Genomic DNA, 57,424 nt, shown 5'->3' on the forward strand with positions numbered 1-57,424 from the left:
TTTTTTCACACGCCCTTTTTTATTTTCTACGCATTATAGTTTGCAAGAAACTGTGCTATCAATTCCACACAACCTTCCACATCTTTTTCATCTGCTACCTCTGCAGGCATGTGCATATAACGAAGCGGGATTGATACCAATACCATCGGTACACCCTGATTTGAAAAATGAATCTTATCTCCATCCGTATAACTAAGCCTGCTTGCAGCTTCTCTCTGAACTGGAATTCCTACTTTTTTTGCACATTCTTCCATTTTGGCATTTAAAGTTTTTACCACGATCGGACTGTTGCAAAGAACCGGTCCACCCCCCAGAAGAACCGTTCCCATCTCAGCCGGATTCATTCCACTGCAGTCGCTTGTGTAAGTCACATCCACAACAATCGCAAGTGTCGGATTAATCCGTGTACTTGTCCAGAAAGCTCCGGTTTTCGTTGTCTCCTCTCCAGTTGTAGAAGCTCCATAGACACCAACTTTACATCCAAGCTCTTTCGCTCTCTTGATTGCTTCCATAATGATATAAACACCAAGTCTGTCATCCAATGCTCTGGCTGTAAATTTACCATTTTTCATCTTACGAATATGTGTATCCGGAACAATCGGATCTCCCAGACTTACATTCTTTAAAGCATCTTCTCTATCTTTCGCCCCAATATCGATCAGAAAATGCTTTGTTCCCAGATTTTCTTCTTTGAACAAATCACGATATGCTTCGACAACACCGTAAACCTCTCCGTTTTTTGTCTTGATACGCACCTGACGTCCCGGATAAGTTGCCGGAACAATTCCGCCTCGGTCAATCACCTGCAGTCTTCCATCTTCCCGGATGTTCGAAATCATAAGTCCGATTTCATCTGCATGTGCCGAAAGCATGATACGTACATCGTTTTCCGGATTCAGAATACATGTTAGATTTTGCATCTCATCACGGCAAATCTCATCTGTATATTCTTTCATTTCTTCTGTTACAATATCCTGCACCTGCTCCTCATAACCCGATACCGAAATACTGTTAAGAAGGTTATTTAAAAATTTTTCATTCATTCTAGTCATCTTCTTTCTTACTTAGCCGTAACTTTCAGAAGATCTGCAAATGCAGACAGATTATAGGTTCCAAGTCCGCTTGCAACTGCATCCCCGATAGCAGCACAATCCATTCCCCCTGCGATTGCTGCCTGCAGTCCTGCTTTTGCGTCTTCTACAACCAAACACTTATCAACCTGTTCGTCTACATACTCTGCTGCTTTCACAAATACTTCCGGATCCGGCTTTGATTTTGAAATATTATTTCCGTCTGAAATTGCATCGAAATACTCTCCAAGTCCCAACTGCCCGAGAATAAATCTTGCGTTTTTACTGGATGATCCAATCGCCAGTTTATATCCATTCGCACGAAGATCATCCAATGTTTCCTTTACTTCTGCAGACAGATCTGCAGGACTCATATTTTTCAGAAGTTCTTTATAGATATCATTTTTCTTTGTTGTCCAGCATTCTTTCTCTTCTTCGCTCATTTCTCCTTCATAGCGTTCCAGAATAATTTCAAAACTTTCCATACGGCTCACCCCTCTGAGTCGATTATTGATTTCTTCATCAAAATAGATTCCCAGTTCATCTGCAACTGCTTTCCATGCTTGATAATGATATTTATCTGTATGACAGATTACCCCATCCAAATCAAAAATTACTGCATTGTATTTCTTCATCTTTTGCTTCTCCTTCTGTTTCAGACAAGTTAGAAATGATGACAGCGGCTAGGATGATCGCACATCCGATCACCATGCGAAGTGTAATCACTTCATGCAGAATGATGATAGAAAAAATCGTTCCAAATACAGATTCCATTGAAAGTACAATCGCTGCTTTTGTCTCATCTACATACTTCTGGCATGCGGTCTGGAGCAGATAACATACAGTCGTACTGATTACTCCCAGATACAAAACACTTAACCATCCCTGTGTTGTAACCTGAAAATCGTTCTCTCCAAAAATCACAAGACTGACTGCCGATAATACAAATGCTGTGATCATCTGCACCATGTTCAGTACAGATGCCGGATATTTTTTCACAAATTCTCCGGTAAAAAAGATTTGGAACGCAAATCCTACCGCACAGAGAAGTGTAAGACCATCTCCCAGACTCAGTGTAAGATTTCCATTCAAAGAAAGCAGTGCTACTCCAATAACGGACATGATTGCTCCAATGATTCCTTTCATGCCTACTTTCTTCTTCAAAATTATAAATGCAATGAACGGCACTATAACTACATTCAGTGCTGTAAGGAATGCATTTTTGGAAGGTGTTGTATATTGCAGACCGATAATCTGAAGTGCAAATCCTGCAAAAAGTGCAATTCCCATCAGAATACCTGCTTTTATTGCACCTGCACGCTTCTCAAGTTTCCCTTCTTTTTTATGCTGTCCCATGCTGATCATCCCCATCAGCACAGATGCCAACAAAAATCTTACCATCATAATCTGGAAAGGCTTCATGCTTCCCAGTGCCATATCACTTGCGACAAAGCCGCCTCCCCATATGACCGTAACCAGTATAAGTCCTCCGATTGCCAGCCATTTTTTCATCATATATCCTCCCGTCTCTTTTTTAGATTGTTGTTACTTTTCCATTTATTTCAGCTTCTACAGGTTCTCCTGCAAGACGAATGACCTTTGCCTGATTACTTCCATCTGCCGTAATTTCAAGCCATGCCCCTCTATAATGCAGACGGAATGTTAATCCCTGCCATTCCTTTGGCATATTCGGATGAACTTTCAACATACCATCTTCTCTTTGCGCTACACCTGCAAACCCAAATACAATTGTCTGCCATACTCCACCAGTATTTGCCGCATGGATTCCTTCTCTTGTATTTCCCTGCATATTCAACAGGTCAATAAAGGCTGCGCGGCGAAGATACCGATATGCTTTTGAATCATCCCCTACTTTAAGCCCCATAACAGAGAAAATACTCGGACTCAATGAAGAACCATGAAGTGTACGCTTTTCGTAATAAGCGTAGTTTTCTTTAATCGTTTCTTCATCAAATTCATTTCCCATAAGGTGTAACAGCATAACAACATCTGCCTGCTTATTGATCTGTGTCTCTCTTGCTCTTTTTGTCTTAAGTGCATCCGGACGTACTGGCCAGTCATTCTCATCATATTTTTCGATTGTTACATTATCAAGCTCGAAATATCCTTCAAACTGTTCCAGAAGTCTTGTGCCTTCTTTTCTTGGCAGATACATCTTTTCCTGCACTTCTTTCCAGTGTGCAGTTTCCGCCTCTGTAAGTCCTGTCTTTTCGATCAGGATATCATACGCTTCCTGATTCTCTTTCTTGATTGATGCAAGCAGTGAAAGAACATATCCGAGATTCCATCTCGCCAGATAATTGGTATAGAGGTTATTATTAACCGGTTCATGCCATTCATCCGGTCCCGTTACCTGATTGATTTCATAACGATCCTGCTCTTTGTTGTACTCACAACGGCTTGCCCAAAATCTTGCTGTCTCTGTCAGAATCTCCGCTCCTTTGCTGTAAAGGAAATCCATATCCTGCGTGATCTTAACATAATTATAGATTCCATAAGCAACTGCTGCTGTTACATGATGCTCATATACCGCAACATAACATCTATAACAGGTTCCATCCGGCTCAATGGTCCAGTCCGGACACTGCTCTGTACCATCATCTGCTGACTCCCACGGATACTGTGCTCCTTTATATCCATTCTTATGTGCATTTGCACGCGCTGCATCCAGAAGATGGTATCTGTAATTTTCCAGATTCTGTGCAGTCTTCGGAAATACCCATGAGAAAAACGGAAGCATAAAAAGTTCGGTATCCCAGAAAGCATGTCCACCATATTCTTCTCCTGTTAAAAGCTTTGCCCCAACATTCACATGGTCATCATGTTCGTTTCCCGTACTCATCAGATGGAAGATGTTAAAACGGACTGCACGGTTCAATTCATCATCCCCTGTAATCTGAATATCTGCATTTTCCCACATCTTCTTATAAACATCTTCATGCGCTTTCAGTTCCTGATCAAATCCCGTTTCAACAAATCCTTCAATTTCTTTTTCGATTGTTGTATGAAGAGCATAAGCCGGACATTCTCTTTCTGTATACATCGAAACATATTTTACGATTTCTACTTCTTTTCCTTCTTCTACATGGATATCACCAAATTCCACACTCTGCTCACCAAATCTGCTTATCATTCTGTTTCCAAGAATCTGTTTTCCATCTGCATAAGCTTCGATACGGCATCCACAACCTACATGCAGATGATTTTCTCTGGTTGCAACTTCCACATAACATCCATCTGCTGCCAGCTTTTCATTCGCTGTCATATAAGTATGTTTTACCTTAAAGCGTGGTGCATCATAAAAATTAATGATCGTACCATCAATAATACTTTCTACTTCAATAATTCCACTGTAGTTGAGCGGTGTCACATAAAGCCGGATTCCCATCCTGTGTACATTGTTTCTGCTCACAAACCGGATTCCTTCGATCAAAGTCTCTCTTCCTTTTGAGTCCTTCAGACGAACTCTCTTTCCAAGAAAAGCTCCTTTCATATCAAGCACTCTTGAAAATTCCAAAATTTCACAGTCTTCAATTCCAATCAATTCTTTTTCTACATAAAGTCTGATTCCAAGCCAGTTCGGAAGTGTGGAAAGTTCACGCATAAATGTCTCTGACTTGTCAAACACTCCATTGATATAAAGATATGGAAGTGTAATCTTTGTTCCTTCCTCATGACTTCCCCGGATTCCGAGGTAGCCATTGGAAAGTGCAAACAAACTCTCATATTTGAGATTCTCTTTTGCCTCATACTGATCCTGCCAGATGAGCCATTCATCGCTATGTAATCTGTTTCTCAGATTTCCTGAAAACATTTCTCTGCTCATATATGATTGTCTCCTTTATTCTTAATCGATATACTGTTTTCTTGCCTTCCGGATTTCGGTTCCGCATTCTGCTGCCTGCACAGTAAATGCCATTGCAAAATCCTGAAGTTTTACTTTATTTTCTTCCAACTGTTCTTCTCCACAGCTGTTGCTTCCAAGTCCTGACTGGCGATAATCCAGATGGATAATCACATCATCCGCTTTTTCAATTTCAAATGGATGCTGTGCTTTTTCCAGACTTTCATCGGTATAATTAGCAAGGTTCAGACCAAGCTTCTCCTCCATCTTGCATAACAGACCATCTTTTCCATCTCCAATACGGAACCATTTCACCTGTTCATGATGTCCGTTTTCCTGTGGGAATACATAATCTGTCATCATTCCGTCAACTGTATTTTCGTAAATTCCCATAATAGATGCAGCCTTACTGTCTACATAACTCTCACCAGGTCCCATACCATACCACATCGTCTTCTGAAAGTTTTTATTTCCTTTCATAATGACTCCGATACGTGGTAAGAACGCTGGTTCCAGTTTTCCTCTCTGAACAGCTTTTCCCTGAATTTCCACCTTCATCTGTCCACAAGAATAAACCGTATAAGTGTAATCACATTCAAATCCCCAGGACTGGTTATAGCAACTGAAGAATGTTCCGATCCGGACGATCACCTTATCGTCTTCTTTCAGACAGCTGACATATTCTGTCTCTTCTACCGGTTTCTGAATAAAATATTTATTCATCCAGTCCTCTTTCTTGTACATGTCGTTATCGATTGTTGCACGGTATACATTCATTCTCGGTCCTTCAGTCAGATACTCTTTTCCATCTTTTCCAAAAGAAATCAATTTTCCAAATACAGTACTGAATTTTGCTGTCACACGGCTGTTTTCTACAGTAAGCCCCCCCTGTTCTTCTGTTACCTGAAGCTTATCAGCTGTTTCTCTTACCGAAAATCCATCTTTTCGGATCTGCATCGGAATCTGGACTTTCTTGATTTCATACCCTGCTGGTGCATAGTTTCTTTCTTCTTTCTGACATACAGTCAGATTCAGATAATAGTCTGTATTTTCCTGTAATTCAAATGCTGTAATTGGTAGGGCAATGATCTTGCCTTCATGCGGAGCAACCGAAAGTCCTTCAACGGTTCCGTCCTGTATCATCTGATCTTCCGCTTTTACTTCCCAATAAAGTGTTGTCGTATCCAGATTCAGGAAATCATAATAATTCCGGATCTGAATCTTGTTCATGCTTCCTTCAACAGCTGTAATTTCTACTGGTGCAATGATCTGTTTGTATTCTTCCATTCCCGGAGACGGTGTTCTGTCCGGCATCAGAATCCCATCGATGCAGAAGTTCCCGTTTGTTGGAAAATCTCCATAATTTCCACCATATTTATAATATTTCTTATCCTTTTCTTCAGTGTAAATTCCATGATCATACCACTCCCAGAGAAATCCACCCTGAAGACGTTTGTACTTGCGATACATATCCTGGTATGCTTTTAATCCTCCAGGACCATTTCCCATCGCATGTCCATATTCACACATTACGTGTGGCTTATCCCCTTTGATCTGATATTCTGCAATCTCTTTGAGACCTTTCAGTCTGGTATACATCGTAGAATATACGTCTGTCACTTCTGCCTCAAAATCTCCCTCGTAATGAACCAGTCTGGTATCATCCAACTCACGGATTGCTTCTGCTGCACTACGGAAATTGCATCCGAATGCGGATTCATTTCCCATAGACCACATAATAATCGATGGATGATTTCTATCTCTCTTTACCATACGGACACTACGATCTACGTAAGCATCTTTCCAGGTCTCATCATCTGTGATCCATGTGTAATTTTCTACCCATTCAAATCCATGGCATTCCAGGTCTGCTTCATCGATCACATAAAGTCCATATTCGTCACACAGATCATAAAAATATTCATTTGCCGGATAATGCGAGCAACGAACAGCATTGATATTGTACTGTTTCATCAGACGAATATCTGATTCCATCTGCTCTCTTGTCACTCTTCTTCCTTCTCTTGGATTATAATCATGATGATTGACTCCGTTCAGAAGGATTACCTGATTATTGACACGGAAGTTCTTATCTTTGATCTCGATTTTGCGGAATCCACATCTGACTGTTACCTCCTGGTTTTCTGTCATTACTGTAAATTCATATAACTCAGGTGTCTCGGCTGTCCATGTATGAACTTCCGGGATCTCAGCCTCAATACATATATCTTTTCCTTCCGAAACAAGCTCACCTTCAAGAACAGTCTTTTCTTTATAAGAAAGCTTCCAGCCAAGATTTGTACCAGCCTGTTTCATTGTAATTCCAGCTGTAAAAAAACCATTTTTGTAGCTGTCATCCAATGTCCCATTTACACGAAGATCCAGAACTGCATTCTTTTCCTCATTGATCAGTTCTACATCCCTGTAGATTCCTGATAACCACCACATATCCTGATCTTCCAGATAAGTACCGTCTGACCACTTGTATACACGAACGGTAATGTCATTTTCACCTGTTTTTACAAACCCGGTAATGTCAAATTCTGAAGGCAGTCTGCTGACTTTTCCAAATCCAACATGGTTTCCATTTACCCATACATCAAATGCACTGTCAACACCATGGAATTTCAGAACCGTGTCTTTTTCCATCCACTGTTCATCTAATACAACTGTCTTTTTATAAATTCCAGTTGGATTTTCATCTGGTACATGCGGTGGGTTTACCGGAAATGGATATAACACATCTGTGTAATGCATCTTGTCATACCCTCTAAGCTGCCATACGGACGGAACATCAATCTTATCCCATCCTTCACATGCCCCCGACTGTTCAAATCCTTCCGGCGATAATTCCGGTGCATCAACATATTTAAAAGCCCATTCTCCATTTAAACTGATTTTCTTTTGCGAATCTTTATAAAAAGCCGTTCGTGCTTCTCTTCTCCCAATTCCGGTAATCCGATGGTCTTCCCATCTTTTTACTTTTTTTCTTGCCATAATTTTCTCCTCTCAAGTGGTATCCCATATAAGACAGCAACAGCGGTCAGACAGATACAGTCTGCCTGACCGCTCCATACGCCTGTCTATTTGATAGAACCACTGGTTCCTTCAACAATATATTTCTGCGCGATAATGAAAATAATGATCGGCGGAATAATCATAATAATCGTAATACAAAGCATCGGAATAATCTGTGTACTGTGAACTCCTTTAAATGAAGCAAGTCCAAGTGCCAATGTATATTTGCTTCTGTCCTGTAAGAAAATGAGTGGTCCAAGATAGTCATTCCATACAGTCAGCATATTAAGTACACCGACAAGAATCAATGAAGGTTTCATGATCGGCATGAAAATCTTCCAGTAAATCTGGAACTGATTTGCGCCGTCAATTCGTGCTGCTTCCTCAAAATCCTTCGGGATTCCCATAAGGAACTGTCTCATCAGGAATACATAATAGGCAGATCCGAACCATGCCGGCACGATCAGCGGCTTCAGTGTATTGATCCATCCGAATAAGTTGAATTCCATGTACTGCGGAATCATGGTAACATCCCATGGAATCATCATTGTTGAAAGCAGGATCATAAAGAGGATATTTTTTCCTTTAAAGTTAAATCTTGCAAATCCATAAGCAACCAGTGAACATGAAAGAACCTGTCCGACTGTTGTCAGAACTGTTACAAGAATTGAATTCCAAAGATATGTTCCAAACGGCTGTGATTTCCATGCATTAATAAAGTTCTCAAAATGCCATTCTGCCGGCAGAAGTTTCGGCGGATATGCAATTGCTTCTCCTTCTGTCTTAAATGCAGAAAACAGCATGTAAATAAACGGTGCAAGAAAGTAAATGGCTACCAGTCCGAGTAATATGTAAATTACAATTTTTGATTTTTTAGACATCTTCATTACTTTCTACCCCCTTTTTTCTTTTTTGTTTTCTTTGCTCCGCTGTTTTTAGCTTCTGTCTCATAGAATACCCATGCGGATGATGACTTGAATACCACGGCAGTCAGCAGCAGAATGATGATAAACATTACCCATGCGTTTGCACTGGCATATCCAAGTTTGTGATGTTTGAATGCGTTATTGTATGTATACAGTCCATAGAAGTAGGTAGATTTAAGCGGTCCGCCTCCGGTAAGAAGCATAACCAATGTTACCTGTTGGAAAGAACTGATAATTGACGTAATCAGGTTAAATAAAATTGTAGGTGTAATAATCGGAAGCGTAATACTGAAAAATTTTCTTGCAGGACCTGCTCCATCAATAGATGCAGCTTCGTATACATCAACCGGAATATTTTTGATATCTGTGTAGAAGATAAGCATCATCGTTCCAACACCAAACGCACTTGCAATTATAACTGCAAGGAGTGCCCATGCCGGATCAACCAGCCACTTCGGTCCTTTGATTCCCAGAAGAGATAACAGATAATTCAGTACGCCATAATCTCCGTTGAGGATCCATCCCCAGATGATAGAAACCGCTACACCTGAGATAACTGCCGGAATATAGAAAATTGTACGGAATACTTTTACTCCTTTAACCGGCTGTGTGATCAGCATTGCAAGGAACAATGCAATAATCATGTTAAGCGGTACGAAAATTGCCGCATATTTCAAACTGATTATAAGGGATTTCCAGAACTGTTTGTCCTTTGTAAACATATCAATATAGTTTCCAAGTCCCCTGAATGTTGGCGCTGTAGTAAGCGGCCACTCAAAAAAGCTCATGATCAAAGACAGAATAAGGGGACCGATTGTAAATACAAGGAACCCGATAATCCACGGCATAATAAACAAATACGGTGTGGCCGTCTTCAGGAATTTTCTCTGCTTCATTTTTCTTCTCTCCTATTTATCGGCGCCGGAATCATAAATTGTTCCGGCGCCGGTTTGTTTGTATGCTATTACTGTGCGTCTGCTGCTTCTTTTAAAACATCTTTTACATCCATGTATGAGCTTGGATTGAAAATCTGTTCAAATGATAAGCTGAGGTTTTCTGAAATTTCTGACCAGTCTTCAATCAGGAAGCTTGCCGGAGTATGTCCATCACTCTGCTCAAGCATCTCATAGAATGGTGCATATTCTGGTTCATCCATGATACCTTCAGATTCTACAACACTGTTAAGTACCGGAAGTTCCATACCGATTCTTGCTTTGTTGCATTCTTCGCCTGTCCAGTATTTTACAAATTCCCATGCAGCATCTTTATTCTTGCTGTCCTTTGAAATAGAAAGTCCTGAAGAGCTCAGAATACTTACAGAGGTCTTTCCGTCAAAAGAAGGAATTTTTGCCACACCATAATTCATTCCATCCTCATTAAGAGAAGCAATTGACCATGATCCATATACATACATTGCTACTGTACCGGCACGGAATTCATCAGTTCCGTTCTTTTCTGTTGCAATTGCATATCCGTCTTTTTCCATATCCTGGAACATTTTAAATACTTCCTGAGATTCTTTTGAATCAATCTGACCTGCCATCTGTCCGTCTTCGTCACAATAAGCAGTTCCATTGCTCCACAGATACATTTCAAAATCATACGGATCTGGTTTCATCTGGAATGCAAAACCTTTCTGACCTGTCTTTTCTTCAATTGTCTTGGCAGCTGCCTGAAGATCCGACCATGTCCAGTCATCTGTAGGTTCTTCTACACCAGCCTGTGCAAAAAGATCTTTGTTATAGAAAAGTGAATGTGTTGTAAATCCCACTGGAATACCATATGTTGTTCCGTCTAATGAGTTGTAATTCCACAGTGTGCTGTAGAAATCATTCTTATAGTCATCGCCTTCTTTGTCGATATACTCATCCAGAGGTTCAAGACCATCTGCATATGCCGGGTAGTTCCACATATACATAACATCCGGTGTATCTCCAGATCCCATACCTGCACTGATCTTTGTATCAAAATCACTTCCGTATGCTTCCAGTGTTACTTCAATGTCATCATGTTCCTCATTAAATTTATCTACAAGTTTCTGCTGAGCATCTACATCATCAGCTACATCCCATGTTGCAAAACGTATTGCTGTCTTTCCGTCACTTGTCTTTCCATTATTACTGTCTTTCTTGTTTCCACAAGCAGTCAGCATCATTGTTCCTGTAAGTGCAAGTACGCACATTACTGCAATTTTCCTCTTCATAAATCATTTCCTCCTTTGATTCACTTATTTTATTTGGTAAAACCACTATACTATTTTACCGGTTAAATGTAAATACTTTTTACTCTATAAATATTTTTTCTCTATTTTACCTATTATTTACACCATATTTTTATATACTTTTCACAATTTTTATCCTGGTAAAACTATATTTTTATTTTAGATAAAATTGTCTGTTTTTACTTGATTGATTTTAACTCTTTATTTTTAGCTAAAAAATCATAACAAAACAATCTGTCATCACTCGATCTGTATACATAAAGAGACTATAGGACATTCTCCGTTCCATAGCCTCTTACTTTTTTACCTTATTAAAATTTTTTAACACTGTCACGTATATAAAGTTTAGTCGGGATTGAAACTTTTACACAAATCTCTCTTCCATGTATAATTCGCTCTTCCAGAAGTTTTACTGCATATTCTCCCATGAACTCCATGTACAATCTCACCGTAGTAAGTGGAGGAACCATGTATTTCGCAGTTGGGATATCATTAAAGCCAATAATACTGATATCATCCGGTATTTTAAGCCCAAGTTCATATGCAGCCCGATAACTTCCTGCTGCCATCGAATCATTCGCAACAAACAAGGCAGTCGGCAGATTCCCTTCCTCGTAAAACTCTTTCAGAAGTTTGTATCCATATTTTGCATAATAAGCACCAAACTTTGTATATTCCGGGTGATACAGTCCCCGTTTTTTCAAAGCGTTCTGAAAATGCTGTATTCTCGTATCCAGTACTTCATCCCCCTCCTTATCAACTTCTCGACAGCCGATCATCCCTATTTTCGTATGTCCACACCCTACCAGATAAGAAACAATCTCTTCTACTGCCCGTCTATAGTCTACCACAATTGAATCGAATCTCTTTGGGTTTGGATCTGCATCAATAAATATAACCGGGCATTCCCATATCTCTATTGCTTCTACCATTTTTTTTGTGAATGTACCGGTACAGATTACACCATCTAATCCGTTGATCATCTCCGGCGAATCATCCAGTTTCACAATCACCTTTGTATATCCTTCTTCTTCCAGTTTTTTTTCTATAGCAAGCCTGATACAAAGATAATAAGGATCCTGAAGTTCTTCTTCAGGAGAATAAGAATAAAATACACCTATCTTCAGTTTTCGCCTGCGTTTTTTCTGTGCGCGTACTTCGTATTCTAATTCCTCTGCAATTTCAAAAATTCTTTTTTTTGTCTCTTCCTGCGCATTCAAAGTTTCATCATGATTCAACACTCTGGATACTGTCGCTATGGAAACCCCCGCTTTTGCCGCAATGTCCTTAATCGTCGCCATGTCCTTCCCCCATTATTTCTCTTTCTTTTTATTTTCTTTCAATATTGCCTTAATGCATTTTCCCTTGATGACTTTCCTTTGCAATTTATTCAATTCATTATAGCACACATTTCGGAGAAATAAATAGCTTTAGTAAAATTTAACTTTTTTACTGCTCTGTTTTTCAACTTTTACTTTTACCTAGAACTTTATACGTTGCAAAAAACCAGGCAGTTCACTTTTAAATGTGATTCTGCCCGGTTGTTTATTTCTTAGAATTCATCTGCTACTATTTATTTTCTATACGCAGCTTCATTCCATCTTAATTCATTTTTGAAATCTCTGATCTTTGTATCTTTATCGATATAAACAGCTTCGATTCCCATTTCTTCTGCCCAGTCACCCATCTGTTCCGGTGTCAGGTCATAAGAGAATGCTGTATGGTGAGCTCCACCTGCCAGGATCCAAGCTTCTGCACCTGTTCTGAGGTCTGGCTGTGGTGTCCAGAATGCAGTTGCAACCGGAAGCTTCGGCATCGGTTTTTCTGTCTTCTTGCAGTCTACACTGTTGATGATCAGGCGGAATCTGTCGCCAAGATCAACAAGTGATGTTGCGACAGCCGGTCCTTCTTTGGCTGTAAATACAAGACGTGTAGGATCTTCTCTGTCACCCATGCTAAGCGGCTGGCACTTGATGCTGATCGGTCCATCTGCGATTGTCGGGCAAACTTCCAGCATATGAGCTTCCAGGATACCTTCTTTTCCAGGTACAAGGTTGTATGTGTAGTCTTCCATGAAGGAAGTTCCCTTTGCATCTTTCTTGCCCTGTGTCATGATCTTCATTACACGAACCATAGCTGCTGTCTTCCAGTCACCTTCCGCACCGAAACCATATCCTTTTTCCATCAGTCTCTGCATTGCAAGTCCCGGAAGCTGCTGAAGTGATCCAAGATCTCCGAAGTGTGTAACAATTGCCTGATAATTGTTCGCTTCAAGGAATCTTTCAAATCCAAGTTCGATCTGAGCCTGAACTGCCACATGTTTTCTGAATTCAGCTTCATCTCTTCCTTCCAGAAGAATCTGATATTTGTCATAGTATTCTTCAACAAGTGCATTTACATCACCCTGTCCAACCTGAGCTACTGCGTCAGCAACTTCATTTACCGGATAAGCATCAACTTCCCATCCGAATTTGATCTGAGCCTCTACTTTGTCACCTTCTGTTACGGCAACGTTTCTCATGTTGTCAGCTACACGCATAACACGTACATGACTGCTTTCGATGACACCAACTGCTGTACGCATCCAGTCACCGATTCTTTCCTGTGTTTCTTTGTCTTCCCAGTAACCCATGATGACTTTACGGTTCTTATGAAGGCGTGTGAAAATATGTCCGAATTCACGGTCACCATGAGCTGCCTGATTCTCATTCATGAAGTCCATATCGATGGTGTCGTATGGGATTTCACGGTTGAACTGTGTATGAAGGTGAAGTAATGGTTTTCTCAGTTCTTTTAATCCGAGAATCCATGATTTTGCCGGTGAGAATGTATGGCACCATGTAATAACACCTGCACAGTTTTCATCTGTATTTGCTTCGTTGAAAGTTCTTCTGATTACTTCATTCGTGATCAGGGTTGGTTTCCAGACTACTTCGTATGGAAGAATTCCTGATTCATTGAGGGCTTTTACGATGATCTGTGAATGCTCTGCTACGTGTGCGAGGCATTCATCTCCGTATAAATCCTGTGATCCTGTGCAAAACCAAAATTTGTAATCTTTCTGTACTAACATGTTTTTATTCTCCTTTTTGTTGGATTTCTTTGTCGAATGATTTACTACGATATGTGGGCTCATCTCACGAGCATAGCTCGTGAGATGAGCATTGGCATTCGCATGAAACCTGTAAAATAGCTAACTGTGTTGTCCGATTGATTTACTCTATCTTCCCAATACAAGTTCGGTCTTACTAAGCTCGCAGTCGCATACGCTCCCGCTCGCTAAGTGCGCCGAACAGGCAACGCACTAAATTCATGTGTCGCCTACGGCTCGCATTCATTAAGTGCTTTAGCCTTGTCCATAGTACGCGTCTTTACCGTGTTTTCTGTAGTAGTGTTTATCCTGTAATTCCTGTGGGGCAGGTTTTACGTCTGGATTGATCATTTCGCAGCGGGCTGCCATTTTAGCTACTTCTTCGAGTACGACTGCATTATGTACTGCATTGTGTGGATCGGTTCCCCAGGTGAATGGTCCGTGGTTCTTGCAGAGTACTGCAGGCATTGCCATGTATTCTGTACCTTTGAAATGTTCCACAATGAGAACTCCTGTATTCTTCTCATATGCTTCGTCGATTTCTTCTTTTGTCAGATTGCGGACACATGGGATCTCACCGTACATATAGTCGGCATGTGTGGTTCCGTAGCAAGGGATTCCTCTTCCTGCCTGTGCCCAACTGGTTGCCCATGGGGAATGTGTATGGACGATACCACCCATATCCGGGAACGCTTTGTAGAGTTCCAGATGTGTTGCCGTATCAGAAGACGGATTTAAGTTGCCTTCCACGCGGTTTCCTTCCAGGTCTACAACAACCATGTCATCTGCTGTCATTTTGTCATAATCAACACCGCTCGGTTTGATCACAACAAGCCCGCTTTCGCGGTCGATTCCGCTGACATTGCCCCAGGTAAATGTGACAAGTCCATACTTAGGCAGAAGCATATTGGCTTCATAAACCTCTTTTTTCAGTTCTTCTAACATTGCTTTAGCCTCCTACTGTGTTTATGTAAAATATTTCGGGTTCTATTTCATAGTCTCTGTTGCAGCTTTCATGATCGGAAGCGTCTTCTTGAAGCGTTCGATAAATGTATTGTATCCTTCTACATCCTTCGGATCCGGATCCATCTTTGTACCCTTCTGTCCTGCAAATACTTTTGCATCCAGATAATCATCCAGGGCTTCGTCTTCTGCCTTGTTGTTCATGTAAGATGCAAGAAGTGCGATTCCCCATGCTCCGCCTTCTCCGGCTGTCTCCATAACAGATACCGGTGTGTCAAGTGCTGCTGCCAGGATGCTCTGTCCAACGCCTTTTGTCTTAAAGAGTCCACCGTGTCCGAGAATCTCATCAACGACTACCTTCTCTTCTTTCAGAAGAATGTCCATTCCGACTTTCAGGACTTCCAGAGATGCATATAAATTTGCTCTCATGAAGTTTGCAAGATTGAATTTGCTGTCTGGCATACGAACAAATAACGGACGTCCTTCATCAAATCCAACAACCGGTTCTCCTGCGAAGAAGTTATAAGACATCAGACCGCCACAGTCTGCATCACCTTCCAGAGCTTTGTTGTAAAGAGTTCCGAACAGATCGTTCATATCGACTTTCATACCGAATGCTTCTGCAAATTCTTTGAAAATATTTACCCATGCATTCAGATCTGAAGTACAGTTGTTGCAGTGAACCATTGCCACGGCATCTCCTGCAGGTGTTGTTACCATATCGATCTCTTCATGTACTTTCTCAAGTGCTTTTTCAAGAACAACCATTGCAAATACACTGGTTCCTGCTGATACATTACCGGTGCGGACTCTGACGCTATTCGTAGCTGCCATACCGGTTCCTGCATCACCTTCCGGAGGGCATACCGGAATGCCTGCCTGAAGCTTTCCTGTTGGGTCCAGAAGCTTTGCACCTTCTTCGGTAAGTGTTCCTGCCTTTTCACCTGCAACCAAAACTTTCGGAAGGATATCTTCTACTTTCCAAGGATATCCTTTCGGTGCAACCAGTTCATCGAACTTGGCAAGCATCTCTTTATTCCAGTTACGTGTTGTGCTGTCGATCGGGAACATTCCGGATGCGTCACCAACGCCAAGGACTTTCTCTCCTGTCAGTTTCCAGTGTACATAACCCGCAAGCGTTGTAATAAAATCAATATCCTTTACATGCTCTTCTTTGTTCAGGATTGCCTGATACAGATGTGCTCCGCTCCATCTCTGTGGCATATTGAAACGGAATAATTCTGTCAGTTCTTTTGCTGCCTGCTCTGTCATTGTATTTCTCCATGTACGGAACGGTACAAGCTGTTCTCCTGCTTTGTCAAATACCATATATCCATGCATCATGGCACTGAATCCAAGTGCTCCGACAGTAGTAAGCTCTACGTCATACTGCTTCTTCACATCTACGGCAAGATCTCTGTAGCAGTCCTGAAGGCCAGTCCAGATATCCTCTAACGTGTAAGTCCAGACACCGTTGTCAAGACGGTTCTCCCATTCATGGCTTCCCGAAGCAATCGGTGCATTATCTTCTCCTACCAGAACTGCTTTGATTCGTGTGGAACCAAACTCGATTCCAAGGGAAGTCTTTCCCGCTTCGATCATACTTTTTACATCACTCATTTTTTCTTTACCTTTCCTTTCATAAAATATATTTGATTTGATAAATATTTCTATTTGATGATTTTTACAGAACTCCGGTTGATAATCTCCGGTTTCAGTTCCACACTGTCCGGCACTTCTTTCTCCTGCATAAGATCAAGGATCTCTTCTGCTGCCTTCTTCGCTAGCTCCCGGATCGGATTCTTCACAGAAGCGAGCGGTACTTCGCAATAATTTGCCAGATCAGAATCATCGATTCCAATAATCGACATCTTGTCCGGCACTTTGATCTTCTGTTCCAGACATGTCGCCGCAAGGTTGCTCGCAACCTCATCGTTGTAGCATACACATGCCGTACATCCCTGAATCCTTCTTAAAATCCAGCTGCTCTCCTCACGCATATTGCGATTGCGCACATCTTCGGTATCAATCCAGACAATCCGTTTATCTTCGATCCTGATATCTGCTTCCATTAAAGCTTCGATATAACCGGCATACCTTCTGTGTCCCTGCCCGTCATCTGCCTTGAAAATCGCTGCGATCTCACGGTGTCCGCACTGGATCAGATATTTCGTCGCCATCTTCCCTGCTATCTTGTCATCAAGACTTACATGCGGCGCTTTCAGTTCCGGATAATAGCTATTGATAAAGATCACCGGGATTCCCTGCTCCATGATCTGCCTGTACAGATCGAGATTTGGATTAGGAAGGCCACTCTTTGTCGGTTCTGCTATAATTCCATCCACTCTTTTCTTATCCAGAATGCTTTTCAATATAAAACGTTCTTTGTCTACAGAATTGTTGGTGATGGAAATCTGGATTCCATATCCGGCGCGTGACATCTTGTTCTCGATTTCCTGAATAATACCAGAAAAAATATATTCCTGAACAAAAGTTGTCATCACTGCGATCTGCATCGTTTTTTTCCGTCTGACCCCGATGATGCCACTTTCCTTTATATAAGTCCCACTTCCACGGCGTTTCTCGATCATACCTTCTTTTTCCAGAACAGCGATCGCATGTCTGACAGTCTGACGGCTTACCCCAAACCGGTCACAAAGCTGGTATTCTGACTCTATCCGCTCTCCCGGCTGCAGTTCTTCCGCTTCAATCTGTTCTCGGATCCATCTTACAATTCCTTCATATTTTGCTGATGTTTCTTTCACTTTTTTCTTCTTTTCCCCCTGATTTACATACAAATCCCCTGCTCTCCTTACCTCTAATATACCTTAAGAAACACCTGATTTTCAACCCGTAATATGTTACAAATTATCGTACAACTTTTGTATATTTTTGCTAAGTTGTATTTATTATATATGTACAACTTGAATACATATTTGTTTTTCATCGAGGCCCTAACTTGTATTCTTCTTTTTGTATCTTTTGTGCACTTCTTATAAAACATCAAATAATATGGTATTGTTTTTTGATGCCACCAAAACAAGTATAACAAGCTTTTTTCGATTCACGTACTTCTGTAACCTCTTCCCTTCACCAAATGCAGAACCTTGTGCAGGCGCCAATCTGCACTTGACTCACCATATACACACCAAGAGCAGATAAAAGCTTTTTTCATTGCCTTTATCTGCTCTTGTTGTTTTTCATCCGCGCTATTGATTTTCTTCGATCGCCATAATCATATCTACACGATCCTGGTGACGTCCCCCAAGGAACTCTGCACCAAGAAATGTATCAAGGATCATCTTTGCCATCTCGATTCCAATTACTCTTGCACCGAACGCAATCACATTTGCATTATTATGTTCTCTTGCCATCTTTGCCGTATATGGTTCAGAACACACCGCTGCGCGGACACCGTGAACCTTATTGGCTGCCATGGAAATTCCAAGACCGGTTCCACAGATTGCAACTCCGAGATCCACTTCTCCGTCTGCAACTGCTTTTCCAATCTTTTCCCCATATTTCGGATAAGGACAGCTCTCATAAGAATCAGTTCCGTAATTGACAACTTCATATCCTTTTTCCACAAGATACTCTACCACCTGCTTTTTCATATCCACTGCAGAATGGTCATTCGCAATCCCTATTTTCATATCTCATCTTCCTCCTTCCCCTTTATACTCAATACTTACAAAAAGAACACCGGATGTACGATATGAACATCCGGTGTTTAAATCCTACTTTTTTATTATAGGCAATTAAAAAGTTTCCGTCAATACCCGTCGTTTTTTCTTTTCGCCTGTAATATTTCAAGTACTGTTCTTTCTTTAGTTTTTCTTCTTCAGGCTTGCAAATACAGACTGCAGAACGATGAAGAAGCAGAGGAGTGCGGAAAGTACGATTCGTACCCACCAGCTTGAAAGTGTTCCCTGTGTAGTGATCAGACTGGAAATCGTTCCTTTGATCAGTACACCGAACAGGGTTCCGAATGGAGTTCCGACACCACCACTAAGTAGTGTACCCCCGATAACGGCTGCTGAAATCGCATCCATCTCAAGACCTTTTGCCTGTTCTACGAATCCGGCACAGCTGTTCATACAGAAAAGGAATCCGCCGAGTCCTGCAAGAAAGCCGTCCAGAAGGTATGCAGCCATTTTTGTTCTCTTAACATTCAGTCCCATCATAAGTGCACTCTGTTCATTTCCACCGATCGCATATACAGAACGTCCGAATTTTGTATACTTCATAACGATTATGATTACGATCAGAACGATGATTGCAATGATAACTGTCGGATAAATATATGCCGGGAGGAATTTTCCCCTCTTACTGTAAGAACCAAACGGCATGTAAATTTTGTATTTAGCCCATGCCATGAAAGTTGCATTTTTGATAGAAATCATATCTGTACTGATGATTGATGTCATACCACGTCCAAAGAACATACCTGCCAGTGTAACAATGAATGGCTGGATCTCCAGATAAGATACCAGGAATCCCTGAACCAGACCAAAGAGAAGTCCGATCACCAGTGCCATAAGAAGTGCGGTATAAGCGCTTGCACCGTGATTTTCCATCTGGTTTGCAGCAACCATACATACAAGTGCTGTAACAGAACCAACTGAGATATCGATTCCAGCTGTGATCATAACGATCGTTTCGCCCATCGCGATAACCAGAAGACCTGCATTGGAAATGAACAGATTCAGGAACATCTGCGGTTTTGCAAAACCTTTGTCGTTAAATACGATCATACCTGCTGCGTACATTACAACAAACAGTAAAATTGTAATCATAAGGAGGAATGTCGTTCCGTTAATTTTCTTTTTTGTTCCGGATACTTTTGCTTTCATTAGTTAGCTCCTCCTTTCACTGCAGCCTTTGATGTTCTTTTTTCTTTCTGCACTGCAATAAATTTCTTGAATACCGGGCTCTGAAGGACAACGATGACTACAACAACGATTGCCTTGTAGACCGGAAGCTGATCAGCTGATACATTCAATCCGTAAAGAACAGTTGTAAGTGCCTGGATTGTATAAGCTCCGATCACAGATCCCATCAGGCTGAACTTACCACCACCAAGGGCATTTCCACCAAGGGCAACTGCAAGGATGGCATCCATTTCAAGGTTCAGACCAATGTTGTTGGCATCTGCTGAGTAGATACGGCTGGAAGCCACAAATCCTGCAACACCTGCAAGTACACCACAGATCAGGTAAGTAAGGAACTTGATCATGGTTGAATTAAGTCCGACCAGTCTGGATGCGGTTCCGTTAATACCAACGCTCTCGATATAAAGTCCAAGAGCTGTCTTTTTCAAAATAACATATGCAATGATAACTACGATAATTGCAATTACAACTGGCATCGGAATCGGGAATTTTCCGACATAGCTTCCGAATACCTGATAAGATTTCACACGGATATATGTAATCTGTCCGTCTGTGATCAGCTGGGCGATACCACGTCCTGCTGTGTAAAGGATCAATGTCGCAACCATCGGCTGAATATTCAGCTTTGCAACCAGAAATCCGTTAAATGCACCGCAGATTCCTGAAGCAACCAGTGCTGCAAGGAATGCAACGATAATCGGTGCTGACAGAGAGTTTACAGATACTTCCCCACCGGAAAGGATCTGGCAGCATACAGCTGCTGCGACTGCCATAACAGCTCCGACACTGATGTCCTGTCCTCCGGAAGCTGCTGTAACAAGTGTCATACCAACTGACAAAATAACCAGCTCGGATGCACGGTTGATCACATCGACCGGATATCCGTATGGAACTCCATTCTTAAGAGACATGCTTAAGAAGCCCGGAATTGTAATTGTAGCTACGATAATGATTGCAAGCAGACACACCAGTGGCATGAAAAGCCTCATAGAGGTAAGCTTTTTCCATGTTGATTTATTTGTGCTCATTACTCTTCACCTCCTGCGATTGCTTTCATGATACCTTCCTGTGATAATTCATCACCGGAAATTTCTCCAACCTTCTTACCGTCTCGCATAACTGCCATACGTGAACAGGTACGGAGCATTTCTTCTACTTCTGAAGAAATAAATGCAACCGACATTCCCTGATCTGCAAGATCAAGTACCAGTTTCTGGATCTCTGTCTTGGTTCCGATATCAATACCTCTTGTAGGTTCATCCAGGATCAGGAAATCCGGATTGGTAAGAAGCCATCTACCAATGATAACCTTCTGCTGGTTACCACCTGACAGACTCTTGATCGGAGTTTCACGGCTTGCTGTCTTAATCTGAAGCATCTTAATATATTTATCTGCTGCTTCATCCATTTCTTTTCTGCTCATTGGATGGAACATACCTTTTTTCGCCTGAAGTGCGATAATAATATTTTCACGGACAGACAGATCTGCGATGATACCATCTTTCTTTCTGTCTTCCGGAAGATATGCCATACCAAGCTTCATTGCATCGATCGGAGCATGAATCTTCACTTCTTTTCCGTTAACTTTCAGTTTACCGGAATCCGCTTTATCAGCTCCATAAATTGCACGGACAAGTTCCGAACGTCCGGATCCAAGAAGTCCTGTAAATCCGACAACCTCACCTTTGTTGATCGTCATATCAAACGGTTTGATCGTTCCTTTATGGCCAAGTCCTTCTGCCTCGATAACCGGGATGAATTCTTTGAGTTCTGCATGATCTCCCTTGATATCTGCAAGATCATCAAAGTCTTTACCCATCATCTTGGCAACAAGCATAACTCTTGGCAGATCTTTGACTTCGTATTCGCCAACCAGTTCCCCATTTCGTAAAACTGTGATTCTGTCACAGACCTCATATACCTGTTCCAGGAAGTGTGTTACGAAAATAATACCTACACCTTCATCTTTCAGTCTGTTCATCAGTTTGAACAGCTTTGCAACCTCATCATCGTCCAGAGATGAAGTTGGCTCATCAAGGATCAGAACCTTACATTTCATATCAACTGCACGTGCGATTGCGATCATCTGCTGTCTTGCCAGAGAAACCTCTTCCAGCTTCTGGGTAGCTGAAGCATCAATTTCAAGACTCTTAAGCAATTCTGTTGCTCGTTTGTTCATTGTACGCCAGTCAATAAATCCTGCTTTTCTTGGTTCGCGTCCAATAAACAGATTTTCTGCCACCGTCAGGTTCGGACAAAGGTTAACTTCCTGATATACAGTACTGATACCATTGTTCTGTGCGTCCTGAGGTGATTTATTAATAATCGGACCGTCTTTTCCATCCAGACGGATCTCGCCATTTTCAAATTCATGTACACCGGTAAGAACCTTGATCAGTGTAGATTTACCTGCACCGTTCTCACCCATCAGAGCGTGAATTTCGCCCTTGCGAAGTGTAAAATCAACATGCTGCAATGCTTTTACACCGGGAAATGTCTTGGAAATATCCCGCATTGTAAGTACAACATTACCCTCCATACTCTTCCACCTGCTTTCCTTTTTTTCAATAAAGAGGGCGTAGTATAAATATCCGGCACATTCCGATTATTATCTACCACGCCTCTCTATTCAACCACCCTTATGTGTCTGTCAAATTATATATCCGACTTTCCTAATGCATTTTAGTATGCACGTTTGTCAAGAATATCCTGTGTAAGTGGTGTTACATCAAAATCTTTTTCTTCGTCTAAGCTGTTTGTAGCTTTTACAGATTTAACTGTGTCATCATGAGCAAAGATTTCTTCATCTACATAGTTCTGTTTATCAACGTCTTCGCCAGCTTCAAGTTTTTTGATAAGTTCTTCAGCACGTGGTCCGTGAAGTGGGTTACACTCTACATCGCATTCGATCTTTCCATCAAGAACATCCTGAAGTCCTGCATGTGTTGTATCGAAAGAAATTACCATGATTTCGCCGTTAGCGATATCAGATCCAACTGTCTTACCTGCTGCTTCGATTGCATCGATTGCTCCGAATGCTTCGTTATCGTTCTCGCAGTATACTACGTTGATGTTGTCATACTGTTTCAGCATAGACTCCATAACTTCCTGACCTTTAGCCTGTGTAAATTCACCTGTCTGCTGAGCCACAAGATCCCATCCGTATTTATCAACGCCTTCTTCAAGACCTTTTGTACGTCCGATCTGAGCTGTAGATCCGATTGTTCCCTGGATATCAGCGATATGGATATCAGATGCTGCGATTCCTTTTGCTTCTGCAAATCCGTTCAGCCATTCAGCTGCTTTACGACCTTCACAAAGAGCATCGGTTCCGATCCATGTTGTGTAAAGGCTGTCATCAGATACATCAACCATACGGTCAACGATGATTACCGGGATGTCTGCATCTTTTGCTTCCTGAAGAACTGTATCCCATCCTGTCTCTGTAACAGGTGCAAGAAGAATGTAATCAACCTCCTGCTGGATGAAGTTACGGATTGCTGTGATCTGGTTTTCCTGTTTCTGCTGAGCATCATCAAAGATCAGGTCATATCCGTTTTCTTTGCTGAATGTGTCTTTCATTGACTGAGAGTTTGCTGTACGCCAGTCAGATTCTGCACCTACCTGCGAGAAGCCTACTGTGATCACATCATCGGATGAGCTTGATGAATCACTGCTCTTGTCGCTGCTGTCAGATCCTTTGCTTCCACCGCATCCAACTGCTAAAGCTGCTGTCATCGCTGCACATAACAATACTGCTAACACTTTTCTTTTTTTCATTTTACATGTTCCTCCTTCATTGGGTTTTCTTAACCTCTTGATGTACTTATAATAATAAAATTTTCATACTTTTAAAACGGAAAATCTTCCTCTTTTGGTAGAATATTTTCTGCTTTTCTGTGAAAAAGTTAGTTTTTTTATGATAGAAGTTGAATATTTTTAGCCGCTATGATGATCGTCGCATTTGTGCCTTCATTTTCCTTGCTTTCAAAGAACACTCCGTATTCTCCCCCGTAATAATACTTGATTCTCTGGTTCACATTCGATACACCAAAGCCCTTCGCTTCATCTCCTGTATCCGTCCCTGCCATCTTTTTCCGGAGACTGTTCAGTTCTTCCTCTGTCATACCTTTTCCATTGTCAATGACCTGGAAAATGATTTTATCCCCCTGCTTTTTACCGGTAATCAGGATTTTACCTTTCCCCCGCTTATTCTTAATTCCATGATAAAGCGCATTTTCGACAAGAGGCTGCAGTGTAAGCTTCGGTATAATGTAGCCGTAGATCTCCTCATCCATCTGGATCCCATAGTCCAGGATATCCTGATAGCGGAACTGCTGGATCTCCAGATAGCTCTCAATATGCGTCCGCTCTTCTTTTACTGTAATATAATCATGTCCTTTGCTTAAGGTTGTGCGGAAAAAATCAGAGAGCGAGGTTACCATTTTCACAACCTCTGCACTTTTATTTTCCTCAGCAAGCCAGACAATGGCATCAAGAGTATTGTAAAGGAAATGTGGATTGATCTGTTCCTGCAGAAGTCGGTTCTCAATAATTCTGAGATTTTCCTGTTTTTTCCGGATATCATCTACCAGAATCCCGATTTCCTCTGTCATATCGTTAAAGCTCCGCGTGAGCACCGCAATCTCGTCCCCTGCTTCGACCTGTGTTTTTACAGAGAAATCACCACCGGCAACCTTCTCTGTCAGATCACACAGATCGCGGATTGGTCTTGTCACACTTCGTGCTGCTCGTCCACTGAGCAGCAGGGAAATACTCATCGCAACAATTGCTACTCCGACCGCCAAAATGGTCGAATTACGGTTATTCCGGTTCAGTTCCGTCTGTACAGTCACAAAATTGGAAGTTTCCAGATAGACATAGTCCTGGATTCCGGTCTGTACCAGTGTCGTCAGATCTTTGACATTACTGTTAAAATATTCCATTCTCTCATCATAAGAAGTCCGTTCTTTAATCTGTTTATCCAGATCCTGTACACAAAAACGGAGTGAAGACAGTGAATTTTTAATACGTCCCGCCTGTGACTGGGTGAGCGGAACCGTCGCATTTTGCGTCATCTTATCACACGCCTCTTCCATCTCCGTAATATAGTCGTATGGATTCACCGTCACTACTCCATTTACCGTTGTAACTCCATCTCCGACCTCCTTAAGCTGCTTATTACTTACCACAGCAAGATACACACTATAGTCCAGCCGACTTTTAAAGTCTTTCACATAACGGTTGGCATAGGCAATACTTTTTGTAATCTCAGAATAAGCTGATGCCGCATTATTTAAAGACACGATCAAATAGGCGGCCAGAATTACCATTGGCAGAAATGCTGACAGCGAAATGGAAAGCAGTTTCTTATTGATCGACCAGTTCTTATATTTCACCTTCATATTTTATCCCCTTCCTCTTGAACGGAATTCCTTCGGCGAACATCCCTGTGTCTTTTTGAATATATAGCTGAAATAATGGGAATCTTTGTATCCCACCTCATATCCGATGTCCGATGTCCTCTTATCCGAACACATCAGAAGCTCTTTTGCTTTTTCCATACGAACACCCGTCAGATATTCTACAAAGGTTGAGCCAACCTCCTGACTAAACAAAGAGCTGAAATAGCTCGGACTGATGTTGACGCTCGAAGCCACCAGGTTCAGTGAAATATTCTCTGACATATAATTTTGTCCGATATAATCTCTCGCTTTTTCAATAATTTCTGAATAGCGTCTGCCCGATGCCTGCTCTCTTAACCGGATCATTCGTCTGACTATATTTTCCAGGTACTTCCTCGTTGCCTCCAGTTCCTGCACATACTGCGATACCTCCTGCACATCGCCAAGCTCTCTTTCAATATCTTCTTTTTCAATGTTCAAACTATCTCCCAGACTTTGAACGCTGATAAAAGTATCCATTACAATATACTGTCTCAACATCATCGACTGCAGGTTCTGCTCACCAATTGCATCAAAATATGCATCCATAAAGCTTTTTACTTCATTTTCCGTTCCTGTCTTCAGGAAACGCTCCAGCATTTTCCGATTCTCCGCCATGGTTCCGAGTCTGTGCATCTCAACGTCATTTTGAACCCCCACTTGATGAACCTCTGAATAACTCACAAACTGTCTCAAACTTCTCGAAAAACGCTCCGCAAAGGCTCTGTTTGCATCATTGTAGGATCTTTTTATCTCACTGAACCTCCCCACCTGACTTCCAATTCCTCCAAAATATTCCAGATTTTTATATTTTTCCAGAACTTTTTCCAGATCTTCCCTAAATGTCTGAGCTCTCGCAGTCAGTTCTTCACCAACAGCTCCCTGTGCAATAAATCCCCATCCTTCTACACCTCTCCGGAACCACAGGAGCTTTTCTGTCTGCTCACTCAGATTTTCTATATCTTCAGTTGCACTTACAATATCCTCGTTATAATCCATCGGATGATCGATCATAATGATCTTAAAGAGGATCACACAATATCCCTCTGCACTGATTTCAATTCCCAGCTGCTTTCCCTGCTCCAGACATTCTCCAAATGGCATACTTCCTGCAAACACCTGATTGAAAAACTGAAACTTTTCACTTTCTTTGTTTTCCTGCATTTCACGGGCATATTGATTCATCTGCTCTTTTTCACTTTGCTCTTTCCGGATTTCTTCTGCTACTTTGTTAACTGCATCCAACAATTTTTCTGAAGAAATTGGCTTCAGAAGGTAATCGGTTACACCGATCTTAATCGCCATCTTTGCATAATCAAACTCATTATATCCACTCAGAATCATGATTTTCGTAGCCGGAAGTACTTTTTTAACCTGCTCACTGAGTTCCAGTCCATCCATAAAAGGCATCTTAATATCCGTGATCAGGATGTCTGGTTTTTTTTCAAGAATCATCGGTAACGCAAGTTCTCCATCACTTGCCTCTCCGACAAAGTCATATCCATGCATTTCCCAATTAATACTGTTCTTGATCCCATTTCTGATAATAATTTCATCTTCAACCAAAAATACTTTTATCATTCTTCTTCCTGCCTTTAATATGTTCTGTTTTCTATAATTTCATCCAAATCCATAGTTCCATCAAAATATGTTTCTTCCACGTATTGTTCCTTATCAATGGAAATATCCGATTCCAGTCTCTGGATCAGTTCTGCCGCTTTCGGTCCCTGGCCAGGATTGCATTCAAAGGTTACATTCAATTTACCTTCTTTTACAGCTTCGATCCCCGCTTTGCTTCCACCAAATGAAATCACAATAATATCTCCGTCCTCTCCACAGGTCTTTCCTGATTTCCCGATCGCATCGATGGCTCCCAGTGCCATCTCGTCACTCTCAGCAAACACTACCCGTAAATCCGGTTCCTGCTCAAGAAATAGTTTCATGACTTTCTCTGCCTCTTCTCTGGAATTGTCACCGGTCTGTTGTGCCACCATCTCCCAGTCCGAATACCTCTCCAGCATAGTCTGATATCCCTGCGCTCTCGTCAGCTGCTCTTCCGAGCCGATGGATTCCTGAATCGCGGCGATCTTGATGGTAATGTCTTCTTCTGTCTGCTCCTCCTCTGTCGAATCCGCCTCATCCTTCGCCGTTGAACTGCTTTTCATAATTTTATTAAAAATGGATGCACTGCTATCTGTCGCTTTTGAACTGTCTGTATTTACTTCCGTATCTTCACTGTCCGTCTGTTCCGATTCTTCCTGAGTCGGTGCCTCAGAAGCCGCCTTTTCTTTCTCTGCCTTTTTCTCCTCCTCTTCTTTCAGATATTCATCCAACCATTTTCCTGCCTTTTTCATCTGTTTTCCGTAATCACTTCCAAGCATGCACGAATACAGACTGCTGTCATCCGTATCAACACCGTTATTCACAAGGATTACAGGAATATGTGCCTTTTTTGCATCTTCCAGCACATCATCCCAGCCAATTTCAGAAATCGGATTCAGAATGATATAGTCCACACCCTGTTTTATAAATCCTTCCACATCTTCAATCTGTTTTTCCTGATCGCTACCTGCATCTGCATACACCGCTTCATAGCCGTTTGATTTGACAAATGTATCCATAAAAGACGCTGTATTTGCATCCTTCCATGAGCTTTCTTCTCCACTCTGTGAAATTCCCACTGTGATCAGATAATCGAACTCGCTTTGCAGATTATCCCCATTTCTTGTCTCTCCTGTAAATAAAGAAAGTGCAAATGTACCCGCCGATACAATCAATATCAATACTGCCGCAACCTTTAAAATAAATCGTCCTACACGTCCCATGTCGTTCCTCCTTCACGTCTGTTAAAGGACATTCTTTTCAGATGTTTTCTATTATACACTGACTTTTATCAGAAAGAAAGGTAGAAATCGAGCAGACCAGCTCACTATATACACAAAAAACCACAGACATAAATGCCTGTGGCTTTCGATCTCATTTGATTATACAAGCTCAAGAATAACTTCCATTGCAGCGTCACCTTTACGCTGTCCAATTTTGATGATTCTTGTATATCCGCCGTTGCGGTCTGCATACTTCGGAGCGATCTCTGTAAACAGTTTGTCTACCAGATCAACTTCTTTTGTATTTTTCTTCTTTCCAGCTGCAGCAGTCGGAACTTCTGTTACAGGGTAAAGTACTTTCAGCATCTGACGTCTTGCATGAAGTCTTGACGGATTATCTTTTTTGATTGTCTTTTCAACTTCTTCGTATACAGTAACTTTCTTACCATCTACTACTTCTTTAACTCTCTTGCCTTCTGCATCTTTCTTAGCAACTTTAGCTTTGATTGTAACTTCTTCGAAGTTATCTTTTTCTTTTACAGCTGAAGCGATAAGACCTTCTGCGATCTTACGGATTTCTTTAGCTTTAGCTTCTGTTGTTCTGATTTTTCCGTGCTGAAGAAGCATTGTTACCTGATTTCTCAGTAATGCTTTTCTCTGACTTGCTGTTCTTCCAAGTTTTCTATACTTTGCCATTTTTTTATCCTCCATTATTCGGGACATACCGGCATGCACTTTCGGTCTTACTGCGGATATGCCATCTGGTTATGCTTTCATCGGGCTTACTAGCCAGATCGTGTGTCAGTGTTTCTGCCTGTATTCACATGCGAAACGGGAACTCCTTATTCGTCTCCCTGGCTGAGTTCAAGACCAAGTTCTTTTAATTTAGCAAGAACTTCTTCAAGAGATTTACGTCCAAGGTTACGAACTTTCATCATATCTTCTGATGTTCTGTTTGTAAGTTCTTCTACAGTATTGATTCCTGCTCTCTTCAGACAGTTATATGAACGAACAGAAAGTTCAAGTTCATCAATACTCATTTCAAGAACTTTTTCTTTTTCATCGTCTTCCTTTTCAATCATAACTTCCGCTGACTGAGCAACTTCAGAAAGATCAATAAAGAGCTTGAGATGTTCATTTAATACTTTTGCAGCAAGGCTGACTGCTTCATCCGGTGCAAGAGTACCATTTGTATAAACATCAAGTGTGAGTTTATCATAATCGGTAATCTGTCCGACACGAGTATTCTGAACTGTAAGATTTACACGCTCAACCGGTGTATAGATAGAGTCGATCGGAATCACACCAATCGGCATATCTTCTGTCTTATTCTTATCAGAACCTACATATCCTCTTCCCTTTGTGATAGTCAGTTCCATATAAAGCTTGCTGTCTGCACCGCCGTTAAGTGTAGCGATTACAGTTTCCGGATTCATGATTTCAATATCAGAATCTGCCTGAATATCAGCAGCTGTAACTACGCCCTCTCCCTCAAATTCGATGTAAGCTGTTTTCGGCTCATCTGTCTCGGAAGAATTCTTAATTGCGAGTGTTTTTAAGTTCATGATAATTTCAGTTACGTCTTCCTTTACGCCCGGAATAGAACTGAACTCATGCAATACTCCGTCGATTTTAATCTGGCTGATTGCAGCTCCCGGCAGAGAAGAAAGCATAATCCTTCTCAGAGAGTTTCCAAGTGTTGTACCATATCCTCTTTCAAGTGGTTCTACAACAAATCTGCCATACTTCTTATCATCTGAAATTTCTGCAATTTCAATATTAGGTTTATTAAAATCAAACACTATTTTGGTCCCTCCTTATGGGTTTTTGTATGTTGAGGGTGTCAGTTTTTGTCCTGTTTTCGATAAAAAACAGGATATTTCCTAACAGAACCTTAACGAACCCAGGAATCAGGTTCGTTAAGTATTGCATTTTATATGAATGCGTTCTATTTAGAATATAACTCGACGATCATCATTTCGTCAACTGGAACATCGATTGCTTCACGAGTAGGAAGTTCTTTAACTGTTCCTTTCAGGTTTTCGATATCTGATTCAAGCCATTCTGGAACAAGACGTCCACCTGTAACTTCTACGATATCTTTGTATCTCTGTGAAGATTTTTTACCTTCTTTAATCTCGATCACATCACCTGCTTTAATGAGGTAAGAAGGGATGTTAACCTGTTTTCCGTTAACAAGAACCTGTTTGTGATCAACGATCTGTCTTGCTTCACGTCTTGTTCTTGCAAATCCAAGACGGAATACTACGTTATCCAGTCTTGATTCAAGAAGAACCATCAGGTTTTCACCTGTCATTCCGCTCATCTGATCTGCTTTCTTGAAGTAGTTCAGGAACGGCTTTTCTAATACACCATAGATGAATTTAGCTTTCTGCTTTTCACGCAACTGAAGACCATACTCGCTCATTTTTCTATTGGATCTCTTTAACTGTCTGTTAGACTTTTTATCAATTCCAAGATATACCGGATCCATTCCAAGGGAACGGCATCTTTTAAGAACCGGGACTCTATTTACTGCCATGTTCGTATCCTCCTATAATAATTCGACTAGACTCTTCTTCTCTTCGGCGGGCGGCATCCATTGTGTGGTACCGGTGTTACGTCTCTGATGCTTGTTACATCAATTCCGCATGCCTGAAGAGCACGGATTGCTGCTTCTCTTCCTGAACCTGGTCCTTTTACGAATACGTCTACTGATTTAAGACCATGCGGCAGAGCTGCTTTAGCTGCTGTTTCAGCTGCCATCTGAGCTGCGTATGGAGTAGATTTTCTTGAACCTCTAAAACCAAGACCACCGGCACTTGCCCATGATAAAGCATTTCCCTGTGCATCTGTCAAAGTAACGATTGTATTATTGAAAGATGACTGGATATGTGCCTGTCCGCGTTCAACGTTTTTCTTGACACGTTTTTTTGTCACTTTTTTTGTAACTTTCTTAGCCATTTAAACTAACCTACACTTTCCTTTTTATTATTTGTCGAAATTATTTCTTCTTGTTTGCTACTGTTCTCTTAGGACCTTTTCTTGTTCTTGCATTGGTCTTTGTCTTCTGACCACGAACCGGAAGTCCTTTTCTGTGACGGATTCCTCTATAGCATCCGATTTCCTGAAGTCTCTTGATGTTAAGAGCGATCTCTCTTCTAAGATCACCTTCAACTGTCTGAGTTTCATCGATCACTGCACTGATCTTTTTAACTTCGTCATCTGTAAGATCTCTGCAGCGAGTATCAGGATTAACTCCTGCTTCTGCGAGAATACGGGTTGCACTTGTTCTTCCGATTCCATAGATATAAGTCAATCCGATTTCTACACGTTTGTCTCTTGGTAAATCTACACCTGCAATACGAGCCATTTGTGATTTCCTCCATTTTCTTTCTTTTTTTGGTTTCACATTGTCCTATAATGAGGCTGCGGGCATCCCGTTATCAAAAAGAGCCCTACCGGACTTTTCAAAATGTATCCAATGCCTCAGACACGTCCGATATCCCAGCCCAGATGCGGTTCGGTATCCGCATCCTTTCCGGCAACCGATCTCTCGGCTAATGACCGCCGGTTTTTAAGCAATATACTAGAAACCACTTGCCCGTGGTGTTCATGTATATTAAATAGTGGATAACGCTCTACACACACCCTGGCGTATCCTCTATCAGCCGCCTAATTAAGTTTACATAAATCTGTCTTTCGCTGCTCCGTGCGCCTAAGTTCCTCTGTCGCCTACGGCTCGTCGTCACTAAGGCTTGGGAGCGGTCTTTTCACTAAATTCAAGCTGCGCCTGTGGCTTGCTTTCATTAAGTGTTCAGAACCTATCCCTGACGCTGTTTATGTTTCGGATTCTCGCAGATAATTCTGACGCTTCCTTTTCTCTTGATAACTTTGCATTTTTCGCAAATCGGTTTTACTGATGATCTAACCTTCACGTCAAATCCTCCTTTCATACCTTGCCTGGTCTGCATTTTCCCCCTGTGCGCAGAAAAAGTCCCTCGCACAGTTCGCATAAAATTATATCACCTGGATTTTAGTTTTGTCAAGTAATATTTTATTTATCTCTCCAGATAATTCTTCCTTTAGATAAATCGTATGGTGACAGTTCCAGAGTAACTTTGTCACCCGGTAAAATTTTGATAAAGTTCATACGCAGCTTTCCGCTGATATGTGCAAGTACCTGATGTCCATTTTCCAGTTCTACCTGAAACATGGCATTCGGAAGTTTTTCTACTACTGTTCCTTCGATTTCAATTACATCTGCTTTAGACATTTATTTGTCCTCCTTCTTTTCTGACATCTTATATTCTTTTAATATCCGTTTCAGCTTTACATCATCCGCTTCGGAAATCTCATGTTGTTCTCTAATGAGCTGTACATGTTTCTTTTTCTTTTTCTTTGGACTCTGAAGCGTTTTCCTCTCCCCGTCTGCAAGATATGTAAACTGTTCATCCAGTCCGACGATCACATATACCTTATCTTTATCATGACCGGCCAGAGATTTCGCAAGCATTCCTGTTTCCCATCTATCCATTTTCTGTTCCTCTGTTCTGTTATACATTTCCATCTGCAATCGACAGGATCTTCGGTTCGTCTTTTGTGATCAGAATTGTATTTTCATAATGTGCTGATTCTTTTCTGTCTGCCGTCACTACCGTCCAGTTATCACTCATCCAGCGAATCCGCTCTGTTCCGAGATTGACCATCGGCTCAATTGCCAGTGTCATTCCGGCTTTCAGCTTCGGTCCTCTTCTTCGCATCTGGAAATTCGGAATCTCCGGTGATTCATGAAGACTGGTCCCGATTCCATGTCCGCACAGTTCCCTGACAACACCGTATCCAAAGCTTTCCGCATAATCACCGATTGCTCGGGATATATCATACAGATGATTGCCTTCTTTTGCGAACTTTATTCCTTCGAAGAAGCTTTCCCTCGTTACATCGATCAGTTTCTGAAGATCCGGTCTGATCTCACCGACAGCATGTGTCCTTGCAGCATCGGAATGATAACCTTTGTAGATCACTCCTGCGTCCAGGCTCACAATATCACCTTCTTTTATGAGGTGCTTTGCTGACGGAATCCCATGAACGATTTCATCATTTACAGAAACACAGATAGACGCCGGATATCCATTGTAATTCAGAAAAGAAGGTTCGCAGCCATAGCTGCGAATAACTTCTTCACCTAATGCATCGATATCCAGTGTACTCATTCCTGGTTTTAATGCCTTCTCCAGTTCCTTATGTACGATCCCCAGAATCCTTCCGGCTTCTGTCATCAGTTCAATTTCTCTTTCTGATTTAATCGTAATCGGCATCTGTTACTCTCCTAATATAGAAACAATGGCTCCGAATACATCTTCCATATCCACTGTTCCATCAACGCTTTTCAGAATTCCCGCTTTTGTATAATAATCGATCAGCGGCTGTGTCTGATCATGATATACATGCAGCCTCTTTTCAACTGTCTCCGGTTTGTCATCATCACGAAGGATCAGCTCTCCTCCGCAGACATCACAGATTCCGTCTTTCTTTGGTGCAGCATATACAAGATGGTAAGTTGCGCCACATCCTACGCATGCGCGTCTTCCACCCATACGCTTTACAATATTCTCGTCCGGAACATCTACATCGATTGCATAGTCCATCTTCTGTCCCTTCGCTTCCAGTGCCTTATCAAGCGCCTCAGCCTGTGGAATTGTACGTGGAAAACCGTCCAGTACATATCCCTTCGTACAGTCATCCTGACTCACACGGTCTACAACAAGATCTACAACCAATTCATCCGGAACAAGAAGTCCCTGATCCATATAAGTCTTCGCTTTCTTTCCAAGTTCAGTTCCGTTCTTAATATTTGCGCGGAAAATATCTCCTGTTGAAATATGAGGAATTCCGTACTTAGCGGCAATTTTTTTTGCCTGTGTACCTTTTCCTGCACCAGGAGCACCTAACATAATGATTTTCATTTTACTATTCCTCCTTCAAATGTCATAATGGCAAAAGAGCCCGTTGTCTTTGATTATACTCTAAAAGACAACGGGCTACAATTGTTTTAATATCCAAGAAAACTATTTTTCATAGATTTTCCTTTGACATTCAAAAATCCTGTGTAATTACGAACGAGCATCTGAGACTCAATCTGTTTGAGTGTCTCAAGAACAACACCGATGATAATGATCAGAGAAGTTCCCCCGAATGATACATTCGCTCCAAACACACCATTGAACACAAACGGAATTACCTGTACAATTACAAGTCCGCATGCACCAATAAAGATAATATAATTTAATATCTTATTTAAGTAGTCCACAGTAGGTTTTCCAGGTCTGATACCTGGGATAAATCCACCGCTTTTTTTCATATTATTTGCAATTTCCAACGGGTTAAAAGTAATGCTCGTATAGAAATATGCAAAGAAAATCGTAAGTACGATATATACTATAAGTCCCCAGGAATAGTAAATCTTATTCGGATTACACCAGTTTCCTGAACTTAAGCCTCTGAGGATTTCACTTCCGATGCCTTTTCCGTTGCCCTTGCCCATAAATGAAGCAATTACAACCGGGAACTGCATAATAGATGAAGCGAAAATAACCGGAATTACTCCGGCGGTATTAACCTTCAGCGGAATGTTCGTTGACTGTCCACCTACTGATTTTCTCCCCTGTACTTTCTGCGAATACTGAACCGGAATTCGTCTCTCCGCATCCTGAAGTATTACCGTAAATACTACAAGTACGAGAATGATTGCAATGATGATGATTGCTGCAAGTCCTCCACTGGCAAGACCTTTGCCGCTGATGAACTTCTCATACAGTGAGGTCATATCACTTGGAATACGTGATAAAATGTTAATGAGCAGGACAATAGAAATACCATTTCCCACTCCTTTTTCTGTAATTCGTTCCCCGATCCACATAAGGAATGCAGATCCTGCAGTTAATGTAAGAACTACAATTGCAGCATTTACAAAATTGAACTTTTCCAAAAGTCCCTGACGTCCAAATCCAACAGCCATAGCTGTAGATTCAATCAGAGCAAGCACAACTGTCACATAACGAGTTAATGCGGTAAGCTTCTTTCTTCCATCTTCCCCTTCTTTCTGCATTTCCTCAAGCTTTGGAATTGCAATTGTAAGAAGCTGGATGATAATGGAAGATGTGATATACGGGGTAATACTCAATGCAAAGATGGACATCGTCTCAAACGAACCGCCGGTGAAAGCGTTAAAAAAGTTAAACGAATCACCGGTCTGGTTCGCAAAGAAATTCTGAATATAGGTCGGATCAACTCCCGGTGTCGGAAGCTGAGATCCGAGTCTTACTACAAACAGCATTGCAAGGGTATACAATATTTTTCTCCGTATGTCTTCAATCTGAAATGCTTTACGGAATGTTTGTAGCATTAGATCACCTCTGCTTTTCCACCAACAGCTTCAATCTTTTCTACAGCACCTGCGCTGAATGCATTTGCCTGAACAGTAAGCTTTTTGGTTAACTCTCCATTTCCAAGAATTTTAACACCATCTCTGGCATGTTTTACGATTCCTGCTTCAATCAGAGTTTCAACAGAAACTACTGCATCGTTGTCAAATACTTCAAGAGCACTGACATTGATTCCAACGATTTCCTTAGAGTTTCTGCAAGTGAAACCTCTCTTAGGAATACGTCTGTATAATGGCATCTGTCCACCTTCGAAACCTGGTCTCGGAGCTCCGGAACGAGCTTTCTGACCTTTGTGTCCCTTACCAGCAGTCTTACCATTTCCTGAGCCGTGTCCACGACCTCTTCTGAAATTATCGCTATGTTTTGATCCGTCAGCCGGTCTTAAATTAGATAAGTCCATTGTGACACCTCCTATCTAAGATTTATGCTTCTTCTTCTACTTTTACCAGATGTCTTACCTGCTGAACCATTCCTCTGGTTGCAGCGTTATCCGGAAGGACAACTGTCTTATTAACCTTCTTAAGGCCTAATGCTTCTACTGTTCTTCTGTGTTTCGGAACAGCACCGATTGTTGATTTTACTAATGTGATTTTTAAATTTGCCATTGTAATCTCCTCCCTAGCCTAAGATCTCTTCTACAGTTTTACCGCGAAGTTTAGCTACGTCTTCTGGAGCTTTCAGCTGACTTAAACCTTCGATAGTAGCAAGTACTACGTTCTGTTTGTTGTTAGATCCGAGAGATTTTGTACGGATGTTCTTGATACCTGCAAGTTCGATTACGGCACGAGCCGGTCCACCTGCGATAACACCAGTACCTTCCGGAGCTTTTTTCAGAAGTACAGAAGCACTTCCGAATTTTCCAATATAATCATGTGTAATACTGTCGTTTTCATCTAAAGTAACTTTGATAAGTTTCTTCATAGCATCTTCTTTTCCTTTGCGGATTGCTTCCGGAATTTCAGCTGCTTTTCCTAAACCTGCACCAACATGGCCGTTTCCGTCGCCAACAACTACTAAAGCTGTGAATCTCATGTTACGACCACCCTTAACAACTTTGGTAACACGTTTGATTGATACTACTTTTTCGGTAAGTTCTAACTGATTAGCATCAATACGTTCCTGTTTCATGTGTCCGTCCTCCTTCTAGAAATTCAAACCAGCTTCTCTTGCTGCGTCTGCTAATGCTTTGATTTTTCCGTGATAGATAAATCCTCCTCTGTCAAATACAACAGAAGTGATACCTTTCTCGATTGCTTTCTTTGCAATTACTGTTCCAAGGTATGCTGCTGCTTCAACGTTGTTGGTTTTTTCCAGTTCTGCTTTCACATCTTTCTGAAGAGTGGAAGCGGAAACCAGAGTGTTTCCAACTGTATCGTCAATAATCTGAGCATACATATGATTATTACTTCTAAACACAGCGAGACGCGGTCTTTCAGCTGTACCACTGAAACGGTTACGCAGTTTTCTATGTTTATTTACACGAACTTCGCTTCTTGATTTCTTACTAACCATTTGTTCACACTCTCCTTACTTATTTTTTACCAGTTTTACCAACTTTACGTCTGATAACTTCATCAGCATATTTGATTCCCTTGCCCTTATAAGGTTCCGGTCTTCTCTTATCTCTGATTTCAGCTGCGTACTGGCCAACTTTTTCTTTACTGATTCCCTTAACGATGATTTTGTTCTGTCCGTCAAGAACAGTTTCGATTCCTTCCGGATCTTCCATCTCAACCGGGTGAGAGTATCCCAAATTCAATGTTAATTTGTTTCCTGATTTGGAAGCTCTGTAACCTACACCGTTTACTTCAAGAACTTTTTCATATCCTTCAGTAACACCGATTACCATGTTGTTGATCAGTGTTCTTGTAAGACCATGAAGAGATTTCATCTTCTTGAGATCGTTCGGTCTTGTTACGATAACTTCTTCGCCTTCTTTTTTGATTTCCATTTCAACTGGAAGTTCTCTTACGAGAGTTCCCTTAGGACCTTTAACAGTCACTACATTCTTCTCTGCGATTTCAACAGTTACGCCTGCCGGGATCGCTACTGGATGTCTTCCGATACGTGACATACCTTTTACCTCCTACACTTACATTTTCGGAACAGCACCTTATGGCTGCTCTGTTTTCAGTTGCAATTTATTGAGTATCGAATGAAATCACAGGAAATATGATTTCATTCGTTTTCTCCATTTTATCTGGTTATTACCATACGAAGCAAAGAACTTCTCCGCCTACGCCGAGCTTTCTGGCTTCTTTGTCTGTAATCACGCCCTGATTTGTAGAGATGATTGCAGTTCCAAGTCCTCCAAGTACTCTCGGAAGTTCGTCTTTACCAGCGTAAACACGAAGACCTGGTTTAGAAATCTTTTTGATTCCAGAAATAACTTTTTCGTTCTTATCTGCACCATATTTTAATGTGATGCGGATTGTGTTGAAGTTTCCTTCTTCTACGATGTCATATTTTGTGATGTATCCTTCGTTAACGAGAATGTCAGCGATAGCGATCTTCATCTTTGAAGCCGGAACATCTACTGTATCATGTTTTGCAGTGTTTGCGTTACGGATTCTTGTAAGCATATCTGCAATTGGATCACTCATAGTCATTGTGGATTATCCTCCTTTTCTACCAACTTGCTTTCTTTACGCCCGGAATTTCACCTTTGTATGCCAGTTCACGGAAGCATACACGGCAGATTCCATATTTTCTTAAATATGCATGTGGACGTCCACAGATTCTGCAACGATTATATTCTCTTGTAGAGAATTTCTGTTTGCGCTGCTGTTTCAGTTTCATTGCTGTCTTTGCCATGAAAATTTCCTCCTTATTTTGTGAATGGCATGTTGAACTGTGTTAACAATTCACGTGCTTCTTCGTCTGTATTAGCAGTTGTTACGAAGATAACATCCATACCTCTAACCTTATCTACTTTATCATATTCGATTTCTGGGAAGATAAGCTGCTCCTTGATACCAAGAGCGTAGTTACCTCTTCCGTCGAATGCGTTCGGATTAACTCCTCTAAAGTCACGTACACGAGGCAGTGCAAGGTTGATGAGACGATCAACGAACTCATACATCTTTTCTCCTCTTAAAGTAACTTTGCATCCGATAGCCATTCCTTCACGGATTTTGAAGTTAGCTACTGAATTTTTAGCTCTGGTCAGAACTGCTTTCTGTCCAGTGATCTTTTCCATATCAGCTACAGCTGAGTCTAATGCTTTTGCATTGTCTTTTGCTTCGCCAACGCCCATGTTGATAACAACCTTGTCGAGCTTCGGCACTTCCATAATATTCTTATAACCAAATTTTTTGATCATTGCGTCAATGATCTCGTTCTGGTACTGTTCTTTAAGTCTACTCAAAGCCTTTGACCTCCTTCCTAGAACTAATCAATTACTTCGCCTGTTGATTTTGCAACACGTACTTTTTTGTCTCCATCAAGTTTGAAACCTACTCTTGTAGCTTTTCCCTTGTGAACATACATTACGTTAGATGCATCGATCGGTCCTTCCTGATGAAGGATTCCGCCTTCCGGATTAGAAGCGCTTGGTTTAGCATGTTTTGTTCTCATGTTAACGCCTTCTACCAGGACTGTACCGTTTTTCTGATCTACTGCGATTACTTTGCCTTCTTTGTCTTTATCTTTTCCAGCGATAACTTTAACGGTATCGCCTTTTTTGATCTTCATTGTTGACATACTCGAACCTCCTTACAGTACTTCCGGAGCCAGTGAAACAATTTTCATAAACTGTTTCTCACGAAGTTCTCTGGCTACAGGTCCAAAAATACGAGTTCCTTTTGGGTTTTTGTCATCTTTAATAATAACAGCAGCATTTTCATCGAATCTGATGTATGATCCATCTTTACGACGAGTGCTGTTTACAGTACGAACAACTACAGCTTTAACGACATCACCTTTTTTAACAACGCCGCCTGGTGTTGCATCTTTAACCGAAGCAACGATTACATCACCGATAGCTGCATATCTTCTTGTAGAACCGCCTAATACACGGATACAGAGTAATTCTTTAGCACCTGTATTATCTGCTACTTTTAATCTGCTTTCTTGCTGTATCATGCAGGTAAACCTCCTTATACTTTTATCAAAGTCAAACTATTTAACTTTTTCTACGATTTCAACAAGTCTCCATCTCTTATCTTTAGATAACGGTCTTGTCTCCATAACTTTTACTCTATCACCAATATTGCATTCATTATTTTCATCATGCGCTTTCAGTTTGTAAGTTCTTTTTACGATCTTATTGTAAAGCGGATGTTTTACATGGTCTTCTACTGCAACGACGATTGTCTTGTCCATCTTGTTGCTTACAACCTTACCAACTCTCGTTTTTCTCAGGTTTCTTTCCACGGTTATACTCCTTTCTGAATATCACCTAATTAAGCATTCTGGCTTTTTTCTGTGATCACTGTCTGGATTCTTGCGATATTCTTTCTTACTTCTTTGATTCTGCTTGTATTATCTAACTGATTTGTTGCGTTCTGGAATCTCAGATTGAAGAGTTCCTTTTTAGCAGCTACTAATTCTTCATTTAATTCTGCAACAGATTTTGCTTTTAAATCTTCTACAAATGTCTTAATTTTCACTGTTATCACCGCCTTCTAAGTCTGCACGAGAAACGATTTTACATTTACATGGTAATTTGTGCATAGCAAGACGTAATGCTTCTTTCGCAACTTCTTCAGGTACTCCTGCAAGTTCGAACATTACACGTCCTGGCTTAACTACAGCTACCCAGTATTCAAGAGTTCCTTTTCCAGAACCCATACGTGTCTCAGCCGGTTTCGTTGTTACTGGTTTATCAGGGAAGATCTTGATCCAAACCTTACCACCACGTTTGATGTAACGTGTCATAGCAATACGGGCAGCTTCAATCTGGTTAGATCTGATCCAACATGGTTCCATTGCTACAAGACCATATTCACCGTTCGTGATCTTGTTTCCTCTTAATGCTTTACCTTTCATGGAGCCACGGAACTGTTTTCTACGTTTTACTCTTTTTGGCATTAACATTATTTATCGCTCCCTTCCTTACCTGCCTTTGTTGGAAGTACTTCGCCTTTGTAAATCCATACCTTAACACCAACTTTTCCGTAAGTTGTGTCTGCTTCAGCGAAGCCATAGTCAATGTCTGCTCTCAGTGTCTGAAGCGGAATAGTTCCTTCGCTGTAGAACTCTGTACGAGCCATATCAGCTCCGCCGAGACGTCCGGATACGGATGTCTTAACACCAAGTGCTCCTGATTTCATAGTTCTTGACATGCAAGATTTCATTGCACGACGGAAGGAAATACGATTTTCCAGCTGCTGTGCGATGTTTTCAGCAACGAGCTGAGCATCTTTGTCAGGTCTTTTTACTTCTTTGATGTCAACGATAACTTTCTTATCTGTCATTTTCTGAAGTTCAGCTTTTACTTTTTCGATCTCAGAACCGCCTTTACCGATTACAACACCCGGTTTAGCAGTATAAACGATGATCTTAACACGATCAGAAGCTCTTTCGATTTCAATCTTAGAAACTCCTGCGCTGTATAATTTATTCTTCAGAAATTTTCTGATTTTATGATCTTCTACTAAATAGTCAGCAAAATCTTTTTCTGCATACCATTTAGAGTCCCAGTCTTTGATAACACCGACTCTTAAGCCATGAGGATTAACTTTCTGTCCCATTATTGCCCTCCTTATCTTTCATTAAGCACAAGTGTAATATGACTCATTCTCTTTTCGATTCTGTAAGCTCTGCCCTGTGCTCTCGGTCTGATTCTCTTCATTGTTGGTCCTTTATTTGCGTAGCATTCCTCAATATAAAGGTTTTCAACACTCATACCGTTGTTATTCTCAGCATTTGCGATAGCTGATTCCAATAATTTCTTTATAATGCTTGAAGCGTATCTTGGATTGTATGTTAAAATACCAAGCGCTGTTGTTACATCCTTACCTCTGATGGCATCTAATACGAAGCATGCTTTCTGAACAGAAACTCTGGCGTAAGATAACTTAGCTGAAGGTCTGGTGTCCTTGTTTGCATTTCTTTCTCTCTTAATTTGACTTCTATGTCCTTTTGCCATGGGATGAAACCTCCTTTCAATACGTTAAATATTATCTAACTTTCGATTTCTTTTCGTCTTTTCCATGTCCTCTGTATGTTCTGGTTGCTACGAACTCTCCGAGTTTATGTCCAACCATATCTTCTGTTACATATACCGGAACATGTTTTCTTCCATCATGAACTGCGATTGTATGTCCAACCATAATCGGGAAGATTGTAGAACGACGAGACCATGTTTTGATAACACCTTTGTCTCCTGATGCGTTCATTGCTTCCACTTTCTTAAGCAGGCTTGCGTCTGCGAATGGTCCTTTTTTAAGTGAACGAGCCATAGGTTCTAACCTCCTTGAAAATTAACTATTTGATTCCTCTACCGTCTTTTCTTCTGATGATCAGCTTGTTAGACTGTTTGTTTTTCTTACGAGTCTTAAGACCAAGTGCCGGTTTACCCCAAGGAGTGCACGGACCCGGACGACCGATTCCAGTCTTACCTTCACCACCACCATGCGGATGATCATTCGGGTTCATAACGGAACCACGAACTGTAGGTCTGATACCCATGTGACGTTTACGTCCTGCTTTACCAATGTTTACAAGGTTGTGATCGCCATTTCCAACAACACCAACTGATGCGCGGCATTCGATCGGAACCATTCTCATTTCTCCTGAAGGAAGACGAAGTGTTGCATACTTTCCTTCTTTAGCCATGAGCTGTGCGCTGTTTCCTGCTGAACGAACCATCTGTCCGCCCTTTCCAGGATGAAGCTCAATGTTATGAACCTGTGTACCAACCGGGATAGCTGAAAGCGGCAGGCAGTTTCCTACTCTTACTTCTGCTTCTGGTCCGTTCATAACTTTCATTCCGTCTGTAAGTCCTTCTGGTGCGATGATGTAAGCTTTTTCTCCATCAGCGTAGCAGATAAGTGCGATGTTAGCACTTCTGTTCGGATCGTATTCGATTCCGATTACAGTTGCCGGAATTCCATCTTTTTTACGTTTGAAGTCGATTACTCTATATTTTCTCTTAACTCCGCCTCCGCGGTGTCTAACAGTGATTTTACCCTGATTGTTACGTCCGGCAGTCTTGCTCAGAGAAACTACTAAAGATTTCTCCGGTGTTGCTTTTGTGATTTCTGAGAAATCAGAGCCGGTCATATGTCTTCTGGAAGGTGTATATGGGCGGTATGTTTTAATTCCCATTACTCTATCTCCTTTCGCATTTTGCTAGTTATTTTTGTCACGGATTTGCACCGTTTAGGTTCCAGTTTCTTACAGTCCCTGGAAGATTTCGATCTCTGCTGATTCTTCTGTCAGCTGAACGATTGCTTTCTTTGTCTTAGCTGTTTTTCCGAATGTCATGGTTCCGCGAACTCGTTTGTTCTTTCCGTCCATGTTGATTGTGTTAACGCCAGCAACTTTTGTTCCTGGGAACATTTTTTCTACAGCTTCTTTGATCTGAGTCTTATTAGCTTCTGTGTGTACAAGGAATGTGTATTTCTTGTCAGCCATAAGAGCCATTGTCTTTTCGGTTACTACCGGTTTAAGGATTACATCATAATACTGAATGTTTGCCATTATGCGTACACCTCCTCGATTGCCTGTACAGCAGCCTTAGTTGCGATTACTGTATTGTATTTCAGGATGTCATACACATTGATTGTGTTTGTCTTAGCAGTTTTAACATCAGCAATGTTTCTAGCTGAAAGTTCTGCGTTTTTGTTTCCGTCTTCCAGAACTACGAGAGCTTTGGATACTGACAGGTTGTTAAGAACATCCTGGAATTTCTTTGTCTTGATTTCATCAAAGTTAATTTCATCAACAACGATGAATTTCTTTTCTTCTACTCTTGATGTCAGAGCGGATTTGAGAGCTGCTCTTCTTTCTTTCTTGTTAAGTTTGAAAGAGTAATCTCTCGGTGTCGGAGCGAATACTACTCCACCGCCTGTCCACTGCGGAGCTCTTGTAGATCCCTGTCTTGCATGACCGGTACCTTTCTGTCTCCATGGTTTTCTTCCGCCGCCGGAAACTTCTGAACGAGTTTTCGCTTTCTGTGTTCCCTGACGTTTATTTGCAAGCTGGCTTACAACTGCCATGTGTACAAGGTGTTCGTTTACTTCTACACCGAATACAGCATCATTTAAGTCGATTGTTCCAACTTCTTTACCTTCGATATTGTAAACAGATACGTTTGCCATCTGTATGTTCCTCCTTTCCTAGTGCCAATCTTAGATAGATTTTACAGATTCTTTAATCGTTACAAGAGATTTCTTTGGTCCCGGAACTGCGCCCTTAACCAGAAGAAGGTTGTTTTCAACGTCTACTCTTACGATTTCAAGGTTCTGAATTGTAATCTTCTTTGCTCCCATGTGTCCTGGCATCTTTTTGCCCTTAAATACTTTACTCGGGTCAGATGCAGCACCGTTGGAACCAGCATGACGATGGAACTTAGAACCGTGAGCCATAGGTCCTCTGTGCTGGTTGTGTCTCTTGATAGCACCCTGGAATCCTTTACCTTTGGAAATTGCTGTTGCGTCTACTTTGTCGCCAGCTTCAAAGATATCTGCTTTAATTTCCTGAGCTAACTGATATTCATCAGCGTTCTCGAATTTGAATTCTTTTACAAATCTCTTTCCTGTTACTCCGGCTTTGTCAAAGTGTCCTTTTTCAGCCTTTGTAACACCGTGTCTGTGCACGATTTCTTTCTTTCCGTTCTTGTCAACGTTAACAATTTTGTCTTTCTTGTCAACGAATCCAACCTGAACTGCGCTGTATCCGTCATTTTCAACGGTTTTGATCTGTGTTACAACACATGGTCCAGCCTGAAGAACAGTTACCGGAGTAAGCACTCCATCTTCGTTGAAGATTTGAGTCATTCCGACTTTGGTAGCTAAGATAGCTTTCTTCATTTTATTTTACCTCCTGTGATTTACAGCGGAACGCCCTTATGGGTGTTCATCCTAAATATTAGGAACTACTGTGTTTTAATTTATTAGAACTTATTTGTTCTTCATTTTGATATCGATGTATACACCAGCTGGCATTTCCAGTCTTGACAGAGCATCTACAGTCTTCTGTGTCGGTGCAATGATATCGATCAGTCTCTTATGGGTTCTCTGTTCGAACTGTTCTCTGGAATCTTTGTATTTGTGAACCGCTCTTAAGATTGTTACAACTTCCTTCTTTGTCGGAAGCGGTACCGGTCCGCTAACCTTTGCTCCATTTTTCTTTACAGTTTCGATAATTTTCTTGGCAGATGCATCTACAAGCTGATGATCATATGCCTTCAATGTGATTCTCATTACTTGACTTGCCATAAAAAAAGTCGCCTCCTTTTCGTACTTAAACCTCAGTACGACAAGCGGTGACTGTACACTTCCCCGTGTGTGTCGTGAGAAACTCACACGTTGTTACTGCATCTCAGCAGCTGTTATGATTTCGTACAGTGACTTGTCGCCAGTTTCCTAACTTGACATTCGCTCCACGGAAAACCTGCCATTCTTCTCGGCAGCAACCTCGCGCTTCTTTGCTATCATGTCACAGCTTTTTTAGTATACCCGATGTTTCTACATTTTGCAAGCATTTTATTTTATTTTTTGTACTTTTTTTCATACAAAATTTTCTTGAAAAATCTTCTCCTTTTGTGCTATTTTTCTTATTCCCTTTTTGCAGTATAATATTCTCATATTCAGCGGGGTACCAGATCCATAGGCTTCTTCGCTAAATGCAGCCTGTCTTTCGATCTTTCCCCACATCATCTTATATAGAATAGAAGGAGGACGCATACTATGCAGACATTAGATGCAATCAAAACAAGAAGAACGATCCGCAAATTTACAGAGGAGCCTGTCTCACATGAAGTGATCGAGAAAATCGTAGAAGCAAGTGCCTACGCTCCATCCTGGAAGAATACGCAGACAGCAAGATATATTATAATAGAAGAAACAGCTCTCAAAAACAAAATTGCCAAAGAAGCTGTCATGGGATTTGAATGGAATACAGGCATCATTCTTGGTGCACCGGTATTGGTTGTTCTCGCTTCCGTTCCGGGGAAAAGCGGTTACGAAAAGGACGGAGCTTATTCCACCTCAAAAAAGGATAAATGGGAAAGGTTTGATGCCGGTATCGCTGCGCAGACCTTCCAGCTCGCTGCTCATGAATGCGGAATCGGTTCAGTTGTCATGGGTATTTTCGATGAGGTAAAGGTAAAAGAACTACTTGGTCTTGACGATACTCTGAATGTATCTGCCCTGATTGCGATCGGTCATCCAGCCATCCAACCGACCGCACCAGCACGTAAACCTGTCCAAGAACTGATCCAGTACCGCTAATCTACAGTAGACGTACGCTTGACCGCTTTGTACAGATTTTAGTGCATAATTTATTCATAAATTTACCATTTTCTTGTTGACACTACCGTGATAAAGTGATATAGTGTAACCAACTTAATCAGAGAGCTAAACCAAGGGCGGTTTCCAACACAAGGATACCGCTTTTTAATAAAGACTTGATTAAGCTACAACATTGGTTGTTATTGCAGTTATATTGTTGCCGGTCGTTTCCCCCAAGAATGATCTTGCAATGATAAAACTCCAATTTATATATACATCCTCTTTGTAGGAGCATTCCCCAGCTTTGTATATAAGGCAAACTGCAATGCAACGAGGAAAAACCTCTCAATGACATACCAAAAAGAAAAGACATGACCTCGAGGGGTCATGTTTTTTCTTTCCAAAAGTAAAGGAGACGTGAAAATATGAGTAGTTCAAGACCGATAGATAACCCGAAAGATCCCCGTACAGACGAAAAACCCGTATTTTCAAAAGAACTGGTGCAGGAAGATCTAAAAGACGAATTCAAAGCAGGCTCCAACTCCGAATGGGCCGCTGATTCCCAGGATGAACTCGAAGACTGGATTGAGGAGCAGGGGATACAGTTGCGGTATTAGATTTTTTGTTAAATAAATACAGATATTTATGCCGGGAAAGCTTCTTTGACTTCCCGGCATTTTTTTCATTCGTATTTTCTTATACATATCTTATATTTTCAAGAAATGATTGCGGAACACGCATAAAAACCAGAAAATAATTCAGCCTTATATTCCAAAGTTGACTTGAAATTGTAAATTCTAAAATAGAGTCACCAAAACAAGGTTTGAAATTTGATTCAATATTATATACTGTTAAAAAGTCAAGCAAGCAGATCACAAATTTTGACCTTGAATTGCATAATCAAAAATCAAATCAATAAAAATGGATGAATTTTTTGACTTTAAATCGCAAACATTAAAAGCAAATCAATAAAATGAAGTTGAAAACTTGATTAAGAATCAGAAAAATTCAAAACCAATCAATACAACCAAGCTTATATGCTTGACTTAGAATCGCAAAACGCAAAAGCGAATCAATATAACAAGCTTAAATGCTTGACTTAGAATTGCAAAATGTAAACGCCAATCAATACAACAAGCTTAAATACTTGATTCAAAATTATAAAACTTAAAAATGAGTCAACAAATCTAATGTCCTGCACTCTTAATACGAAAAGGAGACAGATTCAAAACCTGTCTCCCATGTTCTATCCATTATTTATCACTCACGAAAATGAATTTTACGCTTCCATCCATTCCGTCTGCGATTCCAGAGAAGTTCTTGTATTCTTTGGATGCATCCAGAAGCTCGTTCGCCTTATCAAGAAGTGCATCGATGTCCCCGTCAAATACGCTTACCAGTTTTTCAATTCCTTCTTCGTTGAACTGGATCATACCACTGTTCAGTTCAGCCGCTCCGGAATCAAGCTGTTCTACACCAGATACCAGCGCTCCTGTGCTGCTCTGGAGAGTGTTCAGACCTGTTGAAAGAGTTCCGGCTCCACTATTGAGCTGGGATGCGCCGCTTGTAAGAGTACCCAATCCAGAATCCAAACTGTCAGCACCTTTCTGCAATGTTCCAATTCCACTTAACAGTTCATTCGTTCCAGCTCCGAGTTTTGTTCCCATTTCTCCAACTCCGCTCTGGAGCAATGATATTCCTCTCTGCAAACTACCGTCTGAAGCAAGAGCTCCACTAAGTCCTGCTGTTGCCGCCTTAACGGTTGCTCCTTGTGTGCTGCTTAAAGTTCCATATAATGTAGCAGCCCCTCCACCTATTTCTCCATTAGCAGACAACTGTTTACTGAGTGCATCAGCTCCACTAGCTATACCATTCAATGCGGTCACATACGGATTCTCCACTTCTACTTCCGCCTGAACATCTACTGTCTGTGTTTTTGTTGCACTGATCTGATTAAGTACATTTTCTACTGCTGCCTTATCATTCTCATCCGTCATTTGTTCTGCCAAAGCTGCTATCTGATTATAGATATCTGAATTATCTACTGTGACTTCCTGTTGTTGTTCTACCTGTACAGTCTGCTGATTTCTGCCTAACGCAGCACTAGCTGCAGTCGCTATTTCCCCTGCACTTTTAGATGCCGTTTCCAAACCTGCGCACAAACCTTTTGCTCCGTCTTTTGCCAAGTCCACTCCTTTATCAGCCTGTTCTGCGATTCCATGGATTGTCTCTACACCTGCCTGCACTGAAGAAACTCCATTCGATAAATCTTTCACTCCATCGCTAACCTGAGCCTGCATACCACTCACGCCATCACTTAATGCCTTTACACCACCAGCTAACTGTGAAGATCCCGTTTTAGCACTCTGCATTCCACTCACCAGACTACCAGTTCCACCAGCCAATGTATTTCCACCACTTGCCAGCTGATCAATTCCGCTTACCAGTGTTCCTGATGAAGAAAGCAGTGTATCCAGTCCGTCTTTCAACTGTCCGGAACCATCTACAAGTTTGTTTGATGCATCTTGAAGTTCTGTCATAGAATCCTTCAGTTCATCCAGGCTGTCAAATTTATCGGTACCTACTTCATTGAACACTTCGTTTGTTGCAACTGTAACGGCTTCTACTTTTTCGTAATCTGTCACATCTGCTTCTACTGTAAAGGAATCCGGGATATCCAGATCATCCACCTTGCTACTAACTGATGTAAGCTGTTCTTTCAACTGTGGAAGTCCCATTCCGATCACGATATCTCTGTCACCATCTGAGATTACTTTCCCATTGTCAACAGTTACATTTGAGAATTTCTCGCCATCCATCAGAAGCCCGGTTGCCATCAAAAATGGTGTGTATTTTCCGCTGTCAGCACTTGTATTCTGATATTCATAATGAATCTTTAAGTGTCCACTCTTTCCTTCCAGATCATCTGCGCTGACTTTCTTTCCGTCAAGTTCATAAGTAACCTTCATTCCTACAGGAATCTTCTTTGTGGTTGTTCCCTGATAGCAGATATCTTTCTTATCTCCCTGCCATACCAGTTTACCGTTATTTTCAGAAAAGGTTTCATCACCTTTTACATTCTTGATATCTTTCAGATCTGATACATCATCAATGGTTCCAAGACTCGAAATATTTTTCAGCTGATCCGATACCGTAACATCTTTCTGGTTTCCTGCGTCATCTACTTTTACATATACAGTCTCATCTTTTGTAGGTGTTGCGCTGCTGCTTGTTTTTGTTTCGCTTGTTTTCTTTGTCTCTGTGCTTTTATCTTTATTATCTGCCGCCTGTACATTTACAGATGTTCCTGCAATATTTCCAACTACAAGCGATGCCATAAGTGCAAGTGTAACTAATACTCTGTATTCCCTGTTCTTCATGTTTAAAAACCTCCTGTAAGCCTCTACTGACTTTCCTGTCGGTATGCTTTCTTCTTTTTGACTACTGGTCATTTTCTAGCTCGCACTTACTATAACTCAAAAATGACCACAAGTCAATATTTTTCTACAAAAAAGTTGACTCTGAGTCATTTTGATTTTATAATAAAGATAATTCAAAGGAAAAGAGGAATGAATCATGGGAAAAGTAGATGAAAACAAGCATCAGAAAATGGATGCTCTCTTTCAAAGCGCATACGATTTATTTCTGAATCAGGGAATTGAGAAAACATCAATCAGCGATATAGCAAAAAAGGCCGGAGTTGCGAAGGGAACATTCTATTTATATTTTGCAGACAAATACGAGATACGCGACCGGCTGATCGCACGGACAGCCAGCCGACTTTTCCAGAGAGCACACAAAGCTCTGGAGACAGCCGACATCCCCGAATTCGAAGATAAGATTATTTTTATTGTAGATTACGTTTTAAATACCATGCAGAAAAATAAACTGATTCTGAGATTTATCTCTAAGAATCTCAGCTGGGGCATTTTCAGACAGGCTATCACCAATAATATGCAGGATGATGAGGGTGAAATTCTTGCATATTTTAGTAATATCCTTCTGGATCATCCGACAATCAAACTTCGTGCGCCGGAAACTATGCTGTTTCTGATCATAGAACTTGCAAGTTCTACTTCATACAGCACGATTCTGGACAACGATCCGATGTCGTTTGAAGAATTGAAGCCATATCTTAACGAAAGTATCCGCGCGATCATCCGTAACCATATTATCGAAGATACCGCAGAAAATTAAACAGCAAAAGTCCTGTCAGAATCTGAATATCGAATCCGGATTCTCAACAGGACTTTTCTATATCTTCTTTCCCTGCCAGCTTTACTTTTGACAGTTTTCTTCAATTTTCAAAACCTTAACGCTTCTCATTTTTCCGCATTTTCAGCTTCAGCATTGCAGTAACCTTTTTCGCATCCAGCTCCGTCACATTATTTTCTCCGAGTACATCTGTCTCAATGCCCTCTTCACTTTTATTGATATCCAGAATTTCTCCCAGATGTTCATTTTCTACCACAAACTGGCCAACTGTACCACTGAATTTCAGCCCAGTTACCGGAATTCCTCTGATTTCCATCTGTTCAGCCGTATTTGCGAAATCTACGTCACTGTTTCCCCATCCATCGGACGACAGGATAACTCCGTCTGCCCGCATAGCTTCCGCCCATACTGCCGCACGGGTTCCAACAAGCAATTTATCTGTATTATCATCCGGCGTTCCAACAATTATGATTCCCATCAGATCCAGATCTTCATCCGATGATACCACATCAAGAAGAGGATCCCTGAAATGGTGTAGTGATGTTTCCTTTGTCGATGGTCCAATTCCCATAATCGCACCTCCTACTGCATAGAACGGATAATTCCGTCACGATATTCGTTTGGTGTAACGATCACCGGCATATTTCCCATATCAATGATCGAGCGACCGTTTTCAGTTCCCGAAGGCTCTTTTGCAAATAACGAAGTATCGTACATCGCACCCTGTCCAGCAACCTGTTTTACGATCAAAACACGTTTTTTTCCTGGGCGAACCACATCATGGTACTCATGTCTCTCTGTGCAGAGATCGCCCCTAAACTTCTTCATCTGTTCCCGGAAAATCTGGATAAACTCGTCACAGGCATGGTGAGCTGCAAGTACACCTTCTCTTTCCTGTCCCATTCCAGGTTTCAGAACAACATCAAATGACACAATATAATCATCATCCCCCGGAGTACCCGCACGGTTCAGATACAGCTTCTCTTTCAGATTGCCTTCACTGGACCCAAATTCGTGTGCCTGTTTTCCGTTTTCATCTACACCGGTAAGGATTACATAAACGCCGGTGAGCGTATGCGTAATCCCGTCCCCAATCTTTCCAAGTACTTTGGTCGATATCGGAATGATATCCATCATCGTATTGGTATAGCGGTCATGTTCTCCCGGTCTTATAATCTGTACATCTAATTTGGAAAGTTGTGGATATTTCAGTAAAATTTCATCCAGTATTTTCTTCTCGATCGTCATCTTTCCAGATGCTGTCACTCTATTTTCTCCGCCTTCATCCACCTCAGTAATATGGAAAGCTTTGATCACAAGCCGGCGCAGATCTATTTCTTTCTCCATATAATCATCCTCAATTCTAAATTGAACCCAAATGCGTCCTGGCACATTTGAGGCACGTAGCACCTTTTATCTAACAGGAAATTTCATCAAAATATCCAGTTAAATAAAAAGGACATCTCCGGCAAACCAGAGCTTTCGCCCCAATCCTGCCGGGGATGTCCCCTTTTTACTATTTGATTATACTTTCGCTACATATTCAAACGGCAGCGGAACAACTTTTCCTGGAGTATCCAGCTTCACGAGCTGTTCCAGAGTTGCTTTTACGATGCCTGTCTGCATCTCAACGTTGTGTGGTTCACCAGCGTTAGCTCCCATAGGAACACGCGGAGCAACCGCACGTGGGGTACCGGTCTGACGAACAACCGGCGGAAGCGCAGCAATAATAATTGTAGGAATTCCTGCGGCTTCAATCGCTCTCTGCACCAGAACTGCAGAGCGGTGGCAGGTACCTCAACCAGCGGTGAGGATAACTGCGTCTACGCCTTCCTCTACAAACATCTTTGCAATGGCAGGACCAGTTTCATGTTTGAATTTTTCCTGGTTTCCGCCACCACCCATGAATCCGGCATGTACCGGTGCACATGCTTTGATAAATCCTTCTTTAGCAAGCTCATGGATACGGTCAATCGGGAACATACAGTTGATGTCTTTGTTTACATCACTGTTGTCATATCCACCGTGAGATACCATTAATTCATCTGACGGCATTTTATCTGTTATTTTTCTCCAGGTAAAGTCACCGGCAAGGTTGAATCTCTTCTGATCCTTGTGGTGCACACCTGCTGCTGTGGCGAGGGCAATTGTCATATCCTTCAGTTCTTTTTTCACCGGAGCCCATACTGGCGGCGGAGTTACCGGAACAAAGATTTCTGACTGAAGTCCTTTAACAACGGTCAAACTCATGTCTATTTCCTCCTGATATAATTACACTTCATCATTCTTCTTATGAGACTTCATTTCTTCCTGACGTCTCTGATACGTCTGCAGGTTACTAACATATTTTTCATTGGCGTCCGGTCCAAGCTGTTCGACAAAACTCATATTCCATCCAACTTCCTGTCCTACCACTAATGGATAATCCGTAATCAGCATTCTCATCGGGATTTTCAGATAACCTAATCGTCCCTTCAAATCGATTCCAACACATCCATCATGGATCTCTACGATTACGCCTTCCATATAGATGATCTTATCGCCATATTTCATAGTCATTCACCTTAATCGTATTTTTCTTTTCTCTTCTGGCTCATCGGCAGTGACTGCTCGTTCTTAACCAATTCAATTGTTCTGTCCATAGTCTTTGAAATCAGTTCGATGTTATTTGCTTTTACATTCGGATTCCATTTTCTTTCTGCCTTCTTCACTTCTTCTCCAGCCATTCCAGCTTTCAACATAGCAAGTGCACGGATTGCTTCTTCCTGGCAAAGTGTGTTGCAGGCAAGAACTTCGTTCTCGATTCCTGATTCAGATTTGTTGTTATCTACCATGTACTGCATGTATTTGTTTCCAACTACAAGTGCTCCCTGTACTGCGCAGAATGAAAGTCCAACAACCGGAATTCCTCTCATACCGATCTGTTCGATATGGCTTGCGAAATCGATGTGGTTGTTACCAAATCCTTCTGTTGTAACAAATGCGCCATCAACATCAAGAGCTTCTACCATCATACCAACACGTTTTGATACATAGAATTTCTCTGTATTGATCTGCGGGCTACCTACAAAGATAACACCACAAAGGTCAACTTCTTCATCATGGAGAGTTTCAAGAACCAGTGGTTCTCTCCAGTAATGTCTTGACATTTCTTTTGATGCAGGTCCGATACAGGTAAGTGCATGGATACATCCGTCAAGTACTTCCAGTGGAGATGCCATGATCGGTACGTTTCCAAGGTCAACGTTTGGTCTTGCGCCAAGTACTCCGACTGGTTCCATAGGAAGAATCAGGTTGTCATGCATAGCACCCTGTCCCATGATTTCTTTTACGATAACGACTTTCTTCTTACCAGGTCTTCTTACCTGATTGAATGTCTCTGTATCTACTACAAGGCTTTCGTCTTCTACTTTCTTCAGAGCTTCACGGATTTCCTGTGTGATCACGTCTGTTGCAGAATGTGCAGCAAGCGGGCCAGGTCTTTCCATGTTGGTTCCTTCTTTGATGATAACTTCTGTCTTGATGAAGATCTCACCTTTATCAGGAGCTCCCGGACGTCCCCACATGATATTTTCATCCAGGTATCCTTCGGAAGAACCGAATTCACCAATCTGAACACCATTGTCGTCTGTTCCGGTAACCATCATGATAACGCCATCAAGTACTCTTGTTGTACCTGTACCGATTTCGTCTTCGCCCTCTTTTGTAGCGATCGGCTGTACGTCCATGATTGTATTAGAATAAGTATGGTACTGATCCGGTGTAATGATATCAATCTTTAACTGATGAACCAGTTCCTGTGAAGCAACTGCTTCTTCTTCAATTCCTTCTCGGATGTAAAGAGTTGTTCCTTCGATCTTTGTCTCCGGTCCACGCTTTACTTCTGTAATTTTATAATGCTTTCTGGTAACGCTTCTTACGACTTTCGGTTCCAGCTCTTTTGTCGGTGCTGCGCCTGAAACCACGCCTGCCGGTAATTCTACCTCTGCCGGTACTTCCGCTACTGCAACACCGTTATTAAAACCCATCGGCATTTCGATATCGATATCTTTGCCTTCTCCAATGTGGATTTTTAACACGCCGCCAACTTTCTGTACACTTGCTGTAGGATTTGCAGTAACTGCTGGTGCTTCTTCTTTCACTTCTTCTTTTGCTTTTTCAGCCGGTGCTTCCTCTGCTGCAGGTGCTTTTGCGCCTTCGACAAGATCAGCTGTAAGTGGTGTAAGAGAATCGCAGGTCTTAACAAGCTTTGCTCCAAGTACCTGTTCGATTGTAAGTGTTCCATCAAGTTTCAGAAGTCCTGAATCTACCAGATCATCAAAGATAGCCGGATCTTCAAGGTTTGCAGCCTGGATTGTAATGCCGCCTTCTGCTCTACAGCATAATACTGCAGGATCTTTTGCATGTTCTTTTGCGGTTTCCGCTGTAATTGACATAATAATTTCCTCCTTGTTAATTTAACAATAACTCAATTAACTATTTATACACTCACCGAAGTGAGGTATCAACTTATCTATTTACCTTCCGGTAACTGTTCTACCTGTTTTGAAACACGCAGATATCTGTAAAGTGGATGTCCGATTGTACGCATTACATGGTCTGTCTGGTGGAATACCTTAAGTCCCATCTTCGGTGCTGATCCCATTACTGTATTTGAACAGTCTGAGCAGTTACCAATAATAATGTACTCGCATCCATCCTTCTTGAACTGGATATTATTCTTAGCCTGTCCAGGACAGTTTCCAGGTCTTTCGCATTTAAGCGGAGCTCCCGGTTTGTTTTCAATTGCCTGTTTACATCTGGCTACTGATTTCACTACACCATTCATCTTCTGACAAATATCTCTCATACGTTCTTCGCTACCACCGCAGGCACATACCAAAAGACCTACACTTGCACCATGAAGATCCGGGAAATCAATTGTAACAATGATTCCACCAGTTGTCTTTGTGATCGGTGCATCCTCTGTAGTAGCATGTCCGGTAAATGGACCACCCATGATGATTTCCCCATATACACCATCAATACCACCGGCACGTTCGATCATTTCCCCAACGCTTGTGCCGACCGGTACACCCATAAATACATGTGGCTCATTACCGCCATTGATCTTACCGATAACAGTAAGGTTCTTAGAAAAGCATGGCTTTCTCTCTTCAATTGCTTCCGCAACTCTTGCAAGAGTTTCTACATTACAGACAATTGCATTCGCTGCTGACGGAAGCTGTGTTGTATTCAGTTCGATTCCAAGACATTCTCTTACAACCGCACGTTCTTCTCCCATCGGATAAATATCCGGAAGTAAGTGGATCGTGATCGCCTCTTCATCTTTTAATGCCTCGCGCAGTGCCTTTACTGCTTTTTCATTTTTCTTCTTAATTGCAAAAATAGCTTTTGATGCATTGGAAATCTCCATGCAGTGTTTTACTCCGCGGATAACTTTCGCACAGTCATCTTCCAGCTGCTGAATGTTATGACGAAGTCCAGGCTCACACTCCGCTGCATTTACAAGGATATATCCTCCCTGCAGATCTGTTCCGAGTTTTACACCTGTCGGGAATCCGGCGCCACCCATTCCGACAACACCTGCCGCTTTTACCATATCAAGCTTGCTGCCTTCCGGAATCTTTACATATTCATCCTTCTGTTCTTCATCCGGCTTGATGATGATACGGTCTTCCAGTACGTCTTCTACCACACCATATGCACTTGAAAAAATATTAGCTCCAAGGCCTGTCGGTGTTGCAATCAGAGTCCCTTTTTCTACTCTGTCTCCGGCTTTTACAACCGGTGCACAAGGAGCTCCTACATGCTGACGCAGCAAAATCTGTAAGTTTGCCATGTCTCTTCTCTTCCTTTCTCCTCTACGTCGAAATCTATATCTTATCTTGTCCTACGCGTATTTGACTATAGTTTAACAAATAGATATATTTTTTTCAATAGCATTTATAGATTTTCACTTTTCATGTTGGACTCAATACTAGAATCTAGTCTAGTGATTGATCTGTACTATAGTCTATATGATTTTACTTGAAAATTCAATATCTTTTTTATATATAATCTATTTATTTTTTTCATCGGTTCTGTCTGATTTTTACAGATTGTCTATTTTTTCTCATTTTACTTATCCGTATTATCTATAAGTATTCTGTCCAAGAGGATTTACGTCAAAAGAGAAAAGCCACCGTACTGTTTCCCCAAAAACAATACAGCAGCTTTTCTCTTTATCTTTTTAAGGCTTTTCGCCCAAAAACCTCTCTTTTTGGCGAGGGCATGTGGGAATCGAACCCACCCAGGACGCTCCTAACGCCCCACACTGGTTTTGAAGACCAGGAGACACACCAGTTATCCATCTACCCCCATATATTGATTATTCCAATCAAGCTTATTTATTATAGCAAATTACCATTGACTTTTCAAGTGTTTTCGTACATAATATTTTTAAAGAAAACTGAACTGCATACTAGACTCTAGTCTGGTCTTTCAACTAAGGAGGAATATTAAAAATGGAAATCAATCCAAAACTGAATCTTGACGCATTTGAGGCATCTTTCCATGCGATCGACACACATACAGTTGGGGAATTTACAAGAATCATTACATCAGGTTTCCCGAAGCTTGAAGGGGATACCATGATCGAACGTAAGAACTTTCTTGCAAAGCATTACGACAAATACCGTCAGGCTCTGATGTTTGAGCCACGTGGACATCATGATATGTTTGGTGCTCTTCTGACAGATCCGATCCACCCAGAAGCTGATTTTGGTGTGATCTTCATGGACACTGGAGAATATCTGAATATGTGCGGCCACGGAACAATCGGTTCGGTTACAGCAATCATCGAAACAGGACTTGTTCCTGCCGTAGAACCTTATACAGAAGTTGTTCTGGATGCTCCTGCAGGAATTATCCGTACCAAAGCAGAAGTCAAAAATGGAAAGGTACTTAATGTAACACTTACTAATGTACCGGCTTTCCTTTACAAAGAAAACCTCACCACAGAAGTTGATGGCAGAGAAGTTCACTATGATATTTCTTTCGGCGGA

64 protein-coding genes and 1 tRNA gene (1 of these 65 cut by a window edge) are annotated in these 57,424 nt (G+C 41.4%); 4 read left to right on the forward strand and 61 right to left on the reverse strand.

All coding sequences use genetic code 11. The annotated features are described in order from the left end of the window. Positions 1 to 26: 26 nt before the first annotated feature. The 53 genes from PGR14_RS09755 to rpsJ form a co-directional block, all read right to left on the reverse strand. On the reverse strand, positions 27 to 1,043 hold the full coding sequence (locus PGR14_RS09755; RefSeq protein ID WP_044999023.1) for a M20/M25/M40 family metallo-hydrolase: 1,017 nt from the start codon (positions 1,041 to 1,043) through the stop codon (positions 27 to 29). A gap of 17 nt (positions 1,044 to 1,060) precedes the next feature. Beyond that, positions 1,061 to 1,705 (reverse strand): beta-phosphoglucomutase, encoded by a 645-nt coding sequence (gene pgmB, locus PGR14_RS09760; RefSeq protein ID WP_008372621.1) that lies wholly within the window; start codon positions 1,703 to 1,705, stop codon positions 1,061 to 1,063. Next, entirely contained in the window at positions 1,677 to 2,582 is a 906-nt protein-coding gene (locus PGR14_RS09765) for a DMT family transporter (RefSeq protein ID WP_055157774.1), read from the reverse strand. Before PGR14_RS09765 ends, pgmB begins: the two co-directional genes overlap by 29 nt. A gap of 22 nt (positions 2,583 to 2,604) precedes the next feature. Continuing rightward, positions 2,605 to 4,917 (reverse strand): glycoside hydrolase family 65 protein, encoded by a 2,313-nt coding sequence (locus PGR14_RS09770; RefSeq protein WP_055157776.1) that lies wholly within the window; start codon positions 4,915 to 4,917, stop codon positions 2,605 to 2,607. A 21-nt stretch (positions 4,918 to 4,938) separates the two neighbouring features. After that, positions 4,939 to 7,932, reverse strand: a complete 2,994-nt coding sequence (locus tag PGR14_RS09775) for a glycoside hydrolase family 2 TIM barrel-domain containing protein (RefSeq protein ID WP_055157778.1) — start codon at positions 7,930 to 7,932, stop codon at positions 4,939 to 4,941. 86 nt (positions 7,933 to 8,018) lie between these two features. Beyond that, entirely contained in the window at positions 8,019 to 8,840 is an 822-nt protein-coding gene (locus PGR14_RS09780) for a carbohydrate ABC transporter permease (RefSeq protein ID WP_022220172.1), read from the reverse strand. Continuing rightward, positions 8,840 to 9,775, reverse strand: a complete 936-nt coding sequence (locus PGR14_RS09785; protein WP_022220173.1) for a carbohydrate ABC transporter permease — start codon at positions 9,773 to 9,775, stop codon at positions 8,840 to 8,842. The genes PGR14_RS09780 and PGR14_RS09785 overlap by 1 nt, the downstream gene beginning before the upstream one ends. A gap of 68 nt (positions 9,776 to 9,843) precedes the next feature. Beyond that, complete coding sequence (locus PGR14_RS09790; RefSeq protein WP_055157781.1) at positions 9,844 to 11,082, reverse strand: ABC transporter substrate-binding protein; 1,239 nt, start codon at positions 11,080 to 11,082, stop codon at positions 9,844 to 9,846. A 329-nt stretch (positions 11,083 to 11,411) separates the two neighbouring features. Then, positions 11,412 to 12,401 (reverse strand): LacI family DNA-binding transcriptional regulator, encoded by a 990-nt coding sequence (locus PGR14_RS09795; RefSeq protein ID WP_008372602.1) that lies wholly within the window; start codon positions 12,399 to 12,401, stop codon positions 11,412 to 11,414. A 272-nt stretch (positions 12,402 to 12,673) separates the two neighbouring features. Then, positions 12,674 to 14,173, reverse strand: coding sequence for an L-arabinose isomerase (gene araA / locus PGR14_RS09800; protein ID WP_022220176.1), 1,500 nt, complete (start codon positions 14,171 to 14,173; stop codon positions 12,674 to 12,676). Between the two features lie 273 nt (positions 14,174 to 14,446). Next, a complete protein-coding gene (araD, locus tag PGR14_RS09805) occupies positions 14,447 to 15,136 on the reverse strand; it encodes an L-ribulose-5-phosphate 4-epimerase (protein WP_022220177.1) in 690 nt (229 codons plus the stop codon). A gap of 42 nt (positions 15,137 to 15,178) precedes the next feature. Further along, positions 15,179 to 16,774, reverse strand: coding sequence for a xylulokinase (locus PGR14_RS09810; protein ID WP_270223325.1), 1,596 nt, complete (start codon positions 16,772 to 16,774; stop codon positions 15,179 to 15,181). A 50-nt stretch (positions 16,775 to 16,824) separates the two neighbouring features. Continuing rightward, the gene (locus tag PGR14_RS09815) at positions 16,825 to 17,952 is read right to left on the reverse strand and encodes a GntR family transcriptional regulator (RefSeq protein WP_179973414.1); all 1,128 of its coding nucleotides are present in this window, start codon (positions 17,950 to 17,952) and stop codon (positions 16,825 to 16,827) included. 411 nt (positions 17,953 to 18,363) lie between these two features. Continuing rightward, on the reverse strand, positions 18,364 to 18,807 hold the full coding sequence (gene rpiB / locus PGR14_RS09820) for a ribose 5-phosphate isomerase B (RefSeq protein ID WP_022220180.1): 444 nt from the start codon (positions 18,805 to 18,807) through the stop codon (positions 18,364 to 18,366). 174 nt (positions 18,808 to 18,981) lie between these two features. Beyond that, positions 18,982 to 20,007 carry an ABC transporter permease subunit gene (locus PGR14_RS09825; RefSeq protein WP_008372592.1) on the reverse strand — a complete coding sequence of 342 codons (1,026 nt, stop codon included), beginning with the start codon at positions 20,005 to 20,007 and terminating at the stop codon, positions 18,982 to 18,984. After that, positions 20,007 to 21,074: an ABC transporter permease gene (locus tag PGR14_RS09830; RefSeq protein WP_055248952.1), complete on the reverse strand. Its 1,068-nt coding sequence runs from the start codon at positions 21,072 to 21,074 to the stop codon at positions 20,007 to 20,009. The genes PGR14_RS09825 and PGR14_RS09830 overlap by 1 nt, the downstream gene beginning before the upstream one ends. After that, complete coding sequence (locus tag PGR14_RS09835; protein ID WP_055248950.1) at positions 21,074 to 22,585, reverse strand: sugar ABC transporter ATP-binding protein; 1,512 nt, start codon at positions 22,583 to 22,585, stop codon at positions 21,074 to 21,076. The genes PGR14_RS09830 and PGR14_RS09835 overlap by 1 nt, the downstream gene beginning before the upstream one ends. Before the next feature lie 143 nt (positions 22,586 to 22,728). Continuing rightward, the gene (locus tag PGR14_RS09840) at positions 22,729 to 23,826 is read right to left on the reverse strand and encodes an ABC transporter substrate-binding protein (protein ID WP_156330663.1); all 1,098 of its coding nucleotides are present in this window, start codon (positions 23,824 to 23,826) and stop codon (positions 22,729 to 22,731) included. A 137-nt stretch (positions 23,827 to 23,963) separates the two neighbouring features. After that, positions 23,964 to 25,451 (reverse strand): sensor histidine kinase, encoded by a 1,488-nt coding sequence (locus tag PGR14_RS09845; RefSeq protein WP_243273556.1) that lies wholly within the window; start codon positions 25,449 to 25,451, stop codon positions 23,964 to 23,966. A 3-nt stretch (positions 25,452 to 25,454) separates the two neighbouring features. Beyond that, positions 25,455 to 27,071, reverse strand: coding sequence for a response regulator (locus PGR14_RS09850; protein WP_055248948.1), 1,617 nt, complete (start codon positions 27,069 to 27,071; stop codon positions 25,455 to 25,457). Positions 27,072 to 27,085: 14 nt separating this feature from the next. Next, the gene (locus tag PGR14_RS09855) at positions 27,086 to 28,315 is read right to left on the reverse strand and encodes a substrate-binding domain-containing protein (RefSeq protein ID WP_055157791.1); all 1,230 of its coding nucleotides are present in this window, start codon (positions 28,313 to 28,315) and stop codon (positions 27,086 to 27,088) included. A 159-nt stretch (positions 28,316 to 28,474) separates the two neighbouring features. Then, on the reverse strand, positions 28,475 to 29,011 hold the full coding sequence (locus tag PGR14_RS09860; protein WP_022220184.1) for a bL17 family ribosomal protein: 537 nt from the start codon (positions 29,009 to 29,011) through the stop codon (positions 28,475 to 28,477). A gap of 146 nt (positions 29,012 to 29,157) precedes the next feature. Continuing rightward, entirely contained in the window at positions 29,158 to 30,117 is a 960-nt protein-coding gene (locus PGR14_RS09865) for a DNA-directed RNA polymerase subunit alpha (RefSeq protein WP_008372575.1), read from the reverse strand. A gap of 146 nt (positions 30,118 to 30,263) precedes the next feature. After that, positions 30,264 to 30,857 carry a 30S ribosomal protein S4 gene (rpsD, locus tag PGR14_RS09870; protein WP_022220185.1) on the reverse strand — a complete coding sequence of 198 codons (594 nt, stop codon included), beginning with the start codon at positions 30,855 to 30,857 and terminating at the stop codon, positions 30,264 to 30,266. Positions 30,858 to 30,883: 26 nt separating this feature from the next. After that, complete coding sequence (gene rpsK, locus PGR14_RS09875; protein ID WP_008372572.1) at positions 30,884 to 31,279, reverse strand: 30S ribosomal protein S11; 396 nt, start codon at positions 31,277 to 31,279, stop codon at positions 30,884 to 30,886. 40 nt (positions 31,280 to 31,319) lie between these two features. Then, positions 31,320 to 31,688 (reverse strand): 30S ribosomal protein S13, encoded by a 369-nt coding sequence (rpsM, locus tag PGR14_RS09880; RefSeq protein ID WP_022220186.1) that lies wholly within the window; start codon positions 31,686 to 31,688, stop codon positions 31,320 to 31,322. 451 nt (positions 31,689 to 32,139) lie between these two features. Continuing rightward, positions 32,140 to 32,253, reverse strand: a complete 114-nt coding sequence (gene rpmJ, locus PGR14_RS09885; protein WP_005339020.1) for a 50S ribosomal protein L36 — start codon at positions 32,251 to 32,253, stop codon at positions 32,140 to 32,142. Between the two features lie 119 nt (positions 32,254 to 32,372). Then, a complete protein-coding gene (infA, locus tag PGR14_RS09890; RefSeq protein ID WP_004607275.1) occupies positions 32,373 to 32,591 on the reverse strand; it encodes a translation initiation factor IF-1 in 219 nt (72 codons plus the stop codon). After that, positions 32,592 to 32,852, reverse strand: coding sequence for a KOW domain-containing RNA-binding protein (locus PGR14_RS09895; protein WP_055157816.1), 261 nt, complete (start codon positions 32,850 to 32,852; stop codon positions 32,592 to 32,594). A 19-nt stretch (positions 32,853 to 32,871) separates the two neighbouring features. Next, positions 32,872 to 33,636, reverse strand: a complete 765-nt coding sequence (gene map, locus PGR14_RS09900) for a type I methionyl aminopeptidase (RefSeq protein WP_055157793.1) — start codon at positions 33,634 to 33,636, stop codon at positions 32,872 to 32,874. A 3-nt stretch (positions 33,637 to 33,639) separates the two neighbouring features. Beyond that, positions 33,640 to 34,284, reverse strand: a complete 645-nt coding sequence (locus tag PGR14_RS09905) for an adenylate kinase (RefSeq protein ID WP_022220188.1) — start codon at positions 34,282 to 34,284, stop codon at positions 33,640 to 33,642. A gap of 86 nt (positions 34,285 to 34,370) precedes the next feature. Then, positions 34,371 to 35,723, reverse strand: coding sequence for a preprotein translocase subunit SecY (secY, locus tag PGR14_RS09910; protein ID WP_055157798.1), 1,353 nt, complete (start codon positions 35,721 to 35,723; stop codon positions 34,371 to 34,373). Then, positions 35,723 to 36,163: a 50S ribosomal protein L15 gene (gene rplO, locus PGR14_RS09915; RefSeq protein ID WP_008372558.1), complete on the reverse strand. Its 441-nt coding sequence runs from the start codon at positions 36,161 to 36,163 to the stop codon at positions 35,723 to 35,725. Before rplO ends, secY begins: the two co-directional genes overlap by 1 nt. A gap of 22 nt (positions 36,164 to 36,185) precedes the next feature. Next, a complete protein-coding gene (gene rpmD, locus PGR14_RS09920; RefSeq protein WP_008372557.1) occupies positions 36,186 to 36,368 on the reverse strand; it encodes a 50S ribosomal protein L30 in 183 nt (60 codons plus the stop codon). A 13-nt stretch (positions 36,369 to 36,381) separates the two neighbouring features. Continuing rightward, complete coding sequence (gene rpsE, locus PGR14_RS09925) at positions 36,382 to 36,891, reverse strand: 30S ribosomal protein S5 (RefSeq protein WP_008372554.1); 510 nt, start codon at positions 36,889 to 36,891, stop codon at positions 36,382 to 36,384. 15 nt (positions 36,892 to 36,906) lie between these two features. Then, on the reverse strand, positions 36,907 to 37,275 hold the full coding sequence (gene rplR / locus PGR14_RS09930; RefSeq protein WP_008372552.1) for a 50S ribosomal protein L18: 369 nt from the start codon (positions 37,273 to 37,275) through the stop codon (positions 36,907 to 36,909). A 19-nt stretch (positions 37,276 to 37,294) separates the two neighbouring features. Then, positions 37,295 to 37,837 (reverse strand): 50S ribosomal protein L6, encoded by a 543-nt coding sequence (rplF, locus tag PGR14_RS09935; protein ID WP_008372550.1) that lies wholly within the window; start codon positions 37,835 to 37,837, stop codon positions 37,295 to 37,297. Between the two features lie 133 nt (positions 37,838 to 37,970). Beyond that, the gene (rpsH, locus tag PGR14_RS09940) at positions 37,971 to 38,372 is read right to left on the reverse strand and encodes a 30S ribosomal protein S8 (protein ID WP_008372548.1); all 402 of its coding nucleotides are present in this window, start codon (positions 38,370 to 38,372) and stop codon (positions 37,971 to 37,973) included. 19 nt (positions 38,373 to 38,391) lie between these two features. Beyond that, positions 38,392 to 38,577, reverse strand: a complete 186-nt coding sequence (locus tag PGR14_RS09945) for a type Z 30S ribosomal protein S14 (protein WP_008372546.1) — start codon at positions 38,575 to 38,577, stop codon at positions 38,392 to 38,394. A gap of 13 nt (positions 38,578 to 38,590) precedes the next feature. Next, complete coding sequence (rplE, locus tag PGR14_RS09950) at positions 38,591 to 39,130, reverse strand: 50S ribosomal protein L5 (protein WP_008372545.1); 540 nt, start codon at positions 39,128 to 39,130, stop codon at positions 38,591 to 38,593. A gap of 23 nt (positions 39,131 to 39,153) precedes the next feature. Continuing rightward, a complete protein-coding gene (rplX, locus tag PGR14_RS09955; protein ID WP_022220190.1) occupies positions 39,154 to 39,465 on the reverse strand; it encodes a 50S ribosomal protein L24 in 312 nt (103 codons plus the stop codon). A gap of 12 nt (positions 39,466 to 39,477) precedes the next feature. Continuing rightward, positions 39,478 to 39,846, reverse strand: a complete 369-nt coding sequence (gene rplN / locus PGR14_RS09960) for a 50S ribosomal protein L14 (protein ID WP_008372541.1) — start codon at positions 39,844 to 39,846, stop codon at positions 39,478 to 39,480. A 36-nt stretch (positions 39,847 to 39,882) separates the two neighbouring features. Beyond that, entirely contained in the window at positions 39,883 to 40,137 is a 255-nt protein-coding gene (gene rpsQ / locus PGR14_RS09965; RefSeq protein ID WP_022220191.1) for a 30S ribosomal protein S17, read from the reverse strand. Positions 40,138 to 40,166: 29 nt separating this feature from the next. Then, positions 40,167 to 40,373 (reverse strand): 50S ribosomal protein L29, encoded by a 207-nt coding sequence (gene rpmC / locus PGR14_RS09970; RefSeq protein WP_008372537.1) that lies wholly within the window; start codon positions 40,371 to 40,373, stop codon positions 40,167 to 40,169. Beyond that, positions 40,363 to 40,800: a 50S ribosomal protein L16 gene (gene rplP / locus PGR14_RS09975; RefSeq protein WP_008372535.1), complete on the reverse strand. Its 438-nt coding sequence runs from the start codon at positions 40,798 to 40,800 to the stop codon at positions 40,363 to 40,365. Before rplP ends, rpmC begins: the two co-directional genes overlap by 11 nt. Beyond that, positions 40,800 to 41,456, reverse strand: coding sequence for a 30S ribosomal protein S3 (gene rpsC / locus PGR14_RS09980; protein WP_008372532.1), 657 nt, complete (start codon positions 41,454 to 41,456; stop codon positions 40,800 to 40,802). The genes rplP and rpsC overlap by 1 nt, the downstream gene beginning before the upstream one ends. An 11-nt stretch (positions 41,457 to 41,467) precedes the next feature. Continuing rightward, on the reverse strand, positions 41,468 to 41,854 hold the full coding sequence (gene rplV, locus PGR14_RS09985; protein WP_008372530.1) for a 50S ribosomal protein L22: 387 nt from the start codon (positions 41,852 to 41,854) through the stop codon (positions 41,468 to 41,470). Positions 41,855 to 41,885: 31 nt separating this feature from the next. Further along, on the reverse strand, positions 41,886 to 42,167 hold the full coding sequence (gene rpsS, locus PGR14_RS09990) for a 30S ribosomal protein S19 (protein ID WP_008372528.1): 282 nt from the start codon (positions 42,165 to 42,167) through the stop codon (positions 41,886 to 41,888). A 25-nt stretch (positions 42,168 to 42,192) separates the two neighbouring features. Beyond that, positions 42,193 to 43,035 carry a 50S ribosomal protein L2 gene (rplB, locus tag PGR14_RS09995; RefSeq protein WP_022220192.1) on the reverse strand — a complete coding sequence of 281 codons (843 nt, stop codon included), beginning with the start codon at positions 43,033 to 43,035 and terminating at the stop codon, positions 42,193 to 42,195. 69 nt (positions 43,036 to 43,104) lie between these two features. Continuing rightward, positions 43,105 to 43,410, reverse strand: a complete 306-nt coding sequence (rplW, locus tag PGR14_RS10000) for a 50S ribosomal protein L23 (protein WP_008372525.1) — start codon at positions 43,408 to 43,410, stop codon at positions 43,105 to 43,107. After that, complete coding sequence (gene rplD, locus PGR14_RS10005; RefSeq protein WP_008372524.1) at positions 43,410 to 44,030, reverse strand: 50S ribosomal protein L4; 621 nt, start codon at positions 44,028 to 44,030, stop codon at positions 43,410 to 43,412. Before rplD ends, rplW begins: the two co-directional genes overlap by 1 nt. Positions 44,031 to 44,060: 30 nt before the next feature. Then, positions 44,061 to 44,741, reverse strand: coding sequence for a 50S ribosomal protein L3 (rplC, locus tag PGR14_RS10010; RefSeq protein WP_008372522.1), 681 nt, complete (start codon positions 44,739 to 44,741; stop codon positions 44,061 to 44,063). Between the two features lie 90 nt (positions 44,742 to 44,831). Then, positions 44,832 to 45,149: a 30S ribosomal protein S10 gene (rpsJ, locus tag PGR14_RS10015; RefSeq protein WP_008372521.1), complete on the reverse strand. Its 318-nt coding sequence runs from the start codon at positions 45,147 to 45,149 to the stop codon at positions 44,832 to 44,834. A gap of 471 nt (positions 45,150 to 45,620) precedes the next feature. Here rpsJ and PGR14_RS10020 point away from each other — a divergent pair, with 471 nt between their 5' ends. Then, a complete protein-coding gene (locus tag PGR14_RS10020) occupies positions 45,621 to 46,163 on the forward strand; it encodes a nitroreductase family protein (protein WP_055248943.1) in 543 nt (180 codons plus the stop codon). A 425-nt stretch (positions 46,164 to 46,588) separates the two neighbouring features. Further along, positions 46,589 to 46,780 carry a hypothetical protein gene (locus tag PGR14_RS10025; RefSeq protein WP_008372514.1) on the forward strand — a complete coding sequence of 64 codons (192 nt, stop codon included), beginning with the start codon at positions 46,589 to 46,591 and terminating at the stop codon, positions 46,778 to 46,780. A 636-nt stretch (positions 46,781 to 47,416) separates the two neighbouring features. Here the strand turns inward: PGR14_RS10025 and PGR14_RS10030 are convergent. Beyond that, on the reverse strand, positions 47,417 to 49,543 hold the full coding sequence (locus PGR14_RS10030) for a hypothetical protein (RefSeq protein WP_270223327.1): 2,127 nt from the start codon (positions 49,541 to 49,543) through the stop codon (positions 47,417 to 47,419). A 196-nt stretch (positions 49,544 to 49,739) separates the two neighbouring features. Here PGR14_RS10030 and PGR14_RS10035 point away from each other — a divergent pair, with 196 nt between their 5' ends. Beyond that, positions 49,740 to 50,360, forward strand: coding sequence for a TetR/AcrR family transcriptional regulator (locus PGR14_RS10035; RefSeq protein ID WP_270223328.1), 621 nt, complete (start codon positions 49,740 to 49,742; stop codon positions 50,358 to 50,360). 115 nt (positions 50,361 to 50,475) lie between these two features. On the opposite strand, the gene PGR14_RS10040 is transcribed toward PGR14_RS10035, so the two are convergent. The 7 genes from PGR14_RS10040 to PGR14_RS10070 form a co-directional block, all read right to left on the reverse strand. Next, positions 50,476 to 50,949 carry a glycine/sarcosine/betaine reductase component B subunit gene (locus PGR14_RS10040; protein WP_008372507.1) on the reverse strand — a complete coding sequence of 158 codons (474 nt, stop codon included), beginning with the start codon at positions 50,947 to 50,949 and terminating at the stop codon, positions 50,476 to 50,478. A gap of 11 nt (positions 50,950 to 50,960) precedes the next feature. Further along, complete coding sequence (gene prdD / locus PGR14_RS10045) at positions 50,961 to 51,725, reverse strand: proline reductase cluster protein PrdD (RefSeq protein WP_022220194.1); 765 nt, start codon at positions 51,723 to 51,725, stop codon at positions 50,961 to 50,963. 177 nt (positions 51,726 to 51,902) lie between these two features. Further along, on the reverse strand, positions 51,903 to 52,628 hold the full coding sequence (prdB, locus tag PGR14_RS10050; protein WP_082421153.1) for a D-proline reductase (dithiol) protein PrdB: 726 nt from the start codon (positions 52,626 to 52,628) through the stop codon (positions 51,903 to 51,905). Between the two features lie 21 nt (positions 52,629 to 52,649). Further along, positions 52,650 to 52,931: a CBO2463/CBO2479 domain-containing protein gene (locus tag PGR14_RS10055; RefSeq protein WP_022220196.1), complete on the reverse strand. Its 282-nt coding sequence runs from the start codon at positions 52,929 to 52,931 to the stop codon at positions 52,650 to 52,652. Between the two features lie 11 nt (positions 52,932 to 52,942). Continuing rightward, complete coding sequence (prdA, locus tag PGR14_RS10060) at positions 52,943 to 54,814, reverse strand: D-proline reductase (dithiol) proprotein PrdA (protein ID WP_173685270.1); 1,872 nt, start codon at positions 54,812 to 54,814, stop codon at positions 52,943 to 52,945. 77 nt (positions 54,815 to 54,891) lie between these two features. After that, positions 54,892 to 56,220: a proline reductase-associated electron transfer protein PrdC gene (gene prdC, locus PGR14_RS10065; protein ID WP_270223330.1), complete on the reverse strand. Its 1,329-nt coding sequence runs from the start codon at positions 56,218 to 56,220 to the stop codon at positions 54,892 to 54,894. Positions 56,221 to 56,641: 421 nt separating this feature from the next. After that, positions 56,642 to 56,739, reverse strand: a tRNA-Sec gene (locus PGR14_RS10070). A 145-nt stretch (positions 56,740 to 56,884) separates the two neighbouring features. Here PGR14_RS10070 and PGR14_RS10075 point away from each other — a divergent pair. Next, positions 56,885 to 57,424 carry the 5' portion of a proline racemase family protein gene (locus PGR14_RS10075; protein ID WP_008372492.1) on the forward strand. 492 nt of this gene lie beyond the right edge of the window, so 540 of the gene's 1,032 nt are visible here — the first part of the coding sequence; the start codon lies at positions 56,885 to 56,887; its stop codon lies off the right edge, out of view.

The organism is Coprococcus sp. AF99-45, from assembly GCF_027663865.1.
In the GTDB taxonomy this organism is placed as follows: domain Bacteria; phylum Bacillota; class Clostridia; order Lachnospirales; family Lachnospiraceae; genus Allocoprococcus; species Allocoprococcus comes.

Excerpts from the sequence above, each read along its gene's own strand:
- PGR14_RS09755 (WP_044999023.1), bottom strand. The coding sequence starts at position 1,043 with ATGAATGAAAAATTTTTAAATAACCTTCTTAACAGTATTTCGGTATCG.
- pgmB (WP_008372621.1), bottom strand. The coding sequence starts at position 1,705 with ATGAAGAAATACAATGCAGTAATTTTTGATTTGGATGGGGTAATCTGT.
- PGR14_RS09765 (WP_055157774.1), bottom strand. The coding sequence starts at position 2,582 with ATGAAAAAATGGCTGGCAATCGGAGGACTTATACTGGTTACGGTCATA.
- PGR14_RS09770 (WP_055157776.1), bottom strand. The coding sequence starts at position 4,917 with ATGAGCAGAGAAATGTTTTCAGGAAATCTGAGAAACAGATTACATAGC.
- PGR14_RS09775 (WP_055157778.1), bottom strand. The coding sequence starts at position 7,932 with ATGGCAAGAAAAAAAGTAAAAAGATGGGAAGACCATCGGATTACCGGA.
- PGR14_RS09780 (WP_022220172.1), bottom strand. The coding sequence starts at position 8,840 with ATGAAGATGTCTAAAAAATCAAAAATTGTAATTTACATATTACTCGGA.
- PGR14_RS09785 (WP_022220173.1), bottom strand. The coding sequence starts at position 9,775 with ATGAAGCAGAGAAAATTCCTGAAGACGGCCACACCGTATTTGTTTATT.
- PGR14_RS09790 (WP_055157781.1), bottom strand. The coding sequence starts at position 11,082 with ATGAAGAGGAAAATTGCAGTAATGTGCGTACTTGCACTTACAGGAACA.
- PGR14_RS09795 (WP_008372602.1), bottom strand. The coding sequence starts at position 12,401 with ATGGCGACGATTAAGGACATTGCGGCAAAAGCGGGGGTTTCCATAGCG.
- araA (WP_022220176.1), bottom strand. The coding sequence starts at position 14,173 with ATGTTAGTACAGAAAGATTACAAATTTTGGTTTTGCACAGGATCACAG.
- araD (WP_022220177.1), bottom strand. The coding sequence starts at position 15,136 with ATGTTAGAAGAACTGAAAAAAGAGGTTTATGAAGCCAATATGCTTCTG.
- PGR14_RS09810 (WP_270223325.1), bottom strand. The coding sequence starts at position 16,774 with ATGAGTGATGTAAAAAGTATGATCGAAGCGGGAAAGACTTCCCTTGGA.
- rpiB (WP_022220180.1), bottom strand. The coding sequence starts at position 18,807 with ATGAAAATAGGGATTGCGAATGACCATTCTGCAGTGGATATGAAAAAG.
- PGR14_RS09825 (WP_008372592.1), bottom strand. The coding sequence starts at position 20,007 with ATGAAAGCAAAAGTATCCGGAACAAAAAAGAAAATTAACGGAACGACA.
- PGR14_RS09830 (WP_055248952.1), bottom strand. The coding sequence starts at position 21,074 with ATGAGCACAAATAAATCAACATGGAAAAAGCTTACCTCTATGAGGCTT.
- PGR14_RS09835 (WP_055248950.1), bottom strand. The coding sequence starts at position 22,585 with ATGGAGGGTAATGTTGTACTTACAATGCGGGATATTTCCAAGACATTT.
- PGR14_RS09840 (WP_156330663.1), bottom strand. The coding sequence starts at position 23,826 with ATGAAAAAAAGAAAAGTGTTAGCAGTATTGTTATGTGCAGCGATGACA.
- PGR14_RS09845 (WP_243273556.1), bottom strand. The coding sequence starts at position 25,451 with ATGAAGGTGAAATATAAGAACTGGTCGATCAATAAGAAACTGCTTTCC.
- PGR14_RS09850 (WP_055248948.1), bottom strand. The coding sequence starts at position 27,071 with ATGATAAAAGTATTTTTGGTTGAAGATGAAATTATTATCAGAAATGGG.
- PGR14_RS09855 (WP_055157791.1), bottom strand. The coding sequence starts at position 28,315 with ATGGGACGTGTAGGACGATTTATTTTAAAGGTTGCGGCAGTATTGATA.
- PGR14_RS09860 (WP_022220184.1), bottom strand. The coding sequence starts at position 29,011 with ATGGCAAAGTATAGAAAACTTGGAAGAACAGCAAGTCAGAGAAAAGCA.
- rpsD (WP_022220185.1), bottom strand. The coding sequence starts at position 30,857 with ATGGCAGTAAATAGAGTCCCGGTTCTTAAAAGATGCCGTTCCCTTGGA.
- rpsK (WP_008372572.1), bottom strand. The coding sequence starts at position 31,279 with ATGGCTAAGAAAGTTACAAAAAAAGTGACAAAAAAACGTGTCAAGAAA.
- rpsM (WP_022220186.1), bottom strand. The coding sequence starts at position 31,688 with ATGGCTCGTATTGCAGGTGTAGATTTACCAAGAGACAAACGTGTAGAA.
- infA (WP_004607275.1), bottom strand. The coding sequence starts at position 32,591 with ATGTCTAAAGCAGATGTAATTGAAATCGAAGGAACAGTAGTAGAAAAA.
- PGR14_RS09895 (WP_055157816.1), bottom strand. The coding sequence starts at position 32,852 with ATGGATAGATGGGAAACAGGAATGCTTGCGAAATCTCTGGCCGGTCAT.
- map (WP_055157793.1), bottom strand. The coding sequence starts at position 33,636 with ATGCCGATTACGATTAAATCAGAAAGAGAAATTGAACTGATGACAGAA.
- PGR14_RS09905 (WP_022220188.1), bottom strand. The coding sequence starts at position 34,284 with ATGAAAATCATTATGTTAGGTGCTCCTGGTGCAGGAAAAGGTACACAG.
- secY (WP_055157798.1), bottom strand. The coding sequence starts at position 35,723 with ATGCTACAAACATTCCGTAAAGCATTTCAGATTGAAGACATACGGAGA.
- rplO (WP_008372558.1), bottom strand. The coding sequence starts at position 36,163 with ATGGACTTATCTAATTTAAGACCGGCTGACGGATCAAAACATAGCGAT.
- rpmD (WP_008372557.1), bottom strand. The coding sequence starts at position 36,368 with ATGGCAAATTTAAAAATCACATTAGTAAAATCAACAATCGGTGCTGTT.
- rpsE (WP_008372554.1), bottom strand. The coding sequence starts at position 36,891 with ATGAAACAGGAACGTATTGATGCTAATCAGTTAGAACTTACCGAAAAA.
- rplR (WP_008372552.1), bottom strand. The coding sequence starts at position 37,275 with ATGGTTAGTAAGAAATCAAGAAGCGAAGTTCGTGTAAATAAACATAGA.
- rplF (WP_008372550.1), bottom strand. The coding sequence starts at position 37,837 with ATGTCACGTATCGGAAGACATCCAGTAGCGATCCCGGCAGGCGTAACT.
- rpsH (WP_008372548.1), bottom strand. The coding sequence starts at position 38,372 with ATGACTATGAGTGATCCAATTGCAGATATGCTTACAAGAATCCGTAAC.
- PGR14_RS09945 (WP_008372546.1), bottom strand. The coding sequence starts at position 38,577 with ATGGCAAAGACAGCAATGAAACTGAAACAGCAGCGCAAACAGAAATTC.
- rplX (WP_022220190.1), bottom strand. The coding sequence starts at position 39,465 with ATGTCAACAATGAAGATCAAAAAAGGCGATACCGTTAAAGTTATCGCT.
- rplN (WP_008372541.1), bottom strand. The coding sequence starts at position 39,846 with ATGATACAGCAAGAAAGCAGATTAAAAGTAGCAGATAATACAGGTGCT.
- rplP (WP_008372535.1), bottom strand. The coding sequence starts at position 40,800 with ATGTTAATGCCAAAAAGAGTAAAACGTAGAAAACAGTTCCGTGGCTCC.
- rpsC (WP_008372532.1), bottom strand. The coding sequence starts at position 41,456 with ATGGGACAGAAAGTTAATCCTCATGGCTTAAGAGTCGGTGTTATCAAA.
- rplV (WP_008372530.1), bottom strand. The coding sequence starts at position 41,854 with ATGGCAAAAGGACATAGAAGTCAAATTAAGAGAGAAAGAAATGCAAAC.
- rpsS (WP_008372528.1), bottom strand. The coding sequence starts at position 42,167 with ATGGCTCGTTCACTTAAAAAAGGACCATTCGCAGACGCAAGCCTGCTT.
- rplB (WP_022220192.1), bottom strand. The coding sequence starts at position 43,035 with ATGGGAATTAAAACATACCGCCCATATACACCTTCCAGAAGACATATG.
- rplW (WP_008372525.1), bottom strand. The coding sequence starts at position 43,410 with ATGGCAAACATTCAGTATTATGATGTAATCCTTAAACCGGTAGTAACC.
- rplD (WP_008372524.1), bottom strand. The coding sequence starts at position 44,030 with ATGGCAAACGTATCTGTTTACAATATCGAAGGTAAAGAAGTTGGAACA.
- rplC (WP_008372522.1), bottom strand. The coding sequence starts at position 44,741 with ATGAAGAAAGCTATCTTAGCTACCAAAGTCGGAATGACTCAAATCTTC.
- rpsJ (WP_008372521.1), bottom strand. The coding sequence starts at position 45,149 with ATGGCAAGTCAAGTAATGAGAATCACATTGAAGGCATATGATCATCAG.
- PGR14_RS10020 (WP_055248943.1), top strand. The coding sequence starts at position 45,621 with ATGCAGACATTAGATGCAATCAAAACAAGAAGAACGATCCGCAAATTT.
- PGR14_RS10025 (WP_008372514.1), top strand. The coding sequence starts at position 46,589 with ATGAGTAGTTCAAGACCGATAGATAACCCGAAAGATCCCCGTACAGAC.
- PGR14_RS10030 (WP_270223327.1), bottom strand. The coding sequence starts at position 49,543 with ATGAAGAACAGGGAATACAGAGTATTAGTTACACTTGCACTTATGGCA.
- PGR14_RS10035 (WP_270223328.1), top strand. The coding sequence starts at position 49,740 with ATGGGAAAAGTAGATGAAAACAAGCATCAGAAAATGGATGCTCTCTTT.
- PGR14_RS10040 (WP_008372507.1), bottom strand. The coding sequence starts at position 50,949 with ATGGGAATTGGACCATCGACAAAGGAAACATCACTACACCATTTCAGG.
- prdD (WP_022220194.1), bottom strand. The coding sequence starts at position 51,725 with ATGGAGAAAGAAATAGATCTGCGCCGGCTTGTGATCAAAGCTTTCCAT.
- PGR14_RS10055 (WP_022220196.1), bottom strand. The coding sequence starts at position 52,931 with ATGAAATATGGCGATAAGATCATCTATATGGAAGGCGTAATCGTAGAG.
- prdA (WP_173685270.1), bottom strand. The coding sequence starts at position 54,814 with ATGTCAATTACAGCGGAAACCGCAAAAGAACATGCAAAAGATCCTGCA.
- prdC (WP_270223330.1), bottom strand. The coding sequence starts at position 56,220 with ATGGCAAACTTACAGATTTTGCTGCGTCAGCATGTAGGAGCTCCTTGT.